Annotated in this window: 59 protein-coding genes, 5 pseudogenes and 1 riboswitch (2 of these 65 only partly in view); of the genes and pseudogenes, 44 read left to right on the top strand and 20 right to left on the bottom strand. The window is 46.7% G+C overall.

Annotated features, from left to right (window positions below):
* The 6 genes from KI350_RS18625 to KI350_RS18600 form a co-directional block, all read left to right on the top strand.
* Positions 1-155, top strand: the end of a protein-coding gene (locus KI350_RS18625) for a PTS mannitol transporter subunit IIBC (RefSeq protein WP_020450211.1). It extends 1,270 nt beyond the left edge of the window; only the last 155 of its 1,425 coding nucleotides appear in the window; the start codon falls outside the window, past its left edge; the stop codon is at positions 153-155.
* A 66-nt stretch (positions 156-221) separates the two neighbouring features.
* Positions 222-662, top strand: coding sequence for a PTS mannitol transporter subunit IIA (locus KI350_RS18620; protein WP_020450212.1), 441 nt, complete (start codon positions 222-224; stop codon positions 660-662).
* Positions 659-1,798, top strand: coding sequence for a mannitol-1-phosphate 5-dehydrogenase (locus KI350_RS18615; RefSeq protein ID WP_020450213.1), 1,140 nt, complete (start codon positions 659-661; stop codon positions 1,796-1,798). The genes KI350_RS18620 and KI350_RS18615 overlap by 4 nt, the downstream gene beginning before the upstream one ends.
* 259 nt (positions 1,799-2,057) lie before the next feature.
* Positions 2,058-4,136, top strand: a complete 2,079-nt coding sequence (locus tag KI350_RS18610; RefSeq protein WP_020450214.1) for a BglG family transcription antiterminator — start codon at positions 2,058-2,060, stop codon at positions 4,134-4,136.
* A 115-nt stretch (positions 4,137-4,251) separates the two neighbouring features.
* A complete protein-coding gene (locus KI350_RS18605; RefSeq protein WP_020450215.1) occupies positions 4,252-5,121 on the top strand; it encodes an SDR family oxidoreductase in 870 nt (289 codons plus the stop codon).
* A gap of 15 nt (positions 5,122-5,136) precedes the next feature.
* On the top strand, positions 5,137-5,640 hold the full coding sequence (locus KI350_RS18600) for a D-lyxose/D-mannose family sugar isomerase (RefSeq protein ID WP_020450216.1): 504 nt from the start codon (positions 5,137-5,139) through the stop codon (positions 5,638-5,640).
* A gap of 16 nt (positions 5,641-5,656) precedes the next feature.
* Here the strand turns inward: KI350_RS18600 and KI350_RS18595 are convergent, their stop codons facing one another.
* Complete coding sequence (locus KI350_RS18595) at positions 5,657-6,040, bottom strand: DUF2283 domain-containing protein (RefSeq protein ID WP_020450217.1); 384 nt, start codon at positions 6,038-6,040, stop codon at positions 5,657-5,659.
* An 84-nt stretch (positions 6,041-6,124) separates the two neighbouring features.
* Here KI350_RS18595 and KI350_RS18590 point away from each other — a divergent pair, with 84 nt between their 5' ends.
* The 3 genes from KI350_RS18590 (at position 6,125) to KI350_RS18580 (ending at position 8,914) form a co-directional block, all read left to right on the top strand.
* Positions 6,125-6,547 carry a pyridoxamine 5'-phosphate oxidase family protein gene (locus tag KI350_RS18590; protein WP_020450218.1) on the top strand — a complete coding sequence of 141 codons (423 nt, stop codon included), beginning with the start codon at positions 6,125-6,127 and terminating at the stop codon, positions 6,545-6,547.
* A 451-nt stretch (positions 6,548-6,998) separates the two neighbouring features.
* Positions 6,999-7,808, top strand: a complete 810-nt coding sequence (locus tag KI350_RS18585; protein WP_020450220.1) for a lipid II flippase Amj — start codon at positions 6,999-7,001, stop codon at positions 7,806-7,808.
* Positions 7,809-7,972: 164 nt separating this feature from the next.
* Complete coding sequence (locus tag KI350_RS18580; RefSeq protein WP_023857897.1) at positions 7,973-8,914, top strand: LCP family protein; 942 nt, start codon at positions 7,973-7,975, stop codon at positions 8,912-8,914.
* A 31-nt stretch (positions 8,915-8,945) separates the two neighbouring features.
* Here KI350_RS18580 and KI350_RS18575 read toward each other — a convergent pair whose 3' ends face one another.
* Positions 8,946-9,239 (bottom strand): DUF3817 domain-containing protein, encoded by a 294-nt coding sequence (locus KI350_RS18575; RefSeq protein WP_020450222.1) that lies wholly within the window; start codon positions 9,237-9,239, stop codon positions 8,946-8,948.
* A gap of 84 nt (positions 9,240-9,323) precedes the next feature.
* Entirely contained in the window at positions 9,324-9,734 is a 411-nt protein-coding gene (locus KI350_RS18570; protein ID WP_020450223.1) for a carboxymuconolactone decarboxylase family protein, read from the bottom strand.
* A 117-nt stretch (positions 9,735-9,851) separates the two neighbouring features.
* On the opposite strand from KI350_RS18570, the gene lrpC reads away from it, so the two are divergent.
* Both lrpC and KI350_RS18560 read left to right on the top strand, forming a co-directional pair.
* Positions 9,852-10,280, top strand: a complete 429-nt coding sequence (gene lrpC / locus KI350_RS18565) for a transcriptional regulator LrpC (protein ID WP_020450224.1) — start codon at positions 9,852-9,854, stop codon at positions 10,278-10,280.
* A gap of 70 nt (positions 10,281-10,350) precedes the next feature.
* Positions 10,351-12,534 (top strand): DNA topoisomerase III, encoded by a 2,184-nt coding sequence (locus KI350_RS18560; protein WP_116758591.1) that lies wholly within the window; start codon positions 10,351-10,353, stop codon positions 12,532-12,534.
* A 159-nt stretch (positions 12,535-12,693) separates the two neighbouring features.
* Here KI350_RS18560 and KI350_RS18555 read toward each other — a convergent pair whose 3' ends face one another.
* From KI350_RS18555 to KI350_RS18545, 3 genes are read right to left on the bottom strand one after another with little or no spacing between them, the layout of a single operon-like run.
* Positions 12,694-13,629 carry a prephenate dehydrogenase dimerization domain-containing protein gene (locus tag KI350_RS18555; protein WP_020450226.1) on the bottom strand — a complete coding sequence of 312 codons (936 nt, stop codon included), beginning with the start codon at positions 13,627-13,629 and terminating at the stop codon, positions 12,694-12,696.
* Positions 13,626-15,722: an aminodeoxychorismate synthase component I gene (gene pabB / locus KI350_RS18550; RefSeq protein WP_020450227.1), complete on the bottom strand. Its 2,097-nt coding sequence runs from the start codon at positions 15,720-15,722 to the stop codon at positions 13,626-13,628. The genes KI350_RS18555 and pabB overlap by 4 nt, the downstream gene beginning before the upstream one ends.
* The gene (locus KI350_RS18545; RefSeq protein WP_020450228.1) at positions 15,691-16,080 is read right to left on the bottom strand and encodes a chorismate mutase family protein; all 390 of its coding nucleotides are present in this window, start codon (positions 16,078-16,080) and stop codon (positions 15,691-15,693) included. The genes pabB and KI350_RS18545 overlap by 32 nt, the downstream gene beginning before the upstream one ends.
* Before the next feature lie 996 nt (positions 16,081-17,076).
* Between KI350_RS18545 and KI350_RS18540 the strand changes: the two genes are divergently transcribed.
* A complete protein-coding gene (locus tag KI350_RS18540) occupies positions 17,077-18,798 on the top strand; it encodes a pyruvate oxidase (RefSeq protein ID WP_020450230.1) in 1,722 nt (573 codons plus the stop codon).
* A gap of 138 nt (positions 18,799-18,936) precedes the next feature.
* Positions 18,937-19,542 (top strand): annotated as a pseudogene (locus KI350_RS18535) (lytic polysaccharide monooxygenase auxiliary activity family 9 protein); the annotation flags it as partial.
* A 119-nt stretch (positions 19,543-19,661) separates the two neighbouring features.
* Here the strand turns inward: KI350_RS18535 and KI350_RS18530 are convergent.
* The 5 genes from KI350_RS18530 to aspA form a co-directional block, all read right to left on the bottom strand.
* Positions 19,662-19,913, bottom strand: coding sequence for a hypothetical protein (locus KI350_RS18530; protein WP_020450232.1), 252 nt, complete (start codon positions 19,911-19,913; stop codon positions 19,662-19,664).
* A gap of 71 nt (positions 19,914-19,984) precedes the next feature.
* Entirely contained in the window at positions 19,985-20,536 is a 552-nt protein-coding gene (locus tag KI350_RS18525) for a GNAT family N-acetyltransferase (protein WP_020450233.1), read from the bottom strand.
* A 53-nt stretch (positions 20,537-20,589) separates the two neighbouring features.
* Positions 20,590-21,870, bottom strand: a complete 1,281-nt coding sequence (locus KI350_RS18520) for an Nramp family divalent metal transporter (RefSeq protein ID WP_020450234.1) — start codon at positions 21,868-21,870, stop codon at positions 20,590-20,592.
* 182 nt (positions 21,871-22,052) lie between these two features.
* Positions 22,053-22,313, bottom strand: coding sequence for a GlsB/YeaQ/YmgE family stress response membrane protein (locus tag KI350_RS18515; RefSeq protein ID WP_020450235.1), 261 nt, complete (start codon positions 22,311-22,313; stop codon positions 22,053-22,055).
* Positions 22,314-22,407: 94 nt separating this feature from the next.
* Entirely contained in the window at positions 22,408-23,829 is a 1,422-nt protein-coding gene (gene aspA, locus KI350_RS18510; RefSeq protein WP_020450236.1) for an aspartate ammonia-lyase, read from the bottom strand.
* A gap of 306 nt (positions 23,830-24,135) precedes the next feature.
* On the opposite strand from aspA, the gene KI350_RS18505 reads away from it, so the two are divergent.
* Positions 24,136-25,350, top strand: a complete 1,215-nt coding sequence (locus KI350_RS18505; RefSeq protein WP_020450237.1) for a macrolide family glycosyltransferase — start codon at positions 24,136-24,138, stop codon at positions 25,348-25,350.
* Here KI350_RS18505 and KI350_RS18500 read toward each other — a convergent pair.
* Positions 25,347-25,793, bottom strand: coding sequence for a DUF2188 domain-containing protein (locus KI350_RS18500; RefSeq protein WP_020450238.1), 447 nt, complete (start codon positions 25,791-25,793; stop codon positions 25,347-25,349). The genes KI350_RS18505 and KI350_RS18500 overlap by 4 nt on opposite strands.
* Before the next feature lie 118 nt (positions 25,794-25,911).
* Between KI350_RS18500 and KI350_RS18495 the strand changes: the two genes are divergently transcribed.
* Entirely contained in the window at positions 25,912-26,733 is an 822-nt protein-coding gene (locus tag KI350_RS18495) for an EcsC family protein (RefSeq protein ID WP_020450239.1), read from the top strand.
* 197 nt (positions 26,734-26,930) lie between these two features.
* Positions 26,931-27,397 (top strand): annotated as a pseudogene (locus KI350_RS18490) (endonuclease V).
* 31 nt (positions 27,398-27,428) lie between these two features.
* Here the strand turns inward: KI350_RS18490 and KI350_RS18485 are convergent.
* Positions 27,429-28,295 carry an AraC family transcriptional regulator gene (locus KI350_RS18485; protein WP_065643254.1) on the bottom strand — a complete coding sequence of 289 codons (867 nt, stop codon included), beginning with the start codon at positions 28,293-28,295 and terminating at the stop codon, positions 27,429-27,431.
* Between the two features lie 157 nt (positions 28,296-28,452).
* Here KI350_RS18485 and KI350_RS18480 point away from each other — a divergent pair, with 157 nt between their 5' ends.
* Positions 28,453-30,738 carry a beta-L-arabinofuranosidase domain-containing protein gene (locus tag KI350_RS18480; RefSeq protein ID WP_065643253.1) on the top strand — a complete coding sequence of 762 codons (2,286 nt, stop codon included), beginning with the start codon at positions 28,453-28,455 and terminating at the stop codon, positions 30,736-30,738.
* A gap of 62 nt (positions 30,739-30,800) precedes the next feature.
* Here KI350_RS18480 and KI350_RS23115 read toward each other — a convergent pair.
* The 3 genes and pseudogenes from KI350_RS23115 to KI350_RS18470 form a co-directional block, all read right to left on the bottom strand.
* Positions 30,801-30,863: pseudogene (locus tag KI350_RS23115) on the bottom strand (hypothetical protein); the annotation flags it as partial.
* Position 30,864: 1 nt separating this feature from the next.
* Positions 30,865-31,037: pseudogene (locus KI350_RS18475) on the bottom strand (IS5/IS1182 family transposase); the annotation flags it as partial.
* A gap of 110 nt (positions 31,038-31,147) precedes the next feature.
* Entirely contained in the window at positions 31,148-32,437 is a 1,290-nt protein-coding gene (locus tag KI350_RS18470) for a Na+/H+ antiporter NhaC family protein (RefSeq protein WP_020450240.1), read from the bottom strand.
* 128 nt (positions 32,438-32,565) lie between these two features.
* On the opposite strand from KI350_RS18470, the pseudogene KI350_RS23335 reads away from it, so the two are divergent.
* The 9 genes and pseudogenes from KI350_RS23335 to KI350_RS18430 form a co-directional block, all read left to right on the top strand.
* Positions 32,566-32,895 (top strand): annotated as a pseudogene (locus KI350_RS23335) (cupin domain-containing protein); the annotation flags it as partial.
* Positions 32,896-32,901: 6 nt separating this feature from the next.
* Positions 32,902-33,255, top strand: a complete 354-nt coding sequence (locus KI350_RS23330; RefSeq protein WP_306420069.1) for a YdbC family protein — start codon at positions 32,902-32,904, stop codon at positions 33,253-33,255.
* A 101-nt stretch (positions 33,256-33,356) separates the two neighbouring features.
* A complete protein-coding gene (gene gsiB / locus KI350_RS18460; protein ID WP_020450242.1) occupies positions 33,357-33,797 on the top strand; it encodes a glucose starvation-inducible protein GsiB in 441 nt (146 codons plus the stop codon).
* 227 nt (positions 33,798-34,024) lie between these two features.
* Entirely contained in the window at positions 34,025-35,065 is a 1,041-nt protein-coding gene (locus KI350_RS18455) for an AI-2E family transporter (RefSeq protein WP_020450243.1), read from the top strand.
* A gap of 71 nt (positions 35,066-35,136) precedes the next feature.
* A riboswitch (cyclic di-AMP (ydaO/yuaA leader) is annotated at positions 35,137-35,278 on the top strand.
* Positions 35,279-35,352: 74 nt separating this feature from the next.
* Positions 35,353-36,597, top strand: coding sequence for a dicarboxylate/amino acid:cation symporter (locus KI350_RS18450; RefSeq protein ID WP_041817420.1), 1,245 nt, complete (start codon positions 35,353-35,355; stop codon positions 36,595-36,597).
* A 69-nt stretch (positions 36,598-36,666) separates the two neighbouring features.
* On the top strand, positions 36,667-37,593 hold the full coding sequence (locus KI350_RS18445; protein ID WP_020450245.1) for an ABC transporter ATP-binding protein: 927 nt from the start codon (positions 36,667-36,669) through the stop codon (positions 37,591-37,593).
* The gene (locus tag KI350_RS18440) at positions 37,586-38,353 is read left to right on the top strand and encodes an ABC transporter permease (RefSeq protein ID WP_020450246.1); all 768 of its coding nucleotides are present in this window, start codon (positions 37,586-37,588) and stop codon (positions 38,351-38,353) included. Before KI350_RS18445 ends, KI350_RS18440 begins: the two co-directional genes overlap by 8 nt.
* A gap of 121 nt (positions 38,354-38,474) precedes the next feature.
* Complete coding sequence (locus KI350_RS18435) at positions 38,475-38,813, top strand: hypothetical protein (protein ID WP_023857878.1); 339 nt, start codon at positions 38,475-38,477, stop codon at positions 38,811-38,813.
* 124 nt (positions 38,814-38,937) lie between these two features.
* Positions 38,938-40,086: an acyl-CoA dehydrogenase family protein gene (locus tag KI350_RS18430; RefSeq protein WP_020450248.1), complete on the top strand. Its 1,149-nt coding sequence runs from the start codon at positions 38,938-38,940 to the stop codon at positions 40,084-40,086.
* A 36-nt stretch (positions 40,087-40,122) separates the two neighbouring features.
* On the opposite strand, the gene fbpB is transcribed toward KI350_RS18430, so the two are convergent.
* The 3 genes from fbpB to KI350_RS18415 all read right to left on the bottom strand — a co-directional run bounded on the left by fbpB (position 40,123) and on the right by KI350_RS18415 (position 41,172).
* On the bottom strand, positions 40,123-40,278 hold the full coding sequence (gene fbpB / locus KI350_RS18425; RefSeq protein WP_041817153.1) for a Fur-regulated basic protein FbpB: 156 nt from the start codon (positions 40,276-40,278) through the stop codon (positions 40,123-40,125).
* A 2-nt stretch (positions 40,279-40,280) separates the two neighbouring features.
* Complete coding sequence (gene fbpA, locus KI350_RS18420; RefSeq protein WP_023857875.1) at positions 40,281-40,439, bottom strand: Fur-regulated basic protein FbpA; 159 nt, start codon at positions 40,437-40,439, stop codon at positions 40,281-40,283.
* A gap of 412 nt (positions 40,440-40,851) precedes the next feature.
* Positions 40,852-41,172 (bottom strand): thioredoxin family protein, encoded by a 321-nt coding sequence (locus tag KI350_RS18415; RefSeq protein WP_003179104.1) that lies wholly within the window; start codon positions 41,170-41,172, stop codon positions 40,852-40,854.
* 160 nt (positions 41,173-41,332) lie between these two features.
* On the opposite strand from KI350_RS18415, the gene KI350_RS18410 reads away from it, so the two are divergent.
* The 6 genes from KI350_RS18410 to KI350_RS18385 all read left to right on the top strand — a co-directional run bounded on the left by KI350_RS18410 (position 41,333) and on the right by KI350_RS18385 (position 48,579).
* Positions 41,333-42,418: a D-alanine--D-alanine ligase gene (locus KI350_RS18410; RefSeq protein ID WP_020450249.1), complete on the top strand. Its 1,086-nt coding sequence runs from the start codon at positions 41,333-41,335 to the stop codon at positions 42,416-42,418.
* A gap of 138 nt (positions 42,419-42,556) precedes the next feature.
* Positions 42,557-43,927 carry a UDP-N-acetylmuramoyl-tripeptide--D-alanyl-D-alanine ligase gene (locus KI350_RS18405; RefSeq protein WP_041817154.1) on the top strand — a complete coding sequence of 457 codons (1,371 nt, stop codon included), beginning with the start codon at positions 42,557-42,559 and terminating at the stop codon, positions 43,925-43,927.
* A gap of 65 nt (positions 43,928-43,992) precedes the next feature.
* The gene (locus KI350_RS18400; protein WP_020450251.1) at positions 43,993-44,703 is read left to right on the top strand and encodes an alpha/beta hydrolase; all 711 of its coding nucleotides are present in this window, start codon (positions 43,993-43,995) and stop codon (positions 44,701-44,703) included.
* Between the two features lie 346 nt (positions 44,704-45,049).
* Positions 45,050-46,513 (top strand): degradosome RNA helicase CshA, encoded by a 1,464-nt coding sequence (gene cshA, locus KI350_RS18395; protein WP_020450252.1) that lies wholly within the window; start codon positions 45,050-45,052, stop codon positions 46,511-46,513.
* Positions 46,514-46,625: 112 nt separating this feature from the next.
* Positions 46,626-47,105 (top strand): PH domain-containing protein, encoded by a 480-nt coding sequence (locus tag KI350_RS18390; RefSeq protein WP_020450253.1) that lies wholly within the window; start codon positions 46,626-46,628, stop codon positions 47,103-47,105.
* Positions 47,095-48,579, top strand: coding sequence for a PH domain-containing protein (locus tag KI350_RS18385; protein ID WP_041817155.1), 1,485 nt, complete (start codon positions 47,095-47,097; stop codon positions 48,577-48,579). The genes KI350_RS18390 and KI350_RS18385 overlap by 11 nt, the downstream gene beginning before the upstream one ends.
* Here the strand turns inward: KI350_RS18385 and KI350_RS18380 are convergent.
* A complete protein-coding gene (locus tag KI350_RS18380) occupies positions 48,576-49,175 on the bottom strand; it encodes a rhomboid family intramembrane serine protease (RefSeq protein WP_020450255.1) in 600 nt (199 codons plus the stop codon). The two genes, KI350_RS18385 and KI350_RS18380, sit on opposite strands and share 4 nt — an antisense overlap.
* Positions 49,176-49,518: 343 nt before the next feature.
* Here KI350_RS18380 and KI350_RS18375 point away from each other — a divergent pair, with 343 nt between their 5' ends.
* The 12 genes from KI350_RS18375 to KI350_RS18320 all read left to right on the top strand — a co-directional run.
* Complete coding sequence (locus tag KI350_RS18375; protein ID WP_165395380.1) at positions 49,519-50,478, top strand: LolA family protein; 960 nt, start codon at positions 49,519-49,521, stop codon at positions 50,476-50,478.
* A gap of 225 nt (positions 50,479-50,703) precedes the next feature.
* Positions 50,704-51,873, top strand: coding sequence for an alanine racemase (alr, locus tag KI350_RS18370; protein WP_041817156.1), 1,170 nt, complete (start codon positions 50,704-50,706; stop codon positions 51,871-51,873).
* Between the two features lie 111 nt (positions 51,874-51,984).
* Entirely contained in the window at positions 51,985-52,266 is a 282-nt protein-coding gene (locus KI350_RS18365; protein ID WP_006638778.1) for a CopG family ribbon-helix-helix protein, read from the top strand.
* Positions 52,267-52,270: 4 nt separating this feature from the next.
* A complete protein-coding gene (ndoA, locus tag KI350_RS18360) occupies positions 52,271-52,621 on the top strand; it encodes a type II toxin-antitoxin system endoribonuclease NdoA (protein WP_003179128.1) in 351 nt (116 codons plus the stop codon).
* 117 nt (positions 52,622-52,738) lie between these two features.
* On the top strand, positions 52,739-53,566 hold the full coding sequence (locus tag KI350_RS18355; RefSeq protein ID WP_065643252.1) for an RsbT co-antagonist protein RsbRA: 828 nt from the start codon (positions 52,739-52,741) through the stop codon (positions 53,564-53,566).
* A gap of 3 nt (positions 53,567-53,569) precedes the next feature.
* The gene (locus KI350_RS18350; protein ID WP_065643251.1) at positions 53,570-53,935 is read left to right on the top strand and encodes an STAS domain-containing protein; all 366 of its coding nucleotides are present in this window, start codon (positions 53,570-53,572) and stop codon (positions 53,933-53,935) included.
* 2 nt (positions 53,936-53,937) lie between these two features.
* Positions 53,938-54,339 carry an anti-sigma regulatory factor gene (locus KI350_RS18345; RefSeq protein WP_065643250.1) on the top strand — a complete coding sequence of 134 codons (402 nt, stop codon included), beginning with the start codon at positions 53,938-53,940 and terminating at the stop codon, positions 54,337-54,339.
* A gap of 10 nt (positions 54,340-54,349) precedes the next feature.
* On the top strand, positions 54,350-55,357 hold the full coding sequence (locus KI350_RS18340) for a PP2C family protein-serine/threonine phosphatase (RefSeq protein WP_065643249.1): 1,008 nt from the start codon (positions 54,350-54,352) through the stop codon (positions 55,355-55,357).
* A 57-nt stretch (positions 55,358-55,414) separates the two neighbouring features.
* Positions 55,415-55,741 (top strand): anti-sigma factor antagonist, encoded by a 327-nt coding sequence (locus tag KI350_RS18335; protein WP_065643248.1) that lies wholly within the window; start codon positions 55,415-55,417, stop codon positions 55,739-55,741.
* The gene (gene rsbW, locus KI350_RS18330) at positions 55,741-56,223 is read left to right on the top strand and encodes an anti-sigma B factor RsbW (protein ID WP_065643247.1); all 483 of its coding nucleotides are present in this window, start codon (positions 55,741-55,743) and stop codon (positions 56,221-56,223) included. The genes KI350_RS18335 and rsbW overlap by 1 nt, the downstream gene beginning before the upstream one ends.
* Positions 56,189-56,980 (top strand): RNA polymerase sigma factor SigB, encoded by a 792-nt coding sequence (gene sigB, locus KI350_RS18325; RefSeq protein WP_065643260.1) that lies wholly within the window; start codon positions 56,189-56,191, stop codon positions 56,978-56,980. Before rsbW ends, sigB begins: the two co-directional genes overlap by 35 nt.
* On the top strand, positions 56,977-57,361 hold the 5' portion of the coding sequence (locus KI350_RS18320) for a PP2C family serine/threonine-protein phosphatase (RefSeq protein WP_065643246.1). Its footprint extends 215 nt past the window's final position; 385 of the gene's 600 nt are visible here — the first part of the coding sequence; its start codon is at positions 56,977-56,979; its stop codon lies beyond the right edge, outside the window. The genes sigB and KI350_RS18320 overlap by 4 nt, the downstream gene beginning before the upstream one ends.

Below are 57,361 nucleotides of genomic sequence, written 5' to 3'. Positions count from 1 at the left end.
TCAATAATCTGCCGGGAGATGCCGACATCGTCATCACGCATAAAGACTTAACGGAACGCGCAAAAGCGAAGCTTCCAAACGCCAGACACATATCGGTGGAAAATTTCCTTAACAGTCCAAAATACGATGAACTGATCAATCAGCTAAAAAAGTAAAGTGTGAGAACCCGTGAGCCTGTCAATCAGGCTCACACAACATGTATGAAAGAGAGTGATTTCCCAATGAAACCAGTACTTGCAAAAGAAAACATTCATCTCAATCAATCTGCCGCAACGCAGGAAGAAGCGATCAGGCTGGCTGGAAAGGCGCTGGTTGACGCCGGCTATGTGACCGCGGATTATATCGAGAAAATGTTGGAGAGGGAAGGCCTCACTTCCACTTACATGGGGAACGCAATCGCCATTCCGCATGGTACGGAAGACAGCAAGCGCGATGTTCTTCATTCCGGAATATCCGTGATCCAGCTTCCGGAAGGTGTTGAATACGGCGATGGCAATATCGCTAAAGTGATCTTTGGCATTGCCGGGAAAAATGATGAGCATTTGGAGATTTTGTCAAAGATTGCGATCGTTTGCTCAGAAGCGGACAATGTCGAACGGATCATCAATGCGAAAAATGAAGACGAGTTAATGGCGGTTTTTGAAGAAGGTGACCAAATATGATTGCACTGCATTTCGGTGCGGGGAACATCGGCCGCGGATTTATCGGAGCCTTGCTCTGCAAATCGGGATATGATGTCGTGTTCGCCGATGTAAACGATGCCGTGATCAAGGAACTGAACGACAAGGGCCGCTATATCGTCGAATTGGCCGACGCCGGAAGAGAGCAGGAAACGATTGGCCCGGTTCGGGCGATCAACAGTGCGACCCAGCTTGACGAATTGTATGATTTGATAGCGAAAGCCGACCTTGTTACCACAGCGGTGGGTCCTGCGGTGCTTAAATTGATCGCAGAGCCGATTGCAGAAGGTTTGAAGCGTCGGATGAAAATAAATACCCAGCCTTTAAATATTATAGCTTGCGAGAATATGATCGGAGGCAGCGCTCATCTTCGCGAGGAAATTTTTGCCCGCTTAACTGAAACAGAGCGCGCCGCAATCAGCGATTCAGTCGGCTTTCCGAACTCGGCAGTCGACAGAATTGTGCCGATCCAGCATCATGATGATCTGTTGAAAGTAACGGTGGAGCCTTTTTTTGAATGGGCCGTCGATCAAACGGAATTCGCCGGAAAAGTGCCGGATATTGAAGGTGTGACATATGTACCGGATCTCGCGCCATTCATCGAAAGAAAGCTGTTTACGGTCAATACCGGACATGCCATGGCGGCGTATGCCGGCTATAAGAAAGGTTTGAAGACGATAAAAGACGCCATTCATCACCCGGAGGTCCGCCAAACGGTGGCAGGCGCGCTTGAAGAAACAGGCCGGTACCTTGTTCAAACATACGATTTTACACAGGAAGAGCACCGGGTATATATGACAAAAATTATCGGGCGCTTTGAAAATGAATGCCTATCAGACGATGTCACCCGTGTGGCCAGGTCGCCGCTTCGCAAGCTTGGCATGGATGACCGTCTTGTCGGCCCGGCCAGGAAGCTTTGCGACCTCGGCTTTGAACCTGTCCGTCTTGCGGAAGGTATTGCCTTGGCGCTGCAGTTTGATTGTGCCGATGATCCGGAAGCCGTTCAGCTTCAAAGCATGATCGCTGAAAAAGGCTATGAAGGCGTGCTTCGAGACGTATGCGGACTAAAAGAGGATCATTCTTTATTCAAACTGGTGATCAGCCATTTGAAAGCATAGTTTCAGATAGAATCGGGAAAAGTTCGGCAGCCGGGCGGGGGCTGCCGAAACAGAATGTATGAACAGGGCGGCGCAGATGCAACCTAACCTTGAAACATCAGCTGGAGCTGATGTTTCTTCACTTCTTGAAGATTTTAATAAAAAATCAATTAGTTCGAATTGAAGATTTCTTAACAGCGTTTTATGATAGGGATACCTTTTCAACCGCCGGACCCCCCTTTCACTCCCGCAAAAACGACAACATCGGAGGCGGCGTTTTATGTATATGACAGCAAGGGAACAAAAATTGATGAAATACCTTTTGCATCAAAACCGTTATGTCAAGGTCAATGAAATTGCCGACTATATTGAAGTCAGCACAAGAACGGTCCACCGCGAGCTCAAAGCGGTTAAATCCGTTCTGGACAAGTACAGTCTTCAGCTTGATAAGCAGCCGGGAAAGGGCTTGAAACTGGTCGGTGTCTACAGAGACAAACAGCGGCTTCTTGAAGATCTGTCCCGGGACAGCCATGTCGAATACAGTGCCGATGAACGAAAGCTTTTGATTTTATGCGCGATGCTTGAAGCGGGAGAGCCGATCAAACTTTATACAATCGCCAATGACTTGCAGGTGACGACGGCAACGATCAGCAACGATCTTGACGAGCTGGAGAAGTGGATCGCTCCGTTCGGCCTGTCGCTGATCAGAAAAAGAGGCTACGGCATAGAGCTGAGGGGGCCGGAGGATGCCAAGCGAAAAATCGTCGGAAACTTGATGGCCGACAAGCTCGATGTTCAGCAGTTTCTGGAAACGATCGAAATGAACATTAAAGGCAAGAACGAAGCGCCGGAGAAAATATTCGGTGTCGTCAGCAGGGGGAAATTGCTGAAAGCGGAAAAAGTGCTCTTTCAAATGAAAGAAAAGTATGGGCTTTCCCTTTCCGACAGTGCATACATCGCTCTCGTCGTCCACTTGACGTTTGCGATCGAGCGGATACAGCTCGGTGAAATGATTAATATGAATGAAGAAGAATTGACGGACCTGAAGCGTACGAAAGAGTTTGAACTGGCGCTTGCGCTTGCAAAGGAGCTTGAAAATGCGTTTCACGTGAAGATCCCCGAAGCTGAGGCGGGGTATATTACGATGCATTTAAGAAGTGCCAACAAAAGCTTCAAAATCGACTACAGAGCGGAAGATATCGAGCTGGATACCGCGCTCAGGACGAAAAAGCTGATCGATTTCATCTCGCAAAAAACGGGCACGAATTTAACAGGCAACCATTCGCTTTATGAAGGATTAATCGCCCACCTTGAACCGGCGATCATCCGGATCAAAGAAAAGATGTCAGTGCATAATCCGTTAACAGAACAGGTCAAAAAAGATTATTTTCTCTTATATATGGCCATAGAGGAAGGCGTCGAAACATTTTTTCCGGAAATTCGGTTTCCAGATGAAGAAATTGCTTTTATCGTCCTTCACTTTGGATCGGCGCTTGAGATGAGCAAACAAAAAGTAGACATCAGCGCGCTCGTGATTTGTTCGAGCGGAATCGGTTCATCAAAGATGCTGGCCTCGCGGCTGAAAAAAGAGCTTCCTGAAATCGCTTCCTTTGAGATATCCTCGCTGATGGAGCTGAAATCGAAAAATACCGGTGCCTATGACATCATCGTTTCAACCGTACCGATCCCATATGAAAACATTGACTGCGTCACCGTCAGTCCGCTCCTTGACACAGAAGATGTGAAACAGATCAAACACCAGCTCACCCGGAAAATCCCGCTCATCCTTCGGAAAAAGCGGATGGCTCCCAAAAAACCGGAGCCGTTTCCCGATATGCTTCAGATTGCGCGGAAAATCGGCCATTACGCAGCCGGCATTCAACATTTACTGAGCCATTTTACAGTTGAAACGCTGGAAGCTGAATCAAGCTTGGAACATACGGTCAAACGCCTTTGCAGCACCCTTGAAGATCAAGGTCTGGTTACAGATGCAGGGCAGATGGCCGGCGGGCTGATGACAAGAGAAGCACAGGGGGGCCTCGGCATTCCCGGAACCACCTTCGCACTGTTCCATTTAAAAAGCGAAGCGGCCGCGATTCCCCTCTTTAAAGCTTATGATCTGTCCAAACCGTTCGAGATCAAAGGGATGGACGGAAGTGCCGTGAAGATGACGCGGATGCTTATCATGCTGGCGCCAGCCGATCTGTCTCCGGAAGGTTCCGAGATTTTGAGCTTGATCAGTTCTTCGATGATTGAAAGTGATGAGAGTATAAAAGCGTACCAGACCGGAGACCGCGAGCAGCTGTACGGCAGGCTGAACGTGTTGTTTCACCGGTTTATACAGGATAAAGAGTGGTAAAAGCCAAGCCCCGGTCACCCGGGGCTTTCTTCATTTTTCGCGCACACGGTCATGTTTAAACAAAAATTTCTCCGGTTAAAAGTCTAGTAACATCAGCTAAAGGGAGGAATCACAAATGGATTTGCGCAATCAGCAGACGAACGGACAGCCGGTACAGACGCAAGACCGTCAGCCCGGCATCGAAAGCGTCATGAACCCGCGTCCGATCTATGAAGATGAAAATGACAAAGGGACGGATAAATTGAAAGGAAAGGTCGCGCTGATCACAGGAGGCGACAGCGGAATCGGCAGGGCAGTTGCCGTTGCCTATGCTAAAGAAGGCGCGGACATCTCGATCGTCTACTTAAATGAACACGAGGACGCTCAGGAGACGAAAGCGCGGGTTGAAAAAGAAGGCGTCAAATGCATGCTGCTTCCCGGAGACGTCAGAGACGAAGCATTTTGCAATGACGCGGTTGAACAAACCGTAAAAGAGCTGGGCCGTCTTGATATTCTTGTCAATAATGCGGCCGAACAGCATCCTAAAGACAGCATTAAAGAGATTTCCAGTGAACAGCTTGAGAAAACATTTAAAACAAATTTCTTCTCTTATTTCTACTTTACAAAAAAAGCGATCGATTATTTGGAGCCGGGCAGCGCGATCATCAATACAACATCGATCAACCCTTACCGGGGCAATCCGCAGCTGATTGACTACACGGCAACAAAAGGTGCGATCAATGCGTTTACAAGATCGATGTCACAGGCGCTCGTCAAAGACGGCATCCGCGTCAATGCCGTTGCACCCGGACCGATTTGGACGCCGCTGATCCCGTCCACATTTTCAGGGGAGGAAGTGGCGAAGTTCGGTACAGATACCCCGATGGGCCGTCCGGGTCAGCCGGTGGACCATGTGGGCTGCTATGTGCTTTTAGCATCTGACGATTCTTCGTATATGACAGGGCAGACCCTCCACGTTAACGGCGGAGACTTTATCACGACATAAAAGGGGGAAGCTCGGGTGAAGGTGACAAAGGAAGACGTAATCGAATACTACGAAAAAGCGGGCATCGCGCTGAGCGACGATGATAAAGAAAACATCCAAATCATGGACTACGGATTAAATAAGCTGAATAAGCTGGGACTCCAGCTGTTCGTCTATGTCAACACAGACCGCTACTGCGCCAAAGAGCTTGTATTATTCCCTGAACAAACATGCCCCGAACACCGGCATCCTCCCGTAGACGGGCAGGAAGGGAAGGAAGAGACATTCAGGTGCAGATACGGAAAAGTGTATTTGTATGTAGAAGGAGAAAAAACGGAAGTCCCGGCCGTTCTGCCGCCGCACGAGGATATCGAGCATTTCACCGTTTGGCACGAAATTCAGCTCACACCCGGCGAACAGTACACGATTCCGCCGGATACGAAACATTGGTTCAAAGCGGGGAGTGAGGGTGCTGTGGTTACGGAGTTTTCTTCAACAAGCACCGATGATCACGATGTGTTCACAGACCCGAGAATTTAGCGAATGGGAGCCGCTCTCATTCGCTTTTTTCCGTCTGATTAAGCACATCAAAGCCGATAAAGCGCTGTCCGTCATAATCGGCAAAATAAAATTGAACACCGTTCACACAAAGTGTTTTGACCGCTTCCTGTGCCGTCGGTCGAAACCGCTGCACGCGGGCGCCGTTTAGGAAAGCCGGTTCAAGTTTGTGTTTTCTGCCGGTGAGCGTTCCAAGCCGCGCGATTTCCGGAGCCGCCTTCCCCGGAAATTCGACACCGATCATCCGCTGATGGCGGTCAAAGTCTGCAGCCAAAGCCGTGTTACCGATATCATCGGTTGCTGCGGCAGATCCGGCACGGTTTTCCGTCAAAGCAATGTAGCCCATATCAGCCTCCGCATCAAACGATATGAAAATATTCACGTCAAAAACCTCCATTCAATTGTTTAATATACAAGACATTGTGGAAAAGTAACAGTGGAGACGATACAAAGGAGGGAACTCAAAATGGATCAGCAGCAATTGAAGAACAAGGTGCTCGACATTCTCGATCATCATAAAATCGGTTCGCTTGCAACGGTCGAAAGCGGCAAGCCTCATTCCCGCTACATGACCTTTTTCCACGACGGGCTGACGCTTTATACACCGACAAGCGATGAGACGCACAAGGCGGAAGAAATTGATAACAATCCGAACGTCCATGTGCTGTTGGGTTACAACGGCGAAGGATTAGGCGATGCATACCTTGAAATCACAGGTACGGCAAAGCTCAACCATTCTCAAGATTTAAAAGACAAAATCTGGGATGAAAGGCTTGAGCGATGGTTTGACGGAAAGGACGATCCGAATTTAACCGTGCTGGAGATCGAGCCTTCGGAAATCAGACTGATGAATGAAGACGAAAGCACCCCGGTCACGCTTGACCTATAGCGCTGTGCTCTGTCAGTTTGTCATGAAGGACGAACTGTAGTATAATAAAAAACAGGAACACGCAAAAGAGCAAATAAATGGAAAGTAGACTTCTTTTTTCTTTCTTAGAAGATACTGATTTCTTCCTCTGACCCGCCCCTAACAGGATAGAGGGAAAAAAGACTTTTTGTTTCACAATTCACACTGGCGCGGCTTCGGAGCCGCAAGGACGAATGAGAGGTAGGGCTTTCGTTGTCTTGTATCAGAAATTCCATGGTGTTTACTTTCAACTCGGAACGATAGATGCTGATCTTTTACGAAATTCAAATGACCGCCTTTGGCAGCGGATAGATTTATTTGCTCGAATAAATATGATAATTGAGACCGCTTCGGCTTTTGCCGGGGCGGTTTTTGATTTGCCGAAACGTTTGCGTTTTGAAAACAGTCTTACCTATAGACTGGAGGAAAGAAAATGGACTTTTTCACATCTAAGGTACTATTGATTTTTTGTTTTCTGTTGCTGATCCATTCCATCGAAACGCTCGCATATGCCGCCCGTCTGTCAGGCGCGAGAGTCGGATTTATCGCATCGGCGCTGTCATTATTTAATGTGATGGTCATCGTCTCGAGAATGTCAAACATGGTTCAGCAGCCTGTGACGGGGAAGCTTGTCGATGTTGCGGGTGCGGACGCACTTTCCCTCGTCGGCAGCCAATTTCGGTTTTTAATCTTTGGTTCAACCGTCGGCACCATTTTCGGAATGCTGCTTCTGCCGACGTTCGTCGCCGTATTTTCGAGAGCGATTGTTCATTTGGCAGGAGAAAACGGCTCCGTTTTGCAAGTGTTTCGCAAGGCGTTCTCAAAAAATATCTTCAAGCATGCCAAGCATTATGCGAGAAGACCGAGCCTGGAATATGTGAAAGACTTTCGGTTCCGCTATATACCGAAGCGGCTGTTTGTCTTGAACATGGCCATCACGGCGATTTATACAATCGGTGTTCTTGCCGCTCTTTATGCGGGCGTCCTCGTGCCCGAAAGGCATACGACTGCGGTGATGGCTTCCGGCCTTGTCAACGGGGTTGCGACGATGCTGCTGGCGCTGTTTGTCGATCCGAAGGTTTCCGTACTTGCAGATGACGTAGCAAAAGGGAGGCGGAGCTACACCTATTTGAAATGGGCTTCGATCACGATGGCAACATCAAGGGTGGCCGGGACGATTTTTGCCCAAGTTCTGTTTATCCCGGCTTCTTACTATATCGCATGGATGACGAAGTGGATGTAGTCGATTTTTGACGAAAAGAACAAAATTCGATCATTTTTCTTTCATAATGAAACAAATGAAAATAAAAGATTATCTTTTTCGACACGATTAGACGGCTTGATCTTTCTTTTATTAATTGCCCGCTGTTTGATCCTGTGATAGTCTTATGTGTGGCGGTGATAAAAGTGGAGAGGGTTAGAGTAAGAGTAAGAAAACCGAAAAGAAAAAGGCGAAAAATTATAAAGCGCCTGTTTACATTAATGTTGCTGGTTATCATAGCAGCAGCGGGCTATACCTACTTTGAATACAAAAAAGGCTTATCCGAATCTGACGGAGATTTTAAAGAAGACGGTCAGTTTGAATTTAACGGGGAAGGCTCTGATCTTGATGAAGTGAACATCCTCGTTCTAGGGATCGATTCAAGAGGGGAAGACCATTCAAGGTCTGACTCGATGATGGTGATCCATTATAATAAAAAGCAGAAACAGCCTAAATTAATCTCGATTATGCGGGACAGCTATGTCGACATCCCCGGGTATGACAAGCAAAAAGTCAACGCGGCTTATGCATACGGAGGCCCGGAACTCGTCAGAAAAACATTAAAAGAATCCTTTGATTTGGACATTAACTATTACGCCATCATCGATTTTAAAGGTTTTGCCAAAATCGTGGATGCGGTGGCGCCTGACGGCATCGAAGTCGACGTTCCGAAAAAAATGTCGTACGGAATCGGGATGACACTGCAGCCGGGAAAACAAATTCTTCACGGTGATAGGCTGCTGGGCTATGTCCGGTTCAGGCATGACAGAGAAAGCGATTTTGGACGGGTCAGAAGACAGCAGGAAATCTTTTCAGAGCTTCAAAAAGAAGCGATGAGCATCGGAAATATCGCCCAGCTTCCGAAGCTGTGGGGGCTCGTCGATCCTTATATTGAAACAAACATTCCGAACGGCGTCATATTCTCCCTCGGCAAAGACTTTTTGCTCGGAAGCGTAAAAGAAACCAAAAGCTTCAGGCTCCCGGTTGACGGATCATTCACAAACAAAGACGATCCAACATACGGGGCGGTCCTCGATTTAGACCTTGAACAAAACAAGGAAGAGCTGAAACGCTTTTTAAATGAGTGATCAAAAAATCCGCCGGGTTTTCCGGCGGATTTTACTGATCATATTTTTTTAGTCCCCGGTCATAAAGGAAATTGCCGAACGGAACAAATGCGGCCACAAGACCGGCAGCCGGCCATTTCACAGACCACCTCAGCACAAAAGTCGCATACAACAGAACAAACAAATACAAAATAAATAATCCGCCGTGAAGCGATCCGACAATCGTAACGGCCATCGGATAATCCGCCCAATATTTAAGCGGCATGGCGATAAACAGCAGGATTAAAAGCGACATGCCTTCAATAAAACCCATCAACCGAAGGCGGCCAATCGGCGTTTGCAGCATAGTATACCTCCTGTGGAGTGATAGTCTACCTTTATACTATAAACCAAAAGGGGACAAATATGACAGGTTTTTTCTCCGTTGGATTTATGCGTCTGCCGGAAGCTTCATTAAAGCGCCGAAATATTGCTGGGCAGTCGTAAAACAAATAAATGCGGTCAATTCCGTTATTTCTTCTTCTGAAAACACTTCTTTTAAAACATCAAACTGCCTGTCTGACACGCGCTCCCTCTGCGCCAAAAAGACCTCTGCAAACCCCATCGCAAAGCTCGTTTTCTGCTGATTCGGGATCTCGGGTTTCCCCTTGGCCTTGCAATATTCGCATCCGTTTCCCTGAGCCAGCACACGGCGCACCTGCTCCTTCAGTTCCTTTGATAAAAAACCGTCTCCTGACAGCTCCTCAGCTAAAGCCGTCCAGTTTGACATCAGGCTTTCAGAGTGTCCGAGCAGCCGCTGAAACGGCGTCTCTCCTCTGTCTGAAAAATTGATTCTTGTCATATGATGATCACCTCTTCATAATCATATATAAGCAGAAGTGAAAAATGAATTCCGAACGAAATAATTTTCATGATAATATTAAAATAATGAAATAGAATGAAGGGAATAAAGTTACATATGAAAATTGATGACCTCGATGTTAAAATCATAACCGAATTAAAGAAAGACAGCCGTTTATCGATGCGGGAGCTGGGCAGGAAGATCAGCCTTTCCGCGCCGTCTGTGACCGAAAGAGTCAGGCGGCTCGAATCGTTCGGCATCATTAAAAAATATACGCTTGACATCGATTACCAAAAGGTCGGTCTTCCCGTATCCTGCATCATTGAAGCAACGGTGAAAAACGGGGAATACGAAAGGTTTAAAGCGTATATCGAACGCCTCCCGAACATTGAATTCTGCTACCGGATCGCGGGAGCCGCCTGCTATATGCTGAAAATCAATGCAGAGAGCCTGGCGCAGATCGAAGCGTTTATCAATGAAACATCACCATATGCCCAAACCGTGACACACGTCATTTTTTCTGAAATTGAAATAAAGGAATCGTGAACATTAGAGATGCATTTGTATCATCTGTTATAATAAAAGGATGCATGAACAAGAAAGTGATGTGATGGACTTGTCTAAAACAGTCGTTTTAGCAGAAAAACCTTCAGTCGGCCGTGACTTGGCCCGCGTGCTGAAGTGTCATAAAAAAGGAAACGGATATCTTGAAGGCGACCGCTATATCGTGACATGGGCGCTCGGCCATCTGGTCACATTGGCGGACCCTGAAGGATACGGAAAGGAATTCCAGTCTTGGCGGCTTGAAGATCTGCCGATCATTCCCGAGCCTTTAAAGCTCGTCGTCATCAAAAAGACCGGAAAGCAGTTTCAGGCGGTTAAATCGCAGCTGATCAGAAAAGATGTCAAAGACATCGTCATTGCAACCGATGCCGGCCGGGAAGGCGAGCTTGTCGCCCGCTGGATCATCGATAAAGCAAAGGTCACGAAGCCATTGAAGCGCCTGTGGATTTCATCGGTCACAGACAAAGCGATCAAAGACGGATTTAAAAACTTAAAGAACGGCAAAGACTTTGAAAACCTTTACCATTCAGCCGTGGCTCGAGCTGAAGCCGATTGGATCGTCGGCATCAATGCGACGAGGGCGCTGACAACGAAATTCAACGCCCAGCTTTCCTGCGGACGCGTACAGACGCCGACATTGGCGATGATCGCGAAAAGGGAGGAAGATATCAAAAACTTTAAACCCGTCCCTTATTTCGGCTTGCGTGCGGCGGTTGACGGCATGACGCTGACATGGCAGGACAAGAAGACGAAGCAGACCCGCACATTCAACGCGTCTGTGACGTCACAGCTTGCAGGAGCGCTGCAAGGCAAACCGGCCGCCATCGTCGACTTGAAAAAAACGGCGAAAAAAAGCTTTGCCCCCGGTCTTTATGATCTGACCGAGCTGCAGAGGGACGCCCATAAACGCTTCGGATTTTCCGCAAAAGAAACGCTGTCCGTTTTGCAGAAGCTCTATGAGCAACACAAGCTCGTCACCTATCCGCGGACGGACTCAAGATTTCTTTCCAATGATATCGTCCCTACGCTGAAAGACCGTTTGGAAGGCATGCAGGTGAAGCCTTATGCTCAGCATGTGACCCGGATCTTAAAGCGTGGCGTTAAAGCCAATAAAAGCTTTGTCAACGATGCGAAAGTGTCCGATCACCACGCGATTATTCCGACGGAAGAGCCGCTTGCGCTCGGCGCGTTAAGCGAAAAGGAAAGAAAGCTTTACGATTTGATCGCGAAGCGCTTCCTCGCCGTTTTAATGCCGCCGTTTGAATATGAAGAAACTAAAGTGTTTGCCGAAATCGGCGGAGAAACCTTTACGGCAAAAGGGAAAACCGTTCAGTCGCAAGGCTGGAAAGCGGTGTACGACTTCGCAGACGAAGATGATGACGAGGAAGAAAAGGATCAAACCTTGCCAAATCTTGCAAAAGGCGACACGCTGTCCGTACGGTCTTTGACAGAGACGAAGGGTGAAACAAAACCGCCGGCGCGGTTTAATGAAGGTACATTGCTGTCTGCGATGGAGAATCCGGCCGCATTTATGCAGGGAGAAGAAAAAAACCTTGTGAAAACTCTCGGAGAGACGGGCGGACTCGGGACGGTGGCAACACGCGCCGACATTATCGAGAAGCTGTTCAACACGTTCCTGATCGAGAAAAAAGGAAAAGATATCTATATCACCTCAAAAGGAAAACAGCTCCTTGAGCTTGTTCCGTCAGATTTAAAATCTCCGGCCCTCACCGCCGAATGGGAGCAGAAGCTGTCAGGCATTGCGAAAGGGAAACTGAAATCCTCCGCCTTCATCAAAGAAATGAAGGAGTACGCAAAGCAGACGATCAGAGAAATCAAAAGCAGCAATCAAACGTTTAAGCACGACAATATCACAGGGACCCATTGCCCTGACTGCGGAAAACTGATGCTGAAAGTAAACGGCAAACGCGGCACAATGCTCGTCTGCCAGGACAGGGAGTGCGGCCACCGCAAAACAGTCGCCAAACAGACGAACGCCCGCTGCCCGAACTGCCATAAGCGTATGGAACTGCGCGGACACGGAGAAGGCCAGACATTCGCCTGCGTCTGCGGCCACAGAGAAAAGCTCTCCGTTTTCGAAAAGCGCAGGGCAAAAGACAAAAATTCAAAAGCATCAAAACGCGATGTACACTCCTACTTGAAAAAGCAAAACAAGGATGAGCCGATCAACAACGCGCTCGCCGAACAACTGAAGAAGCTGAAGCTTGATCAATAAAATCACGCAGCCTGCCGGAAACGGCAGGCTGTTTTAATGTGACCAAATATTACCAAAACTAGCTGTTATGAAGAAGAACTTGTCAGTGAAAAGTCGCGAATCTATACGACATTTTCATACTTCTATTTGTCCCGGAAAGCTGTTCCCTGTTCAAAGAAATCAGTTGTTTTTTCTACCCAATGAACCGGGGTGGTTGGTTTGGCTGTGCTTTCCCTCCTTTGGTGCGATTGGACCTTCAAAGATACTAGTACAGAGATCTTGATAATGGGCTATTTCAGATCCAAATACCTCTCGGGATTTACGCAGCAGTTCGGTGAATACGGACTTATCCCTCACCGATTCATTCAACGATCTAACTGCTTCAGCCAGTGCAGCACGCGCCGTCATTGCTTGGTGGTTCACGGATTGGACGTCCCAATACACATCCGGTGTTCCAGAACTAATCCGTGCCAGTAGCGCAAGCATCGTTGCATGCGGAGGGGGGGCAAGGGACGTAAGTTTTTCAATGTCAACGTCTAATTCTGCAAGCGCCAATCCAAAGGTGAGTATCGCTGAATGAGTGAGTGCCTGCAAAGCCGCAGCCAATTGATCATGCTCCTCAGCTTCTAATAGCACCGGACGTCCTTTCCAATCTGAAATCATCTGAATCAAATGACTTCCTTTAGGCCCATCGTTTTGAACGATGACAGCTACCGGTCTACCCACGATACTAAGATTGGGAGCAAACATAGGGTTAAGACCTATGCTTTCGAAAGGCAAACCGAAAGCGTGTATTTTTTTAAATATGGGTGACTGGACAGAAAGAGTGTGCGCCAAGAGAGAATCAGGCTTCATGAACGACCCGACAACTTTTACTGCTTGAAGAGCCGCGGTCTCTGGTAAAGCGAGCATTACCATGTCGGCCTTTTGGATCTTATCTTTGGCCTGTGGAGTCGGAACCGTAATGTCACATTTCATGAATTGTCGACGAACGGAAGGAGGATTCATATCGATAATACATACTTCAACACCAGATCTTTCAAGGAGGTCTGCAAACATCCCGCCAACGCCGCCAGCTCCTCCCGCAATCACACACTGCCTTATTTTCTGACTCATCTTGAACCTCCCACTGCAGAGACTTCCGCTGCTGCGATAGCTGAGACCATAGCTCGCGCTTTAACCTGAGTTTCTTCGAACTCTTCTTCTGGATCTGACAATGCTACGATCGCTCCTCCGACACCAAAAGTCGCCTTGTCATCGGTCACAACAACTGTGCGAATAACAATACTAAGATCCGCAGCTCCACTCAGTCCGAACCAGCCGAGGCTGCCCGAGTAGACACCGCGGGGGCCCTTCTCGAGTCGGTCTATGATTTCCATCGTCCGAATTTTCGGAGCACCGGTCATCGAACCGCCTGGAAAAGCAGCGCGGACGCAATCAACCGTTGATTTGTCCGGACGTATAGTGCCGCGAATCGTCGAGATCAACTGGTGAACTGGTGCATATGTTTCTACATCGAAAAGCTTAGGTACATGAACAGATCCTATTTCACAAACAGTGTTAAGGTCATTTCTGACTAAGTCAACGATCATTAAGTTCTCTGCGAGATCTTTTTCATCACTTAGCAACTCATTTCGTAATTGGTGATCTTCAGCAGAAGTCCTGCCTCTCATCCGGGTACCCTTGATCGGTTTGGACTCAACGATACGATCAGCACCGATTGAGAGGAACCGTTCCGGAGAGGCACTTAGTACTGCTGCATCCGCAAAGTTTAAAAATGCCCCATAGGGAACCGGACTGATTCTTCTCAGATGCGTATACGTAATCCAAGGATCTATAGGGGTATAAACAGTTGCGGAATTAGTCAAACATATCTCATAGGATTCACCATTGCGGATTTCTTCTAAGCAATTGTTGATCAGTTGAAGATAAGAAGGCCGGTTATGCCGAAACTCGATTGGGATATTGTGGTCTGGCACGGATGTAAGGACTGAATCCTTGTCCGAATCGTTTGCTGCAGCAGGAATGTCATTCAAGATTCGCTCTGCCGTATTTAGCCAGTTGAGTGCTTGCTTATCCTCATCCCCAGTCGAAAGACACAACAGATAGGCTTCCTGTTCAAGATGATCAAAAACAAGCATGCGGTCAACGAAAAGCAGGGCTGCATCAGGAATCTCAGATTGATACCGGCTGCTCCCGCAAGTTTCAGCTTTTAGCTCATAGCCAATGTAGCCCACATAGCCGAGATTGAAGTCAAAGGGAAGGCCTTCCGGAGTAGATGTTGCCCGACGGCGGATTTGCTCATCAAGATAATCATAAAATGACTGTTGAATGAACTCCGTCTCTTGACCCGAACGTTGTACTTTTACAACACCCTCTGCTACTCTGTAGGTCAAATATTCAGCATTCTCTCCCGCACCATCGCCAAGATAGGAAAATCGTGACAAGCCTTCGATGACACTGCTGCTGTCAAGCCAGAATCCATGAGGTGCATCAGCAAATAGTGTCTGGTAACTTAACTGAGCGTCAGGAAATCCCGATAATTTTCGAAAATGGATCCGGTAGAAATCGCTTTTAGAATGGGAAGGCTCCTTTAATTTGGGAGACGGTCTTGATCGTTCAGTGCGCTTCGGAGTCAGGTCTCTAAAGTTGGCAAGCAACTCGCACCCATAATGACTGCAGATTGACTCGGGGTGGAATTGCACTCCCCAAATCGGCAGATGGCGGTGTCGAAGCCCCATAATCAACTCATCTTTTGTCCAGGCAATCGCTTCCACATCATCACCCAGATCAGTAACGACAAGGGAGTGATAGCGTACGACAGAGAACTCAGGAGGAAGCCCGTCAAAGATATCAACCCCTGAATGGTGAATGACTGATGTTCGTCCATGCATAGGCTCAGAAGCGTGGTTCACCTTCCCGCCAAACAAATGAGCTATGCCTTGATGTCCAAGACAGACTCCGAGGACTGGCAGCTTAGCTTCTTGAATAATAGTTGCATTAATACCAAAGTCCTCAACCCGTTCCGGTCGACCGGGGCCTGGGGAGATCACGATGTTGTCAATCTCATCAATCGGCACTTGTGACCAGTCCACATCATTACGGACAACGATTGGCGGTCGGCCATTTACTTCGCCGATCAATTGATACAGGTTGTAAGTAAATGAATCATAGTTGTCAATTAGAAGTGTTTGTATCCCTGCCCCCATTAAACAATTCCTCCCTTTTTCTTTTTTGGCCGGCCAGGCTTGAAGAAATGTCCTGTCTCCGATTTTCTGAATGGTCAATGACGATATCCTCAACCCTGCACGTTTCAGAAATAATGAGCTCATAAAGGTTACGCAAAAACTCTTGACTTAAACCATTCTCGTCAGCGTATCGAGCTGCCCGTTCCTGGACAAAGTTAATTCGGTGCGGCTGCATCATCGGAATATGATACTCGCGTTTGTATAATCCAATCTTAATGCAGCATTCTAAACGTTCTTTCAATGTATCCAACAGTTGTTCATCAATACGATCAAGTTTGACACGCAGGCTCTCAAGCCCCTTTTCTATTTCTGATAACATGTAAATGCCTCCAATTCTAAATTCTTTTGATAAAAGAGAGGGACTTTACCTTGACGATCCGCGTCTCTCCTTTTCACCCGAAACTTAGACTATGAAGTATACGGTTAATAAGATAAGAAGATTTGAGTGTTTCGACTATAGTTTCAGTGAAATTACCTTCAGATCGCAACAACCGAATCTCGAAGACAGATGGCTTCCACAGCACTTGAAACTGATAATCTGCAGCATTATGAATATCTAACGTGCCGAGGAGACTTAACAAGCGAATTGAAATTGTCGTGGTATCTGCATTAATAGAATAGACCAGCTTGTCCTTCTAAAATGGAGTAACCTTGATACAATGCCGCATGACAGGTGGATTCACATACGTACGAGCACTGCTGACCCAACAGATCAGGATGATTGGATAAACAATCCAGTATCAAATGCTAAAAATTTTATAAAAGCAGATTATAATAGTTGCCGCCACGACCACCCCTGTGTTTGACGAAGGATTTAACAATCTTAACTTTCATCGATGCTATGCAAATTCGGTTTATTTCTGTTAAATTATAACTCCGAACCTAAATTATAACAATTTAAATATTAAAAAAAGTTTCAACACTTGTGTGAATGAACTGCGCCGCAATTGCTATAACAGAGCTGCTAACGGATGAAGATCAAATGAAAAGGCATGAGTCCAATACAATTCCGGATTCATGCCAGTCCAACCGCTTCACGATATTTTATTGTCTAACTTTGCGGGGGCATATCAAAATGAGCAGCAGGCTTTTAGTAGATTTGATCATGTGTACATGGAGTGGTGCTTAGGACCAGATGCCGCCGGATTTTCCGGGTATGGCTTCAAGTTCAGCAGTGCGGTGGGGAGATCTTTATGCGAGATGAGCACGGCTGGGAACACAACCGCTGTCGTATTTTCCTTCCTTTCGTCAGCATGCCGGATCACGTTTCCCGGCAGCGAAAAAGTGGTATGGAAGAAACAAAGGAGGACGTGATATGGCAAACAAAACCGCAGGAAAAGTAGCTGCAGAACTGCTGAAGGAATGGAATATTGATCATGTTTACGGCATGCCGGGGGACAGCGTCAACGAATTTATCGATGAATTGCGGCATGAAGAAAACAGCCTCCGCTTCATTCAAGTGCGCCATGAAGAAACCGCTGCTCTCGCTGCCGCAGCTGATGCGAAGCTGACAGGCAAAATCGGCGTCTGCCTTTCGATAGCGGGCCCGGGTGCCGTTCATCTGCTGAACGGATTGTATGACGCGAAAGCTGACGGGGCGCCTGTGCTGGCGATTACAGGGCAGGTGTCTTCGAATGAAATCGGAAGAGATTACTTTCAGGAGATCGGTCTTGAACGAATGTTTGAGGATGTGGCTGTCTTTAATCAGCAGGTTCATTCGGCCGAAGCCCTGCCTGACCTTTTAAATCAGGCGATCCGTACCGCCTACAGCCAAAAAGGGGTCGCCGTACTGAGCGTATCCGATGATCTGTTTGCGGAAAAGATTAAGCGGAAGCCGGTTTATACGTCTGCGCTTTATATTGAAGGCGATCTTCAACCGAAGCAAAGCCAGCTGATGCAGTGTGCACAATTGATTAATCATGCGAAAAAGCCGGTGATTTTAGCCGGAAAGGGAATGAAATCGGCAAGAGATGAGCTGCTCGAGTTTGCCGATAAAGCGGCCGCACCGATCATCGTTACGCTCCCCGGGAAAGGAGTCGTACCCGATCGGCACCCGCACATGCTCGGGAATCTCGGACACATCGGTACAAAACCCGCATATGAAGCGATGGAGGAAAGCGATCTGTTGATCATGCTGGGGACTTCTTTTCCGTACCGCGATTATCTTCCGGAAGATGCGCCGGCTATTCAGCTTGATAACAACCCGGCGAAAATCGGCAAACGGTATCCTGTCACCGCCGGCCTTGTCTGCGATGCGAAAAAAGGGCTTATGGAACTGACGAAAACCATTGAACGGAAATCGAACCGCGCATTTTTGGAAAGCTGTATACAACATATGAGGAAGTGGCGTTATGAAATTGAAAAAGACGAACAGGTGGCGACAGAACCGCTCAAGCCTCAGCAGGTGATTGCAAGGCTTGAGGACGCAGTCGCCGATGATGCGGTCCTGTCTGTTGACGTCGGAAATGTGACGGTTTGGACGGCGCGCCATTTTAATATGACCAATCAGGATTTTCTGATTTCAAGCTGGCTTGGCACGATGGGATGCGGTCTTCCAGGCGCGATTTCCGCAAAGCTTTCCAATCCGGAGCGCCAAGCTGTAGCCGTGTGCGGAGACGGCGGCTTCAGCATGTCCATGCACGATTTTCCGACTGCTGTCAAATATGACCTGCCCATTGTTGTCGTGATTTTAAATAATCAGAACTTGGGAATGATTCAATATGAACAGCAGGAAAAAGGGCATGTTAATTATGCAACAGCGCTTGAAAACGTCGATTATGCCAAGTTTGCCGAGGCCTGCGGCGGGAAGGGCTTCAGCGTGACAAAGCACGAAGAGCTCATTCCGGCTTTGAAAAATGCCTTTCAATCACAAAAGCCGTCGATTATCGATGTGGCAATAGCAGATGAACCGCCGCTTCCGGGAAAAATATCTTATACACAAGCTGTCAACTACAGCAAATATATGATCAAAAAACTGGTTGAGAAAAAAGAGCTCGACTTGCCGCCGCTGAAAAAAAGTTTAAAAAGGATTTTTTAGTATGATGCCAAGGGAGATCGTCCCTTGGCTTTATCATGTTCAGATGTTAAAATTTGATGGATAGTATTGGAATATCCGCGTTTTTTCTTTTTGCATCAAAACCCGTCTCAACACGATAAAAAGAGAGGGGATTGAAACGTGGATTATTTTAAGAAAAGTACCTTCAGTACAGCTTTCATACTATCAGCCGGATTGCTGTTGATGTCAATCATTCCTCAGCACGCCTTCGCTCATGGTTTTGTCGAAAAACCAGGGAGCAGAGCGGCTCTGTGCAGTGAGGCTTACGGACTTCTCAATCTGAACTGCGGAAGCGTGATGTATGAGCCGCAAAGCCTGGAAGCGAAAAAAGGGTTTCCGCATGACGGCCCGGCAGACGGACAAATAGCATCCGCGGGCGGACTGTTCGGCGGGATTCTTGATCAGCAGTCGGAAAATCGCTGGTTTAAACATATCATGACCGGCGGGGAACACACCTTTACCTGGACATATACCGCCCCCCACAACACCAGCCAATGGCACTACTATATCACCAAAAAAGGCTGGGATCCTGACAAACCGCTAAAGCGTGCAGATTTCGAACGGATTGGAACCGTTCCGCATGATGGTTCCCCTGCATCCCGCCATTTATCTCACCAAATTTACATTCCAGAAGACCGCTCCGGGTATCATGTGATATTGGCCGTTTGGGATGTGGCTGATACTGAAAACGCTTTCTATCAGGTGATCGACGTTGATCTAGTGAACAAATAAAGCCCAGTAGTCTGAAAACCGATTTGTGAATCAGCGGGTTTTGGTGCAAACAGAGAAAATAAGTAATCAAAAACCCCGGCATGTTTTGGGAAAGCCGGGGTTTTTGGTATTCGTTATTTCTTTTTCTTCATGGCGGCAGCCATGAACGGCAGCAGGGTGCCGAACAGCATTGTGCCGCCGAAGAAATTCCCGAGGTAAGGCTGTCCGATCAGGTAACAGACGGCAAATACAGCCGCAGCAAGACCGATCATGATATAGCCTGGATAAAACCTTTTTTTAAAGCTTGTCCGCTGGGTCACCCGGAAAAATATCAGCCCGATGACGAGCGGGACAATCCATAGGTAAAACAGTATAAATACTTTCATAATCAAAACTCCATATTTTTTTATCTATCATACCAGATTGCAGTATAAAATGCGTGTGACAAATCCCGGACTCATTTGCTGCGGGCGAGGTATTCCTCCTTCAGGAGCCCGTATACGAAATGGTCGGCGAAGTGGTCGTGGAGCCACTCGCATTGCCTGAGGCAGCCTTCTTTCGTGAAGCCGAGCCTTTCCGGAATAGCCTGGCTTTTTACGTTTTGAACAGCGGCTCTAATTTCAATTCTGTTTAAATCGTATTCGCTGAAAAGCGTGTCGATCAGCGCCCGGCAGGCATCAGTCATCAGCCCTTTTCCTTGAAAAGGCTCCCCCAGCCAATAGCCGATCGAAGTCGTACGGTTGATCCAATTGATATAATGGAGTCCGATGATTCCGGCAAAATGGCCTTGATGCCATATTCCCGCTTGAAACCCGTTGTTCGCAGCGGCCTGTTTCATGCATTCTTCGATAAAAGCTTCGGTATCCTCCAGCTGCTTTGTGCCGTCCACCCAAAACAGCCATTTCCGCAACACATCTTTAGACTGCTGGATCTGCATATAAACTGCTTTGGCATCTTTTGGTTCGAGCATTTTTAAATAAAGATCATCACGCACCATTAATTTAAACATCCAGAATCCCCCTTTTCTTCAGTATAATATAAAAAAGCCGACCAAGGTCGGCTTTAACCAGAAAATGTATCGTAAATCAAGAAAATATTAAGGGCGACGATTAAGGCGGCGATCAGCCAGGAGACGGCTGTTATCCACTTCGCATTTTTCAGGCTCCCCATAATGCGTTTATTGCTCGTAAATAAGATAAGCGGGATAAGGGCAAAGGCGATCCCGAATGACAGGACGACCTGGCTCAAGACAAGAGCGGTTGTCGGATTTACCCCTGAAGCAATAATAGCGATAGGCGGCAACATCGTAATGAACCGTCTTAAATAAAGCGGAATCCTGAAATTAATGAAGCCCTGCATGATAATATCTCCTGAAAGCGTTCCGACAGACGAACTTGATAAACCGGCGATTAACAGGCCGACGCCGAACAGTACGGCGGAAAGCGGACTGACCATGCTGCTGAAGTGGCTGAAGGCCACATCAAGGTCTTCGACAAAAATGCCGTTCTTATAAAACAGTGCAGCGGCGACGATCAGCATGCTCGCATTGATTGCTCCGGCAATCAGCATGGCGATTAAAATGTCGATGAACTCAAACCGGAATATCTTCTTCTTTTCCGCTTCCGTTTTTCCGATCACTCTCCGCTGGGTGAGAGCGGAATGGAGATAGATGGCGTGCGGCATCACGGTCGCTCCCAAGATTCCCGCCGCCAGCAGGATGCTGTCTGCACCATCGAAGCGGGGAACAAACATGCCCTCCAAAACCGAACCGATATCAGGTTTTGCAAAAAAGGTTTGAAAGGCAAAAGCGATCACGACGATGAACAGCATTCCTGTTATCGCCGCTTCTAGCGGCCTGACGCCGCGCCTTTGCAGTTCCAAAATCGCGAAAGATCCGGCGGCTGCAATAATCGATGCTTCAAGCATCGGTATGCCGAACAGCAAGTAGAGACCGAGAGCAGCTCCGATAAATTCAGCCAAGTCGGTCGCGATCACGACAAGCTCTCCCTGAATCCACAAGCCGATGGAGACCGGTTTAGGGAATTCTTCCCTGGCGACTTCGGGCAGATTTTTACCCGTTGCAATTCCGAGCTTGGCAGACAGCGACTGAATCAGCAAAGCCATAATATTTGAAAAAAGAATCACCCATAAAAGCAAGTAGCCGTATTTCGAACCAGCCGCGATATTTGTGGCGAAATTGCCGGGATCAATATAAGCTATAGCCGCGATAAACGCCGGACCCAAAAAAGGGAGCAGCCTTTTGAAGCCTTTGCTTTTTCCGTCCAGTGCATCTTGAGCTTCTTTTGATATTTGCGAGTGTTTGGACAAATCGTGACTGACCATTTGATTCACCTAGATTCTCAGTTGTTTTTCCTTGTACATAAAAGTTTCCTTAGTGCAAAAATTATATCATCATCATATGCCCGCGACGATCAATTGTCAACCATAAGATGCTATAGTATATGCGCGAACGGTTTCGCCCAAACAAAAAACCAGCACCGCTTTCGGGCGATGCTGGCCGGATATTATGCCTGAGAACCCATTCTCCCGCGGAAGATTAGGTTTAAAATGAAGACGAGAATTGCGGCTCCGATTATTGCCGGAAAGATGGCGAATCCCGCAATATCAGGTCCCCACGTTCCAAGCAGCCCGTGGCCGATCCAGGCTCCGATAAAGCCGACAACCATGGAGCCGATAATACCTCCTGGTGCACCGTGGCCTCCGATTGCGCCTCCTATTAAACCGATGACAATGGCTACGATTAAAGAAACGAGAAATCCTAACATTGTCTTTCCACCTCTTTCAATTAATTTATATTACATGTTTAGCCCGTCTCGGGCGTCTATAAACGCTTGAAAGCATATTGAGAAAGACGGCTGGCTATTCCTCGAGAAGCGAAGCGCCTGCGATGCCCGGATGCGTCATTTCATACGGATCCAGAATGAGATCTAATTCTTCCTCTGTCAAAACATCATGGAGCAAACACAGCTCGCGCACTGACCGTCCTGTGGCGATCGCTTCTTTTGCAATTCGTGCGGCAGCTTCATAGCCGAGGTGCGGATTGACGGCCGTAATCGTTCCTACGCTTTTTTCGACGAATTCTTTCAGCCTGATCTCATTCGCTTCAATCCCGGTGATGCAGTAATCGGTAAATACGCGAAATCCGTTGTTCATGATTTTAATCGACTGCAGCAAATTAAAGACGAGTACGGGCTCCATCACGTTTAACTCAAGCTGCCCCGCCTCTGATGCAAGGCAGATGGTATGATCGTTGCCGATCACCTGAAATGCGATCTGGTTCATCAGTTCAGGCATCACCGGATTCACCTTGCCGGGCATGATGGAGGAGCCGGGCTGGCGGGGGGGCAGCCGGATCTCGGCAAGCCCTGCCCTCGGGCCTGACGCCATTAAACGCAAATCGTTGGCGATTTTGGACATGTTCATCATGCCGACTTTCAATGCAGCCGATACTTCTGTGTAGGCATCCGTGTTTTGTGTGGCATCGACAAGATGGTCAGCGCCTTTCAGCTGATAGCCGCTGATATCTGATAGGTGTTCGACAACGCTTTGAATATATCTCGGATCAGCGTTTAAACCTGTGCCGACTGCGGTTGCTCCCATATTGACTTCATAGAGATGATGCTGAGACTGCCTGATCCGCTGAATATCGCGTTCGATGACCCGGGAATAGGCTTCGAATTCCTGACCGAGCCTGATCGGAACGGCATCCTGAAGATGAGTGCGGCCCATTTTGATAACGGAATCGAACTCCTCCGCTTTTTGGCGGAAGGCATCCAGCATATGTTCCATCGTCGATATAAGCTGTCTTAAGTGATTCAATGTGGCCAGATGAATGGCTGTCGGAAACACATCATTCGTTGATTGGGCCATATTGACATGTGTGTTCGGGCTTAAATGGAAGTAATCACCTTTTTCTTTTCCTAAAAGCTCCAAACCTCTGTTTGCGATAACTTCATTTGTATTCATATTCATTGAAGTGCCGGCGCCCCCTTGAATGGGGTCGACAATAAAATGATCGTGCCAGAGCCCTTCCGCTATTTCGCCGGCCGCTTTTACAATGACTTCGCCGAGCTCTTTATATAAACGTTTAATATCCATATTGGCGAGAGCCGCCGCTTTTTTGACCATTGCCAAAGCTTTAATCAGCTCTTCATCAATCCGGTAGCCTGTAATCGGAAAGTTCTCCACGGCCCTCATGGTTTGTACGCCGTAATAGGCGTCAGCCGGAACTTCTTTTTCGCCTAGAAAATCCTTTTCGATCCTGGTTGCTTTCGTATCCATGGCAAAACCTCCGTAGGTTGTTTCTTATGATGTATTGTGCCTCGATCGGCCGTGTTTTAATTTGCTTTTAAAAAAAGGAAAATCGTCTTCTGATTGGGGCTGTCAAGTAATAAAGAGCCTGTTTTCTCTAATAATATACGCTCATTTGCATGGCAAAAAAATTTAAAGGAAAGATATGCAGAAACAGACAAATGGTTATATAGTTATGTTTATGTATTATTAACTTAATTAAATTTCTTTACTTCATTTGTCTTTTTGTAGTAAATTTCCTTATATAAATTTTCGTATGAGAAAGGAAGAGCTGTGATGGGACATGTACTGATGATCAATTTCCCGGGAGAGGGGCACATCAATCCCTCTCTTGGCGTCACAAAGGAGCTGCAAAGACGAGGAGAAAGCATCGTCTATTATGCAGTTGAGGAATACGCTGGAAAAATTAAAAAAACAGGGGCGGAAGTCCGTTTATACCCGGATTTCAGAGAGGCTTTATCACCCGGGAAAGAAAGAGAAAAGATGGACTTTGCCGAGTTGGTATACAATATGTCAGGTAAAGTCGATGAGATCGTTCAGCTCATCTGCCAGGAAGTCAGGGACGAGTCTTATGATTATGTGATATATGACCATCACTTTTTGGCGGGGAAAATCATTGCTGAAATGCTTGGGCTGCCGAGCGTTTCGTTATGTACGACATTTGCAATGGACGAGACGTTCGCAAAAACGTTTACCCTGCAAGGCGACCTTGAAAGCTCGCCGTATTTTGAAAAATTGAAGCAATCCCTTGGCGAATTAAGTGAGCGGTACCCCGTCAGTCTCGTCAAGCCGTTTGACGTATTCTCCTGTCCGGGGGACATTACGATTGTCTTTACCTCCAGGGAGTTTCAGCCTCATGCCGAGCGATTTGGAAATGACTATTTGTTTGTCGGGCCGTCGATTACGAGCAGACAGGATCCAGGCAGCTTCCCGTTCACTGAGCTGGAGGGGGAAACCGTCATCGTGATCTCGATGGGCACGATCTTTAATCAGCAAAAAGAGCTGTATCATATGTGTATCGAAGCGTTGAAAGACTTTGACGGCAAGGTGGTTATGGCTGTTGGGAAATCAACGGACCCCGCGGATCTCGGCACCATACCGGATCATTTTATCGTGAGGCCGTATATCCCGCAATTGGAGGTTTTGAAAAAAGCCGATGTATTTGTCACCCACGGCGGCATGAACAGTACAAATGAAGGCCTGTATTTTGATACGCCGCTCATCGTCATTCCGATGGGTGCTGACCAGTTTTTCGTCGCAGCTCAGGTGGAACGGACAGGGGCCGGGATCAAGCTTGATAAAAATGAACTTTCTCCGGCTGTTTTACAAAAAACGATTGAAGATATGCTTGAAAACCGCTCCTATAAAGACGGCGCCGCCAAAATCGGCCGCTCGCTCCGCGATGCCGGCGGCTATCAAAAAGCAGCTGATGCTGTATTGGAGTTGGCGGGGAAAAAAGTAAGACGCTCCAAAAACGGAGCGCCCCGTTAATTCATCCTGATCTTCCGCTCCACACTGCCGTCTTTTTTATGGACGATGACGGCAGTGCCTTTGTTTTCAGCGATTTCTTTCGCCCGTTCGACGGCTTCTGCTTTTGTATCCTTTACTTCGCTGGCCCGCTTGGCGTCTTCGGCTTTGACTGCCCAGCCTTTTTCGTGTTTAATGACATGCTCGCACTTTTCCGCAAGCTCCGGCCTGCTGCTCGAACCGCTGTCACCGCGTACCGTTTCATCAGCTTCCTCCGCATAGGATTTGAGTTCGCTTTTGCTCCTGTTATCCGCCCATTCCTTCGCCTGACTCGTCGCGATCGGAATCGCCCGGCTTTCGTCGTATCCTTCGTCTACCATTGCATTCGCAATTTCAATGGCTTTCTTTTTTACCGGTTTGTCCAAATGCTTCAATGAAGCGGGATAGTCTTCCATTGACCATGGCATTTGATCATTCCTCCTTTTACATAAAGGTTTACCCTCCGGCTGCCGATCAAAAAACACGGATTCATAAAGTGAATCATTGTATACTATAAAAAAATACGATTGAGAGGGCGAACCTTCTGTGCGCAACGATAAAACAGATTTGGAAAACGAACTGAAAAAAATTGAAAAATGGGAAAAAGAGCAGCAGAAAGCGTGGTTTTGGGAAAGGATCGGGCGGCTGCCGTTCAAGGTTCTGGACAAGCTTACACCGGCATTCATTCAAGATAAAATCGGTCTCTTGCTCGACGAAATCGGCGGCTTTATTCAAAACGGCGGCCAATATTTGACGTCCGAAAAACATCTGATCCGCCAGTTTCAAAAAAAGCTGCCGGATGAAACGATCGAAACGGTCGAAGATATTCAAAGGGCTCCTTTGGAAGTGATGGATCAAATGTGTGAAAACCTCGGAAAAAACAGGGCGAATACCGCGGCTGTCCAAGGAGCGACAACAGGTGTCGGCGGCTTGTTCACGCTTGCCGTCGATATTCCCGCAATCCTCGGCCTTTCATTGAAGACATTGCAGGACATCGCGGTGTCTTACGGCTACGATCCTAAAGAAAAAACGGAGCGGATGTTCATTATTAAATGCCTGCAGCTCAGCGCTGCTGATATTGTCGGGAAAAGAGCGATCATTCAGGAACTCAGCCGCTACCATCTACCATCAGGCTCCCGGGAAAATATGATTTCGCAAATTCAAGGCTGGCGGGAAGTTGTTTATACATACCGCGATTCTTTCGGATGGAAAAAGCTGTTTCAAATGGTGCCCGTCGCAGGCATCCTCTTTGGCGCAATCTCAAACCGTTCAATGGTGAACGGCGTTGCCGAAACAGGGATGATGATGTATAAAAAGCGGAGGATCATGGAAAGGCTTGCGGAGCTGGACGCCGCAGAAACAGAGTGATAAAAAGGCTGCCGTTATCAACGGCAGCCTTTAGGTATAGAAGGAAACCCAACCCCAGAATCCATCAACACCTGCGCAGGCGTCGACATCGCTTATGGGGAGCAGGACGGCGAACCGTACGGGGTGTGCAGTATTATCGTGATTGACGCTGATCCGAAAGAAGTCATTAAAAAAGTGCATAGCATGGGCAAATCAGCGTGCCGTATGTGGCCGGCTTCCTTGCGTTTCGTGAGCTGCCGCTGATCATTGAGACGGCAAAAAGCTGGAAACGGAGCCGGATGTGTTTTTGTTTGATGGCAACGGGTATCTGCATGACAACCATATGGGCGTCGCCACCCATGCGGCTTTTTTTCTCGGTAAGCTAACAATTGGGATTGCGAAAACTGAGCTCAAAATCAAAGGCTGTGATTTCGTGATGCCTGAAAATGAAGTCGGTGCATATACCGATATTATCATTGACGGCGAGGTAAATGGACGGGCACTGCGGACGCGGCGGGACGTGAAGCCTATCTTCTTGTCCTGCGGAAATCATATTGATTTAGAAAGCTGCTATCAGATCACGATGAGCCTGATCAATCAAGAAAACAGGCTGCCGATCCCTGTCCGCCTTGCTGACCTGGAAACACATATCTTGCGAACGTTCTATCAGAAAAGTCACGCGTAACACTTGCAGACCCGGAACTGCAAGTGTTTTTTTATTGATTTCTGTATATTTCGCTTATATATACAGACGGGGACACTCCAGTCACCCGTTTGAACACTCTGCTGAAGTAATAAGGATTAGAAAAGCCTAATGTGCTGCTGACTTCGGTTACGTTTAAGTTACTTGTTTTGAATAGATCAATTGCCTGTGCAATCAGCAGTTCATTTTTATAAGCTGTTATGCTTTTCCCGGTTTGCTTTTTAAAGAGGGAGGAAAGATAGGCATAATTCATTTCTAAAGCATCCTCAAAATCTCTGCTGACCAGCTTTGCATGCTTGTTACGATGCAGAAATTCAATGATTCTGCTGATGGTCCTTGAAGAGGGTGTGCCGGCCTGACTGTTTATCGCATTGCTATACAGATCAATGAAGAATTGATAGGTGAGAGAACACGCTTGGAGCGTCCTGAAAGCACTTGGTGATTCAAAGGCATGAATAATGCTGTTCAGCTGTTTTTCTGTGTACTCACGATGAGGGACAGAACCGGTTTTCGGAAAGGTTAATTGCGATGAATAGATGCTGTCGAGAAGGATTGGTGAATTGTGAAATGGAGAAAACTCCTCCTCCTCATTCAAGCAAGGTTCGGCATAAAAATGAATGTAGTACCATTCGGTACCGGGTGTATAAAAATCGCTTCCCCAATGCGGAGTATTGTTCTTAAGAAAAAGATATCTCCCCGCCTGAATGCGGTACTCGTTTTCGTTCTCAAATACATGGATCGCACCTTGTTTTACGTAAAAAAATACGCTGATTCTATCCATCGTCCTGTCAGGATGACGTAAAGTCCCTTCTGTATCCTTCATATGTCCGGCCTCACGGATCTTAGGGAGAAGATTGGCTTGGAGTTTTACTTCATACATGGCTTCACCATCTTTCGCTATTCTTATCTCCAGTGTAACGGTTCAATCCAAAAAAAGGATATGTTTTTGATAAATATTGAATTCACATCCCATATCATCATTTGGATAATGAAAGCATCACCATGCATGATGAGACGTGATAGGGGGAGATCAAAAAATGAAAGATGTAACATTATTAAAAGGCAAGTTTTATGATTCTCAGATGAAAGGGAAGGAATATTTGCTTTTTTTGGATGTAGACCGTCTTTTGGCTCCTTGTTATGAGGCTGTATCACAGACGCCTAAAAAACCACGCTACGGCGGGTGGGAGGCAAAAGAGATTGCCGGGCATTCGATCGGTCATTGGCTGTCCGCCGCATCAGCCATGTACCAGGCTTCCGGAGATGAAAAGCTGAAAAGGAAAACAGAGTACGCAGTGAATGAGCTGAGTCATATCCAACAATTTGATGAAGAGGGATATGTGAGCGGTTTCTCCAGGGCGTGTTTTGATGAAGTGTTCAGCGGTGATTTTCGGGTGGACCACTTTAGTTTGGGAGGCTCTTGGGTGCCGTGGTACAGCATCCATAAACTGTTTGCGGGATTAATAGATACGTATCGGCTAACCAGCAATCAGACGGCTTTACGAGTCGTCATCAAGCTGGCTGATTGGGCAAAAAAGGGACTGGATCGTCTGACGGACGAGCAATTTCAGCGTATGCTGATATGTGAACATGGCGGAATGAATGAGGCGATGGCCGATCTTTATATGTTGACGAAAAACAAAGCATATCTTGAACTTGCAGAACGTTTCTGTCATCGTGCCATTCTTCAGCCTCTGGCAGAGGGGAAGGATGAGCTTGAAGGAAAGCATGCCAATACCCAAATTCCAAAGGTGATCGGAGCCGCCAAGCTGTACGATATTACGGGCAAAGAAGCATATAGAAATACCGCCCTCTTCTTTTGGGAACAGGTTGTATATCAGCGTTCCTACGCAATTGGCGGCAACAGTATTGGAGAGCATTTCGGCGCGGAAGGCAGCGAGGAGTTAGGCGTGACGACCGCGGAAACGTGCAATACGTATAACATGCTGAAATTGACCGGGCATTTATTCCGGTGGTTTCACGAAGCGAGATTTACGGATTACTATGAAAATGCGCTTTATAATCACATACTTGCTTCCCAAGATCCCGATTCAGGCATGAAAACCTATTTTGTTTCCACACAGCCGGGGCATTTCAAGGTGTATTGTTCACCGGAAGATTCTTTTTGGTGCTGTACAGGAACCGGGATGGAAAACCCCGCGCGCTACACGCAGAATATTTACCATTTAAACCAAGACGATTTGTATGTGAATTTATTTATTCCTTCACAAATAAACGTACGCGAAAAACAAATGATCATCACACAGGAAACTTCTTTTCCAGCAGCGAATAAAACCAAACTGGTTGTGAAAAAAGCTGACGGCGTGCCTATGACACTCCATATTCGTATTCCTTATTGGACGAATGGCGGCCTTAAAGCTGTGGTTAATAGAAAACGAGTTCAATCGGTTGAGAAAAATGGGTACCTTGCTATTCACAAACATTGGAACACAGGAGATTGTATTGAGATTGATCTGCCGATGAAACTCCACATCTATCAAGCGAAGGATGATGCTAAAAAAAGCGTTCTGATGTATGGGCCGGTTGTTTTGGCAGGAGCACTAGGGAGAGAGAACTTCCCTGAAACAGATATACTTGCTGATCATCTCGCCCTTAATAACCACCCGTTAATTGATGTCCCTGTGTTGGTTGCGGATCAGGGACAGTTGGATCAGTGGGTGAAGTGTATAGACAAAACATCACTCGTATTTCAAACGAAACCGATTGGACAGCCGGGGAATGAAAAAATCACATTCATGCCGTTCTACAATGTGCATCATCAGCGGTATTCCGTTTACTGGTATGTGATGACTGAAAAGGAATATCTTGATTTTACAGATGAAGAAAAAGAAAAGCAGGAAATCATCAGACGCATAACCGTTGATGCCGTTCAGCCGAATGAACAACAGCAGGAGATAGAACATCACCTGAAAAAAGAAAACTCTTACTCCGGTTACGCAAATATCGTTCACAGAGGCTGGCGAGACAGCAGAGGAGATGGTTTTTTCAGTTATGAGATGAAAACAGAGCCGAGTCAACCCATGTATTTGCTGGTCACTTATTTTGGAAGTGATGATACCTTTCAATCGGAGGAACAAACATACGAAAGAAATTTTGAGATCATGATAGATGATCAACTACTGGCCAGACAGCAGCTAAAGGCAAATCACCCAGGAAGGCTTTTTGATGTATGTTATGACATTCCAGTTGCATATACGAAAGGAAAAGAGAGAGTAACTGTCACGTTCAAATCCAGTGAGGGAACAGCAGCCGGCGGAGTGTTTGGGGTAAGGATGATTAATGAAAAAATGGTTTTACATTGAATGCATATCGATATGAATTGCTTGTTCACTCAAAAACTTGCGACCCATGGATCGCAAGTTTTTTATTTGAATGTTTTTCGCGTCAAATCGATAAAAGCTTTTAAGGGCGCAGACATCCACTTGTCCTATCAGCGGATCAAGTGAGGGGCGGCTTTTGTTTTCACTGTCATAAGGTTTAACCTTTTCAATGATGAAAGAGAAGTCTAACCAATTTTTCGAAGCAGATGATCCTCTTCGACAAGTTGGTCGAGAAGAACAAATTCGGCTGCGTTTAGAGAAGAATTTTTTTTGTGGAACATGATAAAGACACTGTCCTTTTGAAGTCTTTCTTTTATTTTATTACAGGAGAATGGATATTTTAAGGAAAAATAAAGGCTGCCGTCTGATAACGGCAGCCTTTCTCATGGCGTTACGCTTTTTCCGTAAAGCGAGGCAGTCTGAAGATAATCGCGCATATGCCGCAGACGCCGATCAAAATCGGATAAAAAGAATAAGGAAGAATGCTGACAGGCGATATTTTCGCGATTTGTGCAGCAGATAGCATTTGCGCGCCGTAAGGAATCAATCCTTGAACAACACAGGAAAAGATATCGAGGATGCTCGCCGATTTCCGGTTGTCGATTCCGTACCGGTCGGATAAATCTTTAGCCAGCGGCCCCGCTGTAATGATGGCAATCGTATTGTTGGCCGTCGCCAGGTTTGCCGCGCTGACAAGGCCGGCAATGCCCGCTTCCGCTCCTTTTTTTGAACGGATTCTCCGCGATACAAATTGAAGGAGAAATGCGATCCCGCCGTTTCGCTTCATCATTTCAGCCATTCCGCCAATCAGAAGCGATAAAATGATCAGTTCGGACATCCCGCCGATGCCTTCGGTGATCGCCGTCAAATACGTATGAAGTGTCAGGCTTCCGTCGGAAATTCCGATCACTCCGGCCAACACGATGCCGCCGAAAATAACGGCCATAACATTAAACCCGAGAAGGGCGAATATCAGAACACCGAGATACGGCAGCACCTTCACCCAGCTGTAAGTCCCGGCTTGTGCGGCGGGATGCCCTCCGGCTGAAAACACCATCAGCAGGATGACTGTCGCAACCGCGGCAGGCAGAACGATCAGGAAATTCGTTTTAAACTTGTCCGACATTTTCGTCTTTTGTGTGCGGACAGCGGCAATGGTCGTATCGGAAATAAATGATAAGTTATCACCGAACATCGCGCCCCCCACAACCGCAGCAACCGAATAGGCCGCCGGAACGCCGATTTCGGCACTGATCCCTGCTGCAATCGGAGCGAGCGCAGCAATCGTTCCGGTTGACGTGCCCATCGACATAGAGATAAACGCAGCGATGATAAATAAACCGGCAACCATAAACTGCCCCGGTACAAACGAAAGCGCGAGATTAACGGTTGATTCGACAGCCCCCATCGCCTTTGCGGCTGATGAAAAGGCGCCGGCCAAAATAAAGATCATCACCATGATCATAATATCGGGGTGTCCGGCGCCTTTCGCAAACCACTCCGTCTTTTGGCTGAGCTTCTCCTTGCGGTTCATCGCCAGTGAGACAACCGATGCCGCGAGTGCCGCGGCCACGATTGGCAGGCTGTAAAAATCGCCTGTGATCAAGCCTGATCCAACGAATAAACAAACAAATAAAAACAGCGGCAAAAGCCCTGAAGCTTTTCCGTTTTGATTTTGCATGATGTACACCTCTTCTATAGGTTCATACCGTTTTTTCACCAATATCCAACACTTTAAAAGGCGAACGCTCAAAAGTCAAATGGTAAAATAAGTTCGGGAGAAAATCAAATAAAAGAGGAGTGAAGCTGATGGATCGCAAAACGAACCTTCTTGAATTGACAAAGGAAGTCACAGAAAAGCACGCCAATTTTTCCGTTGCGGAAGTGAACGACCATTGTATGCGAATTGCTGTTTTGGAGGGCGAATACGTATGGCATTTCCATCCCGGCTCAGATGAGCTGTTTATTGTTTTGGAAGGAGAGCTGTTGATCGATTTTCAGGACCGTCCTACAGAAGTTCTTAAAGCGAACGATTCCCTGCTGATTCCGAAAGGCGTCATTCACCGGACGCGCGCTCATGTAAGGTCGGTTAACCTTTGTATAGAAAAAACTAACGCGGAAACCGTCGCTTTCGCGGAAGGGAATGTGCTGAAGCTGATACGGTGCAAACCAGCCGGACAACAGCTTCAAGCATTCAGCGAGGCGCAGGCCAAATGGGCTCCGCTACAAAACGTCAGCGGATTTATCAGGCAGTGGGGCGGATGGGCGGAAACAGAAGACGGGCCGGAAGCCGTCGTCCTCGTGCTTTGGAAATCGAAGCGCGATTATTTGAACTTTATGGCGGAACATCATGATGCAATATATGAAAGAACAAATCAGAAAGGCACGTTCGAATCCATCAACATTACCCTGTTTGAAGAGCCTGCCGAGATATCTAATACGCTGCAGAACAATACGCCGGCTCCGGTACCGGAATGGACGGTAAAAGGCAGCGGATGATTGCATGATGCCCGGACTCTTTCGTGAATGTGCTATTTGTGTTTACTCTTTTTGATATGTGGAATGTAAAAACCATAACACTTCAAAAGGAGGAATCGAAAATGGCAAACAATAATGACAACAACAAAATGAGCAGGGAAGAAGCAGGCAGAAAAGGCGGAGAAAAAACAAGCCAAAACCATGATAAAGAATTCTACCAAGAGATCGGTCAAAAAGGCGGAGAAGCGACAAGCCAAAATCATGACAAAGAATTCTACCAGGAAATCGGCGAAAAAGGCGGGGAAGCCACAAGCCGAAATCATGACAAAGAATTCTACCAGGAAATCGGCGAAAAAGGCGGAGAAGCCACAAGCCGAAATCATGACAAAGAATTCTACCAGGAAATCGGTGAAAAGGGCGGAGAAGCCACAAGCAAAAACCATGACAAAGAATTCTACCAGGAGATCGGTCAAAAAGGCGGGGAAGCGACAAGCCGTAACCATGACAAGGAGTTCTATCAAGAAAACGGTGAAAAAGGCGGACGCCAAAGAAGAAGCGGTTAATGAGCGGTGAAGAGAGGGGCTGAACATCAGCCCCTCTCTTTTTATGGAAGATGCTACCGCTACCGCTGCCGCGCGAGCGCCCATATTAAAATATTATTAATTATTGATCTTCTGAAGAGATTTCCGGTCTGTTTTGTTATATAATTTACAGATGATGCATCAAATTGTAATTATAAAAGTTTGACTGCTAAAAGTTAAGGACTAAAGTACTGGTGGGAGTGTACCGAATGGCAGCGTTGATTAAATTTTTTCAGCACCCTGGGGTCAGGCGTTTTTCAGTTTTTGTTGTATTGGCGGGAGTTTTATATCTGTTCCGCAGCATGATGAATCTCATATTGCTCACATTTATCTTTACGTTTTTGATGAACCGTCTGGAAAATGTGATCCGCGGTTTTTTAAACCGCTTTATTAAAGTCAGCCAGAGACTGATTATTTCCTGTTTGTATGCGGCTCTTGCCATCGCGCTTTCGATCGGCGGTGTGGTCTATTACCCCGTGATCGTCACCCAGATTCAGCAGCTGATCAAACAAGGAAAGTATATCGCTTCTCACCCTGACAGCATTCCTTTTCTCGATATGATCACCGGTATGTTCGGCGATATCAATTTGACATCCTATTTGGAAAAAGGTCTTAACTTTATCTATACATATATCACGGATATTAGCGCGTTTGGCCTGCAGGTGGTTATGTCATTGGTTCTCAGCATGTTCTTATTGATCGAAAAAGACAAGGTCTTGAGCTTAATGGATAAATTTAAGACGAGCAAAATAGCTATTTTCTACGAGGAAATTGCTTACTTTGGTAAAAAATTCACGAGAACGTTCGGAAAGGTGCTGGAGGCTCAGTTTATTATCGCCTCCATCAATTGTGCATTGACGACCATTGCCCTCGCGATTATGGGTTTTCCTCAGCTATTCGGCCTTGCCGTCATGGTGTTTTTCCTCGGGCTGGTTCCGGTCGCAGGCGTTGTGCTTTCCCTTATTCCGTTAAGCATTATCGCCTACAGCATCGGCGGAATCGCTTATATCGTATCACTAGTACTGGTCATCATGATCGTCCATGCGATAGAGGCCTATTTCCTCAATCCGAAATTGATGTCCGCCAAGACGGAGCTGCCGATTTTCTTCACGTTTATCGTGCTGATTTTTTCTGAACATTTCATAGGGATTTGGGGTTTAATTATCGGTATTCCGATATTTGTTTTCCTGCTTGATATCCTTGATGTCACAAGTCAAGAGAAAAACCGAACAGCAGGCACCCGAAAATAGCATATATTTGTAAATCAGAAAATTTGGTTTACATATTTCGAATTTTCAGGTATAACTGTTATATAACGAAATAGCGCCACACGTTTAATCCTTTAGTAGGAGTGGGGGACCCGATCATTTGGGGTGAATTTTTCTGTTCCCGTGCGAACTGAAAGACGGACATCTCTTCGTCCGAACCCGTCAGCTAACCTCATCAACGTGAAGAGAGTCATGTGGAACCAATTTTAATGGTAAAAGCCCATGGGAGATCTCTCATGGGCTTTTTTTGGAAAGGGGAGATATGTTATATGAAGTTAGCAACAAAAATTATTATCGCTCTATTACTCGGTGCAGTCGTCGGTATTATACTGAACGTCACTTCGCCGGATTTATTTAGCAAGCTTAATACATTTTTATTCGGGCCGCTCGGCACGATCTTCCTCAACTTAATTAAAATGCTCGTTGTACCGATTGTTTTCTTTTCTCTGACTTTAGGGGTGGCAGGACTTGGAGATCCAAAGAAACTGGGCAGAATCGGTGCCAAAACGATTTCTTTCTTTTTAGTAACAACTGCAATTGCCATTATTATCGGACTTGTTTTAGCGTTGGTCATCAAACCGGGTACCATCGGAACATATGATACAAGCGCTGCGGAATATTCAGCACAGAAAGCGCCAAGCATTGCCGAAACGCTTTTGAACATCATTCCGACAAACCCGGTTCAGGCAATGGCTGAAGGAAATATGCTGCAAATCATTGCTTTCTCCATTTTGGTCGGTCTCGGAATTACGATGCTCGGCAAAAAAGCGGACGCTCTTCTCAAAGTGGTTGAACAGGGTAATGATCTAATGATGTATCTCGTCAATCTCGTCATGAAGTTCGCACCGTACGGTACGTTCGGCTTGATTGCCGGGGCAATCGGAAGCCAAGGCTGGGACGCCATTAAAGCAATGGGGCTTTATATGATCGTCGTCATTCTGGCGCTGTTCATCCACACCATCGTCACATACGGCGCAGCGATTGCGTTTCTGGCAAAGCGGAACCCGCTCACATTCTTTAAAGATTTTTCAGAGGTTATGCTTGTTGCCTTCAGTACGTCAAGCAGCAACGCGACGCTTCCGGTTTCGATGGATGTCGCTCAAAGAAAGCTGAAAGTGCCAGAGCCGATCTCAAGCTTTGTTCAGCCGCTTGGAGCTACGATCAACATGGATGGCACGGCGATTATGCAAGGGGTAGCGACGATCTTTATCGCTCAGGTGTACGGCAATGACCTGTCACTCACACAGCTGTTGATGGTTGTTCTCACCGCAGTGCTTGCCAGCATTGGAACAGCGGGTGTTCCGGGTGTCGGGCTGATTATGCTCGCCATGGTTCTTCAAACAGTTGGCCTTCCAGTTGAAGGAATTGCGCTAATATTGGGAATTGACCGACTTCTGGACATGATTCGGACGGCTGTCAATACAACAGGCGATGCAGCATGCGCAGTCATCGTCACCGAAACGGAAAAGAAACACGGCAAAATTGAAGCCCCTCACAGTGAAGTGTCCGTGTAACTCAAAAATGATATAATCAAACAGTGCCTTTTCGGCACTGTTTATTTTTTGGGGAAAGAGGAGGGGGCTATGACAAAGCAGCCTGTTTTACATATAGAAAATGTTGATAAAATCATAGACGGCAAAACGATATTGAAGGATATCCGCTTAACGGCGGATGAAGGGGAGATCATCGGCCTGCTTGGTCCGAACGGATCAGGAAAAACGACCCTCATTAAATTGATCACCGGGTTAATTAAAATGAAGAGCGGATCAATTGTCATAAACGGCTTTCCGATTGACAGCCAATTTGAAAAAGCGATCCGGTCCGTCGGAGCCATCGTTGAAAATCCTGAATTTTATCCGTATCTGACAGGCTATGAAAATCTGAAACACTACGCAAATATGCACGCTGGAATCGGTCGGGATAGACTGGCGGAAGTGATCAGCAGGGTCGGGCTAGAAGATGCCGCAGAAGACAAGGTCAAAACATACTCGCTCGGGATGAAACAGCGCCTCGGTATTGCCCAGGCGATTCTTCACCGGCCGAAGCTGCTGATTTTGGATGAGCCGACGAACGGATTGGACCCGGCGGGAATGAAAGATTTCCGCGAACACTTGCGTGAGCTTGCCGAAGAAGAAGGAACGGCGATCCTGTTTGCGACTCACTTGCTGAAGGAAGTGGAAGATTTGTGCGATCGGGTCGTCATCCTTCAACAAGGAAAAATCAAATCAACCGTCGACCTCAATGATGCAGATGAAAAGCAGGAAAAGGCGATGCTGGAGGTACAGCCCCATGACAAAGCGCTTCAGTGGCTGAAAGACCAGGGATACGAAGTTCACGCCGAAAAAGGCCTGCTTACCGTAAAGGTGGCGAAAGCGCAAATTCCCGCTTTAAATCAACAGCTTGTCGCCAATCATATTGACGTCTATTCGATTGCTCCGTTTAAGCAGTCTCTTGAGGATGAATATATGGCGCGTACGAATGGAACGGAAGAGAGGTATGCTGATGTTTAAACTGATTCAAAACGAGCATGTTAAATTGCTGAAGCGGAAAGTAACATTTGTATCGCTGGCGCTGATCGCAGTCTTTCAATTTCTCCTCGCGCTCATAACGAAAAGAATCCTGATGAGCGCCGGGACAGAGGATCATTTTATCGGCTATTTTTCATTCACCCCAAACCTGAATATCCTCTTGCAGGGGCTTTCGATTGTGGTGGCGGCTTCAATTATATCCTTTGAATATGATAAAAAGACGATCAAATTTTTGCTGATCCGCCCTGTCAGAAGAGAAAAAATTCTTGTTTCAAAATACGTGACGAGCGTGCTCGCAAGCATTTGGCTTTTTATCATTTACTACGGATTTTCTTTATTATTCGGTCTGCTCTTTTTCGGCGTGAAGCTCGACGAAAAAGCGGAGCCGCTTTTTATCAATACGGTGACAATGATCGGTACGCAGTGGTTTGAAGTATGGATGATGGTTTCCTTTGCGTTTTTATGCTCTGCATTGTTTAAAAGCAGCGCGCTCAGCATTATGGTGTCGATTGTCGTGCTGTACGGCGCCAAAATGCTTGTGACGATTATGTCGTATTTGGAAAAACCGCTCGGTAAATTTTTATTGTTCGCCAATACCGATTTAACGCAATACGCCGGAGAGGCCAAGCCGCTTTTTACCGGGATGACGCCTTTGTTTTCACTCGTCATCGTCTTTCTCCATCTCGTGTTTTTTCTCGGAGCGGCGTGGTGGGCCTTTTGTAAACGCGATATGAAAGTATAAAAAAATTTGTCTAAAGTGTGACAAAAGGAATGACACTTTTGTGAAATATGTCGTAATTACCGTGTGAATCTCCTATTCTAAATTATAATTTTAGGATAAGGGAATGGGGGATGAGACATCCATGAAAAAATTTATTACGGCATTGCCGATTGTATTGCTGTTGTCATTTTCATTTGTTTCTTTTGCCTTTAATTTCGATCATCTCGTCTATTTTAGACTTGCGCTCGGGCTCTTTTCGCTCGCAGGTTTGTTTCTGTTATATAAATTGAAAAACGGCGTCCGCTTCTTTATGGCGTATCTTTATGGAAGCTGGGTCGTGCTGGCCGGAATCGCCGCATATGAAGAACCGCTTTTTTCCGATTTCTTCTTCGGCGGCCTCACGATCACGATGGGCTACTTAACCTACATGCTGATTTATCTCGGTATGAAGGTTGACCGTCGCGGCGGTCAAGCCGTTTAGTCAAAAGCGCACCTCGCTGAAGGTGCGCTTTTTTGTTTTGCCAAGGCTATCATTTGCACAACAAGCCGGGAACGAACTATAATACTTATTAAATCTATCGGAATTTGGTCAGGAGGATGCCGGTGTGTGTTCAATATTTGTGAAAACGGAAAGGCAGCAGGAATGGCTCGGTAAAATCGGGAAACTGGCGGATGAATTTGAGAAAACAGCAGCGTACTATGACGAACATGCCGAATTTCCCGCAGAACATATTCAAAAGCTGCGGGATTCAGGCTACACAGCGCTGACGGTCGGAAAAGATTACGGGGGAGAAGGCATTTCGCTCTACGATATGCTTCTGTTTCAGGAACGGCTTGCCAAAGGAGACGGACCGACGGCTCTCAGCATCGGCTGGCACTTAAGCGTGATGGGCGAACTGGCGGAAGGAAACAGCTGGGACCGGCATGTGTTTTCATCGATTTCACATGAAGCATTAAAGGGCGCGCTGATCAACAGAGCTGCAAGTGAAGCGCAGACGGGAAGCCCGACAAGAGGAGGACGCCCCGGAACCCATGCAGTCAAAAAGAATGGCGGCTGGATTGTAAACGGACGTAAAACATTTACAACGATGTCTCCGGTTCTCGACTACTTTCTTGTCACCGCTTGGATTGAAGAGAAGCAAACGATCGGCGTTTTCTTGATCCATAAAGATGCGGAAGGCTTGGCGATAGAAGAAACGTGGGATATGGCGGCGATGAGGGGTACGGGAAGCCACGATTTGGTGCTGACCGATGTCCGTCTCGACGAATCCATGCTTGTCGAGCTGTTGGCAAGTAAAAGAACGGATAAAGTCAACGGCTGGCTGCTTCATATACCGGCTGTTTATCTAGGTATCGCGCAAGCAGCAAGAGATTATGCCGTCCAATTTGCAAAAGACTATCAGCCGAACAGCTTGAAAGGTCCGATTAAAGAAGTGCCTGCTGTTCAGCGCCATATCGGCGAAATCGATTTGGAACTCATGAAAGCCCGCCACTTTATGTATCATGTCGCAGAGCTTTATGATGACCCGGAGCGCCGCGTCTTTTTGACTGGTGAGCTTGGAGCGGTTAAGCATACAGTAACGAATACGGCTATTGCTGTCGTAGACAGGGCGATGAGAGTCGTCGGAGCGAAGAGCCTGGCGAGAACGAACCCGCTCCAAAGGTTTTATCGTGATGTCCGGGCGGGTCTCCACAATCCGCCGATGGATGATGCGACAATCGGCAAGCTTGCGGGAATTGCATTCAGTGAATAGTAAAAAAGAAGCCGTTCAAAATGAGCGGCTTCTTTTTTAAGTTTGTTTTGCTTTAGACATTGCCAAAAGGCGGTTCTCGTGTCTGCGGTCGATCTTGTCATAAATGACGTCCATTTCTTTCGGGTTCTTGGCGATTTCTTTCTTATATTCTTCGACAAGCTGATGAAAGGTTTTAATCTTCCGTTTTGACATGATTATCCGCCTTTCTTGTTGGATTGGTATTCGCTTTCAAGTTCGCTTAAAGACAATTCGTAAAGGTGGCGCTCTTCTTTTTTATATATGCCAAGCTGGATAAGCCGCTGAATGAGTTGTTTCTTTCTCATTTCCACCGCTTTCTTTAATTGAGGGGCCATGTGATCACCTCGTCAACCCTTTAGTGATATTGATAATCATTATCAATTAAGGATATTATACTAAATACTATCGCAGAATGTAAAGAGACATCCTTAAAATCATATTGAACAAAATTGAAAAATATGAATTATTATCCAAAAACGTATATAAAAAAAGAAGCCGACAAGGGCTTCACAACTAGAAAAAATAATTGCAAAATAGGAACAAAAAACATTCTACCTGAATATAAAAAACGAATCAAGAACTTTTTGCGAAATTTCGACATTTTCGTTTCCCGGGAAATACTCGTGTCGAATTATTAATGAGCTCACTTTTATGAAACAAATATTGCTGCTGTCCCGTCTTGTATAAAAAGGACATGGGTGCTCCCATGTCCGGCGGTTCAGACAAAAAATCAGGACTTAAAACGAATTAGCTAATATGTTCAGCCAGGAACTCGTTCACTTCTTCAGGTGTTTTGGCATTTGCGCTGTGAAGGTGACCCGTTTTTTCGCCGTTTTTGAAAATCAACAGGCTTGGAATACCCATGACCTGATACTTATCGGCAAGTTCAGGAAGATCGTCTTTATTCAGCTCATACCAGTCATTTTCCTGATAAGCCTCAAGAATGTCTCCGATGAACATGTTCATGCGTGTGCAGTCCGGGCACCAGTCAGCGTAAAATTTGACGATGATTTCTTTATCGGATTGGATCAGTTCATTAAATTGTGCTTCTGTTGTGATTTTTTTCAATTGCAACCTCTCCTTTTCAATGCCATTTTAATATAAAATGAAAAGGATTTACATACAAATGCTTTTTATATGCTGTTTTTAGACCGTATTAAAATAATTAGATCATTTTCCCGGGAAAGTGATAAGATAGTAAAGATGAATCCAGTGGGGGGAGTACGAATTGAAGACAAGATTAGGATTGGTATACGGCGGAAAATCAGCGGAGCATAACGTTTCTCTGCAAACCGCGCTGGCCGTCACGAAAGCATTAGATACTGAAAAATTTGATATACACCCGATTTATATAACAGAAAAAGGCGAGTGGGTGAGAGGGCCGCAACTGACAGAACCGGTTTCAAATGTGAAAATGCTTCAGTTTGAACAGACGGGCCAGACATTTTCTCCGGCATTGCTGAACCGCGATATGTTTCCGGGCGAAGCTGATGTGAAGGAAGACTCGATTGATGTTGTTTTCCCGCTTTTGCACGGACCAAATGGGGAAGACGGCACCATTCAAGGCATGCTTGAACTATTGAATGTGCCATATGTGGGCAACGGAGTCCTGGCTTCCTCCGCGGGCATGGATAAAGTGGTCATGAAGCATCTGTTTGCACAGGCAGGCCTTGACCAGGCGAAATACGTTTCATTTGTGAAAAAAACCTGGAGTCACTCCAAAGAAGAAAGCTATGATCAAGTGGAAGCGGAGCTTGGTTATCCGTGCTTCGTGAAACCGGCTAACCTTGGATCAAGCGTCGGGATCAGCAAATGCAGAAACCGTGAAGAGCTTGACCAAGCCTTTGAACTTGCATTCCAATATGACCGGAAAATTGTCGTTGAAGAAGGCGTCATCGGACGGGAAATAGAACTCGGCGTTCTTGGGAATGATGAACCTGTCTGCTCAGTCGCGGGGGAAATCGCTCCGAAGAAAGATTTTTATGACTATAAAGCAAAATATGAAGACGGCGACACTGATTTGATTATTCCTGCTTCCCTGACAGAGGACGAATACGAAACAATGCGCAGCATGGCTGTCAAAGCGTTTCAGGCGATTGACGGCTCAGGCCTTGTGAGAGCGGACTTTTTCCTTACAAACGAAGGCAGGGTTCTGATTAATGAAGTCAATACGATGCCGGGATTCACACCGTTCAGCATGTTCCCGCTTCTCTGGAAGCAATCTGGGGTTGAGTATGCTGAACTGATTGAAAAGCTTGTCGCTTTGGCAATCGAGCGGCATGAAGAAAAACAGCAGATCAAACATACATTTTAACGGGACGGAGCGGACCGAATCCGGGGAGCTTTCATGGAGAAAGGCGCGGAAGGCGGTTCGCCCTTATATACAGCTGCAGACACTATCCTTATTTGTGGTAGTGTCTCTTTTCCTTGCTGGAGAAAGAGAGGGACATACATGATAACGAGAACGGTAAAAGAAATTGCTGAAATGTCGGAAGGCGTTTTGACGAATGAAGCTTTTGAAGGGCGTCTCGTCAAAGGCGTCTCAACCGATTCGAGAAAACTGGCGAAAGACCAACTGTTTATTCCGCTTGCAGGCGAGCGGTTCAATGGACACGTTTTTGCAGAGCAGGCTTTTCAAGAAGGCGTCGCAGCCGTGCTGTGGAACCGGAGCGAACCGAATCCTCCGGAAGGGAAGCCGGTCATTTTAGTTGACGATACGCTGGAAGCGCTGCAGAAGCTTGCGAAGGCATACAGGCATCAGCTCGACGTAAAAGTTGTCGGCGTGACCGGTTCAAATGGGAAAACGACGACAAAAGACATGATTCATGCTGTGTTGGGCACCGAGTATAAAGTGCATAAGACAGAAGGAAACTATAATAACCACATCGGCCTGCCTCTGACGATTCTGGCGATGCCAGAAGATACGGAAATCGCCATTTTGGAGATGGGGATGAGCGCCAAAGGGGAAATCGATTTTCTGACTCGTCTGGCGCGTCCTGATATCGCAGTCATCACAAACATCGGCGAATCGCACCTTCTTGAACTCGGATCAAGAGAAGGAATTGCAGAGGCAAAGCTCGAAATTGTCAATGGGCTTTCAAAAGAAGGCACACTCATTTATGTCGGAGATGAACCGCTGCTCGCCGAAAGGCTGAACCAGCCGCCTTACGAGACAAAGACGTTTGGAGAGGATCCGGCTTTCGACTATCAGCTTGAGGATATGACGCAGACGGAAGAGGGTACGGCATTCCGCGTCAGAGGAATCGAAAACCGGTTCTTCATCCCGGTGCTCGGAAAGCATAATGTGAAAAATGCTTTAGCTGCGATTGCGGCCGGAGACCTTCTGAATGTCAGCCGGGCTCACATTGCGGAAGGGCTGACGAAACTGAAAGTGACCGGAATGCGGCTTGAGCTTGTGAAGACGCCGGACGGTGTTGCGATCATTAATGACGCCTATAATGCAAGTCCGACATCGATGAAAGCGGCGATCGAGCTTGTCGAACAGATGAAGGGATACGGTAAGAAAATGCTCGTCCTCGGCGATATGCTGGAGCTCGGCGAAGGAGAAAAAGTGTTTCATGAGGAAATCGGGCAGGCAGTCAATCCGGATTCGATCGACTTTTTATTTACGTACGGAGAACTCGGTGCATATATTGCAAAAGGGGCGCTTAAACATTTTCCGGAACACCGCGTCCTTCATTTCAACCCGGAAAACAAAGACGGTTTGAAAAAGACATTGAAAGAAAAAGCGAATACAGGGGATCTGATCCTCGTCAAAGCGTCCAGAGGCATGCGTCTTGAGGATGTTATAAAAGATTTGTAAGGGAACATTGAATCATAAAGTCGTTTTTTATGTGATCATCAGTAAAAGAAAACGGGTGAATGGTCATGATAGGATGTTTATGCATTCACGGATTTACCGGAGCACCGTATGAATTGGAACCGCTGGCTTCTCATTTAAAACAAACGGCCGATTGGCAAGTTGAAATGATCACGCTGCCCGGGCACGGGGAGATGCCGGTTTTAAAAGGCGTCTGTTTTCAGGAATGGATCGCTTGCGCGGAAGTGGAGCTCGTCCGCTTGTTGAAAACGTGTGATACGGTATTTTTAATCGGATTTTCAATGGGTGGGATGATTGCCGCCTATTTAGCCGGAAAATATCCGGTCAGCCGCCTTGTCCTGTTGAGCGCGGCCGCCCAGTACATCAGCCCGGGACAGCTGATCCAGGATTTGAAGAATGTGATCAAAGATTCTCTGCAAGGCAAACTTGAGGATAATCTGCTTTACAAAAGGTATAAACAAAAGCTGACAAGCACCCCGGTATCTTCAGCATTTCAGTTTCGCAAGCTCGTCAAGATGACAAAGCCTGCTTTGAAAAACCTCCAGATCCCTGTGCTCATTGTTCAGGGGGAGTGTGATTCAATCGTGCCGCTGTCAAGCGCGTATTACTTGTATGAAACCATACCTTCCGAAGAGAAAGAGCTGTGCCTCTTGCCGGAATCCAAGCACCATGTCTGCCTTGAAGAAAACTCCGTTACCCTATTTCAAACCGTTGAGGCGTTTCTCAAAAAAACGCCGATTGAATCCATAAAAAAATAAATAATTGAACGGCAATCTGCAAAAAATAATCGGGGATGCTGGCAGAGAAAAATGAGTGTATGCTGTCGAAAGCCGCACAAGCCTGTGTTACAATGTGTAAAAGACGTCACCAGGCGGGCTTGACGTTTCGCGGACGGTTGTCCCAGAGGTCCATAGAAGGCTGCCGAACCGGCGAGAGAGCACACCGCTCATTTTCATCTTGTTGAAAAACGTATAACGGAATGGTAATATAACATGTAAAGTAATTCGGGCTTTGCATAAGTATGGACCTGTCCTTTGCACAAAGGGCAGTTTTTATTGATAAAACACGATTACTGAAACAGTAAGCAGAAGGAGTTTGAATACATTGACAATAACGTTTCAAGATTTTCAATTAAGTTCTGATCTCACAAAAGCGATCAAGCGTATGGGATTTGAAGAGGCAACACCGATTCAGGCACAAACGATTCCGCTCGGCCTTGCAAATAAAGATGTGATCGGACAAGCGCAAACGGGAACAGGAAAAACGGCTGCATTTGGCATCCCCCTTGTTGAGAAAATCAACCCCGAGTCTCCTAACATTCAAGCCATTGTTATCGCACCTACTCGTGAATTAGCCATTCAAGTTTCTGAAGAGCTATATAAAATTGGACAGGATAAACGCGCTCGCGTGCTGCCGATTTACGGTGGACAGGATATCGGACGCCAGATTCGCGCGCTTAAGAAAAATCCTCATATTATCGTCGGAACACCTGGCCGTTTGCTTGACCATATCAACCGCCGCACAATGCGTCTTCAAACAGTGAACACCGTTGTGCTTGATGAAGCGGATGAAATGCTGAACATGGGATTCATCGAAGATATCGAATCCATCCTTTCCAATGTGCCTGCTGAGCATCAAACATTGCTGTTTTCTGCAACAATGCCTGCTCCGATTAAACGGATTGCAGAACGTTTCATGACCAACCCGGAGCACGTAAAAGTGAAAGCGAAGGAAATGACAGTATCAAACATTCAGCAGTTCTACCTCGAAGTACATGAACGCAAAAAGTTTGATACGCTGACACGTCTTCTTGACATCCAGTCTCCGGAACTGGCGATTGTATTCGGCCGGACAAAGCGCCGCGTCGATGAACTGACAGAAGCGCTTAATCTGCGCGGTTATACAGCTGAAGGAATCCACGGCGATTTGACTCAGGCGAAGCGGATGGTGGCACTCCGGAAATTTAAGCAAGGCGCAATTGAAGTGCTCGTTGCGACAGACGTTGCGGCGCGAGGCCTTGATATTTCAGGGGTAACGCACGTCTACAACTTCGATGTGCCGCAGGATCCTGAAAGCTATGTTCACCGCATCGGAAGAACGGGACGCGCAGGTAAAACAGGAATGGCGATGACCTTCATTACACCGCGCGAAAAAGACATGCTGCGCGCCATCGAGCAGACAACAAAAAGAAAAATGGACCGCATGAAAGCACCGACTCTAGATGAGGCGATTGAAGGACAGCAGCAGGTGACGGTTGACCGCCTCCGGACGATCATCGAGGAAAATAACCTGAACTTCTATATGACGGCTGCAGCGGAATTATTGGAAGACCATGATTCTGTGACAGTTGTTGCGGCTGCCATTAAAATGATGACCAAAGAGCCGGACAACACGCCTGTCCGTTTGACGGAAGAGGCTCCGCTCAGAACGAAGCGAAACAAAAATCACCACCACCGTTCCTCAAAACGCAGAGACGGCGGCGGCTACAGAGGAAAGAACAATCGTTCATCCTATGATAAAAAGCGTTCTTCGAATGACAGACGCCAAAAAAAATCATATAATTCATAATCAAAAGGCGGATCCTTTTTTACGGATTCGCCTTTTTTTAAAAACGAAAGCCTTTATCCGAAACATTTTCAGCCTAAGACCGTAAATAGAACTAGATTGGGGGAATCGAGTTTTGAGAAGCGAGCCGAAAAATCAAATCAGCCGCGATGGCGTAAAAGTCTGGAGAATCACAGCTTGTATCACATCATTTGTTTTAATGCTGGCTGCAGCAGGCCTTGTTGCCGCAGGGGTGATATTTAAGTGGCCGGTATGGATCGGCGTTTTGTCAGCAGCCGTTTGGCTGGTGATTTCATTTGTCATCATTATGATTATTCCGAATATCCGCCACAGAATCTGGCGCTACGAAGTCCATGAGAACGAAATCGATATTCAGCACGGCATCTTTGTGGTGACCCGCGTGATCGTTCCGATGGTCAGAGTCCAGCATGTTGATACATCGCAGGGCCCCATCCTCAGAAAATATAATCTCGCCTCCGTGCAAATTTCAACAGCCGCGACGACCCATTCCATTCCCGCTCTGGATGTTGAAGAGGCGGATCAGCTCAGGGACTCCATTTCCAGGCTGGCAAGGGTGACTGAAGATGATGTCTGAACCGAGACGCATGCACCCCGCCGCCGTCATTCTCAACTTTATCAAAGGCCTTGTTGAGACCGTTAAAAACTTTATCATTCCATTTGGCGTAGTGCTTTTTTTAAATCAGTCTCACACAGTCAAAATGCTGGCGATCGCCGCGGCTGTGCTGTTTTTCATTGCTTTGGTCGTGACGAGCATCATCAAGTGGAGCAAATTTACATACCGTATCGAAGAGGATGAATTGCGAATAGAGGAAGGCCTGATCAATAAGAAAAGAAGGTATATTCCGATCGAACGGATTCAAACGATCAACACGAGCGCAGGCCTTATTCAGCAAATGTTCAAACTGGTGAAGCTGCAAGTCGAAACGGCAAGCGGAGGGACGGAAGCGGAAGTTTCCTTGGTCGCCATTACCCAGGCAGAAGCCGAACGTATTCAGCAAGCGCTTTTCGAAAGGAAAAAGGCGGCGGAAGACACTGGAGCCGATGTCCCGAATCCGCTGGCAGAGACTGCTGAAGAGGCGGAGGAAACTGCGGAAGAACCGGCAAAGATGTACAAAATGACCGGACAGGAGCTTTTAACCGCAGCGTCAACATCAAGCGGGATCGGCGTCATTATTTCAGGGGTATTCGCTTTTTTCACTCAAGTCGACGACTTCTTTGATTTGGATTGGCTGTATGACCGTTTTGCTTTTTTGAACAGCGCTGGAGCGGCTGTCATCGCCTTGGCCGCTTTTGTTGCCCTTTTCATCGCATGGCTTCTCAGCATTGTCGGGATGCTTTTGAAATACGCAAATTTTACAGTCGTGCGTAAAGAGAAAGAAATCGTCATTTCCAGAGGGCTGATTGAAAAGCATCAAATCACGATTCCGCTGCAGCGGATTCAAGCGATTAAAATCAAGGAGAGTCTGATCAGGCAGCCTTTTGGACTTGCAGCCGTCACGATCGTCAGCGCAGGCGGAAACGTTTTGGAAGAAGATAAATCAGCCGTCTTATTTCCGATTATCAGAAAAAAAATGATCAAACAGCGCCTCGGCGAATTCATTCCGGATTATGCGCCGGAAGACGATTTGAACCGCTTGCCGAAACGCGCACTGCGCCGTTATATCCTGCGCGCATCCTGGCCGGTTCTCGCCGTCGTTCCGCTTTCCATTCTGTTTCCGCCCTGGGGCTATTTGTCCGCTGTATTGATTCCTTTTTACTGGATCATCGGCTATTTATCATACCGCGATGCCGGATGGAAGATCAGCGGCAGCAAAATCATCTTGTCATCGCGCTTCATCGGCAGAACAACCGCTGTCATTCAGCGCAGGCGCATGCAGGTGTTCGAAGTCAGCCGCTCGTATTTCCAGCGCAGAAGACAGCTTGTTTCGATTCATACATCAACAAAATCGTCTGCTTTAATGGAGAAGTTTTCGGTGGCTGATGTCGAGGAGAAAGATTCGGACGATATTTTTGCATGGTATTCTTATGAAAAAAGAGTGAACGGTTAAAAGCCGTTCACTCTTTTATTTAACAACGGAGGAGCCAGAGCGAGTCCGCCCAGCAGTCCGAAGATGTGCGCCATGATATTGATATTTTGGTTGACAAACGTCATCAAAACCGAAATGGCGAGGATGGTGACGATGATTTGGGAATTGGCGCTTCCCATCAGCTCTTTTCTAAACAGCACGATGTACAGGTACACGCCGAACAGGCCGAATATCGCTCCCGAAGCGCCGACATGCATATACTCCAGCGGTTCGATGAAATATGTGCCGATATTGCCGATCACTCCTGCCCCGATATAAACGATGAGAAACTTGAGTTTCCCGAGCATTCGTTCCAGCCCGGGAGCAAATAAAAAGATCGACATCGAATTAAAGAGCAGGTGGCCGAACCCGGCGTGAATAAAGATCGGCGTCACAAACCTCCACCATTCTCCATTCGCTATCCCCCAGTTAAATCCAATCAATAAATCAGACCACATCTGTACGGCCGTCAACGGAAGTAAAAAAAGAATCCAGATGGCAAGCTGCAGGGCCAGTATGGCGGATGTGACCGGGTAGAGCCTGATAAACGTCTGAAAATTTTCTGTTCTGATAAACATGCTTATGATTTAAGCCCCTTTACAATGATCTCGTACATATATAGTAACACGTTTATGAACAGGCAGCGGCGATTAGTACGGAGGAGAAAAATGATTTTGAAAGGTTGTCATGCTAGTCTGCATATTGTCTGAGACACGCTCATATATTGGGTAGTGCAATAAGGGAGACGAGTCGTTGCAGGCTTTTATGGTACGCACGCCGATACAGCCGGCCCTGTTCTTATGGCGTACCGTTAAAGTCGAACAAGCGGTTTCTTCCTTTTTACATCAATGATTAAAAAGGGGTTGAAAAAAGGTGAGAAAAAGCTTTGTTTTGCTTTTAACGGGGCTGCTTGTAATCCTTATGCTTTCTGCCTGCGGCCAAAAATCGCAAGAAGATGTTGTGACGGGGCTCGACAAGAAGGCAAAAGAATACACGTCCTATAAGGCAAAAGCGAAAATGACGATTGAAACGGGAAATGAACCGCAGGAGTACAATGTGGAAATCTGGCATAAAAAACCTTCTCTTTACCGGGTCTATTTGGAAAACCCGAAAAAAGACCAGAGCCAGGTGATCTTGCGCAATGAAAACGGCGTGTTTGTTTTGACTCCGTCGCTGAATAAAAGCTTCCGCTTTCACAGCGACTGGCCCAATAACAGCAGCCAAGTATACTTATTCGAATCGCTCGTAAAAGATGTCAAAAATGATGGGGAAGCTTCTTTTTCCGCAAAGGATTCAAAATACATTTTTGAAACGAAAACGAATTATCAGCATAATCAGATGCTGCCGACCCAGGAAATCGTTTTCCATAAAAAGACCATGGCTCCTTCATCGGTTAAAGTGATGGATACGGACCGCAAACCGATGGTAAAGGTTGAGTTTACAAGCTTTGAATTCGATAAGCCGCTCGATAAAGACGCATTTGATGAAAAGAAAAATATGACGCTGTCTCAAATTGACGTAGCGACAAGCGCAGACGTGTCAGACTCTTTCGCCGTCAAAACGCCGCTCGATGTGCCTCAGGGTGTGAAAAAGCTTGAGGAGAAAGAAATGGCGACTGAAGACGGCAAACGAATCGTCATCACATACGGCGGTGAAAAATCCTTTACATTGATTCAGGAAAAAGCCCGCGTCGCCAAAACGTCCACTTCCGTGTCAATGAACGGAGAGCCGGTTGACCTCGGCTTCACGGTCGGCGCACTGACGGATAAATCGTTGTCATGGACTTATGACGGAGTCGACTATTTCATCTCATCAGAAGACCTTTCTCAAGATGAACTTCTGATGGTTGCCAAAAGCATGCAGGGCCAGTCTTCAAAATAGACTGTGCCGTATCCGGCAGCCTGTTTTCCGCCCGGAAGCGGAAAGCAGGCTGTTTTTATATTTGCGGCGCAAGCGTATGTTTTCGACTGCTTTTCCGTAAAATGTATAGCGTGCCAGCAATTTTTCTCTTGTTCTGGGCAGTTGTTCCCGTACAAAATTTCCCTTTCTCCGAACTTTTTAGTATGATGGGAAGGACGATTGAAACAAGGAACAGGAAGTGTCATGATGAGCTTAAAACCATTCTATAGAAAGACATGGGCCGAAATCGATTTAACGGCTTTAAAAGAAAACGTGCGCAATATGAAGCGGCACATCGGTGAGCATGTCCACTTGATGGCCGTCGTTAAAGCGAATGCCTACGGACACGGGGATGCACAGGTAGCGAAGGCGGCTCTTGCAGAAGGGGCGTCCATTCTTGCTGTGGCTTTACTGGATGAAGCGCTTTCGCTGAGAGCGCAGGGGATTGAAGAACCGATTCTTGTCCTCGGTGCAGTGCCGCCCGAATATGCAAGCATTGCCGCGGAAAAGCGCATTACCGTGACGGGCTACTCCGCCGGCTGGCTGCAAGACGTGCTCGGTTTTCTCGGTGAGACCGAAGCTGCTCTTGAATATCATTTGAAGATCGACACGGGCATGGGCCGCCTTGGCTGCAAAACGGAAGAAGAGATCAAAGAAATGATGGAGATGACCGAATCGAGCGATAAACTCAATTGTACGGGCGTGTTCACTCATTTCGCGACGGCGGACGAAAAGGACACCGATTATTTCGACATGCAGCTTGACCGCTTTAAAGAACTGATCAGCCCTCTCCCGCTTGACCGTTTAATGGTGCATTCGTCAAACAGCGCTGCGGGTCTGCGCTTCAGGGAACAGCTCTTTAATGCCGTCCGCTTCGGCATCGGCATGTACGGTTTGGCGCCGTCAACCGAAATAAAAGACGAGCTGCCGTTCCGTCTGCGGGAAGTGTTTTCGCTTCATACCGAACTCACCCATGTGAAAAAAATCAAAAAAGGCGAGAGCGTCAGCTACGGGGCGACATATACGGCCAAGCGCGACGAATGGATCGGGACAGTCCCCGTCGGGTATGCTGACGGATGGCTGAGGCGTCTGGCCGGAACGGAAGTGCTGATCGACGGAAAACGCCAAAAAATAGCAGGGAGAATCTGCATGGACCAGTTCATGATTTCCCTTGCCGAAGAATATCCTGTCGGCACAAAGGTTACCTTGATCGGGAAGCAAAAAGACGAATGGATTTCGGTCGACGAAATCGCCCAACATTTGCAGACGATCAATTATGAAATTACCTGTATGATAAGTTCAAGGGTGCCCCGTATGTTTTTGGAAAATGGGAGTATAATGGAAATAAGGAATCCGATCTTGCCTGATCAATCCTGAAAATTGATGAATTAGCGGAAAAACAACTTTGCTTGCGAAAAGAATAATGATATCATTATGGATGGAATGGATAGAGTGTTGTATCCGTAAGTTTGGTGGAGGTGTATGTTTTTGTCTGAATCCAGCGCAACAACTGAAATATTGATTCGCTTGCCAGAAGCTTTAGTATCAGAACTGGATGGTGTCGTCATGCAAGATAACGGGAGCAGAAATGAACTGATTTACCAAGCCACAAAAATGTATTTGCGCGAGCGCAAAAATCGACAAATTCGGGAATCGATGAGACGCGGTTATATGGAGATGGCCAAGATTAATTTGAACATCTCTTCTGAGGCTCAATTTGCAGAGTATGAGGCTGAAAACACAGTAGAGCGCTTAGTAAGCGGAGGATAATCATTTGATTGTTAAACGCGGCGATGTTTATTTTGCTGACCTATCTCCTGTTGTTGGCTCAGAACAAGGCGGGGTGCGCCCGGTTTTAGTGATTCAAAACAACATCGGCAATCGCTTCAGCCCAACTGCTATTGTTGCAGCCATAACAGCCCAAATACAGAAAGCAAAATTACCTACCCACGTCGAAATTGATGCGAAACGCTACGGTTTTGAAAGAGATTCCGTTATATTGCTCGAACAAATTCGGACGATTGACAAGCAAAGATTAACGGACAAAATCACCCATCTCGATGATGAAATGATGGAAAAGGTCAACGAAGCCTTACAAATCAGTTTGGCACTCATTGATTTTTAATATGGATGAAAGTTGCTCGAGGCGAAAGAGCAACTTTTTTTGTGTTCAAAAATAACAAACGATATAATGGAACTGTTAGTCCAAAAAATGTTATGAGATGTAGTTAGGGGGATGAACATGTCGAATCAAGCAGTGTTAAAATTTATCTCGGAACACCAAAATGTACTCGCCGGGAATTTGGCTGATATTCTGAAAGACTTAAACAGCAACATGACAAACGTGAAGCTGACTGAACACATGTACGAGACGATCAGCAATGAATACATTCATATCCTCATGAATGAGTCCGGAGACGGGAATGAAAAATCGATCGACACCATCTACCAGTTTTCTTCAAAAGCCGTACAGCTCGGCGTTCCGCTGAAGCTTCTGTCGTCGGGATTATCAGCTTTTTGGAAGCACCTGTACTATGAAATGAACAAGGACGTCCCGGAAGATCAGCAGTGCTATGATCTGATTTGGGAAATCGATAGATTTATTGAACCGATCAACAGCGAAATCTTGAATCAGTATGCGATCTCCTGGGAGAAAACCGTTGCTATGCAAAAGGTCGCATTACAGGAGCTTTCGGCGCCGCTGATCCCGGTTTTTGAAAATATTACGGTGATGCCTCTCGTCGGCACGATCGACACGGAGCGGGCCAAAAAGATTATGGAAAACCTGTTGAGCGGCGTCGTCAAACACCGGTCTGAAGTCGTCCTCATTGACATTACGGGCGTGCCTGTCGTCGATACGATGGTCGCACACCACATCATGCAGGCTTCCGAAGCCGTCAGACTGGTCGGCGCTAAATGCCTGCTCGTCGGAATCCGCCCGGAAATCGCGCAGACGATTGTGAATTTGGGAATCGATTTATCTCAGGTTATTACAAAAAATACCCTGCAAAAAGGAATTCAAACCGCATTGGAAATGACAGACAGAAAAATCGTTTCATTGGAGGAATAATCTTTGAGGGTACCTAACATTCCAATTTTGAAGTTATATAACTGTTTATTGGTATCCATTCAAGTGGAGCTCGATGACCAAACCGCTCTGAAATTTCAAGAGGACCTGCTGAACAAAATATATGAAACTGGTTCGAACGGAGTGGTGATCGATCTGACTTCGGTGGACATCATCGATTCATTCATCGCCAAAGTACTTGGCGATGTTATTGCAATGTCAAAACTGATGGGCGCCAAAGTCGTTCTGACTGGCATCCAGCCGGCTGTTGCGGTGACATTGATTGAACTCGGCATTTCTTTGGATGAGATCGAGACGGCGCTCGATCTCGAAAAGGGGCTCGAGACATTGCAGCGGGAATTGGAGGAATAATTATGGCAGACCAATCCTGTGTAAAGATTTTGACAGAATGGGACATAGTGGCCGCCAGACAGCTCGGGCGAAATGTCGCAAAAGAACTGGGGTTCGGCACAGTGGACCAGGCCAGAATCACAACAGCCATCTCAGAGCTGGCGCGTAATATTTATTTGTATGCCGGAAAAGGCCGAATCTGCATCGAACAGGTTCAGGAAGAAGGAAAAAAGGGGTTGAAAATCGTAGCGGAGGATGAGGGGCCGGGAATCGCTGACATCAAAAAAGTGATGGAAGACGGTTTTTCAACCTCAGGCGGTCTCGGAGCGGGCCTGCCGGGAGTAAAGCGTCTGATGGACCAATTTGAATTGAATTCGGACGCGGAAAATGGAACGGATATACAAGCCATAAAGTGGCTGCGGTAGGAGGGAAGGAATGGATTTCAGGGAAGTGATTGAGCAGCGCTATCGACAGCTGCTTAGCCGTTATATATCTGAATTAACAGAGACATCCCTTTATCAGGGGCAGAAATTCAGCAGAAAAACGATTGAACATCAAGTGCCGCCGGAAGAGATTATCAGTATACACCGAAAAGTTCTGTCTGAATTATATCCGGATCTTCCGGACCATGTGTTCCATTCTCTCGATTTTTTAATTGAAGTGATGATTGGATACGGTTTGGCCTATCAAGAACATCAGACGTTAAGGGGAATTCAGCAGGAAATTAAATCGGAAATCGAAATTGCCGCGAATGTCCAGCAAACGCTGCTCGAAACGAAGATTCCGAAAGTTGAAGCGCTCAAAATCGGGGCGGTCAGTGTTCCGGCTAAGCAAATGAGCGGTGATTATTATCATTTTGTGCGGGACAAGGAATCGATTAACATCGCCATTGCAGATGTGATCGGAAAAGGAATACCGGCCGCGTTATGCATGTCGATGATCAAATATGCGATGGACTCTCTGCCGGATTCGGGCACGTCTCCTTCACAGGTGCTGAAAAACCTGAACAGGGTCGTCGAACAAAATGTAGACCCAAGCATGTTTATTACAATGTTTTATGGCAATTACCATCTTCAAAAACACCTATTTACGTTTTCATCTGCCGGTCATGAACCTGGCTTTTATTATTCTTGCAGGGAAAATAAATTTTACGATTTAAAAGCAAAAGGCCTCGTTCTTGGCATTTCATCACAATACGACTATGAGCAGTACGAGCAAAACCTGGATAGTGGTGATATGATCGTTCTTTTTTCAGATGGTGTAACCGAATGCCGGACAGACAGCGGATTTTTGGAGCGGTCTGACTTGCAGAACCTGATCACTTTACATATGGAGAAACCGGCTCAGCAAATGGTTGACTGTATATACGAACATCTGCTCAAGCTTCAGGATTTTCAGCTTCATGACGATTTTACTCTCATTGTTTTCAAAAGAAAGGTTTAAAGTTTCTCTTCGCTGGGTAATAAACCAGTAGCTCATAAGAGAACCAGAGGTGATATTGTGAATTTGGCAGTTGATACGAAAAAAAATGATCATGTGATAGAAGTGAAAGTGGCGGGCGAAATTGATGTGCATACGGCTCCGGTATTGCGGGATGAGCTGATGCCGCTCGCGGAAGAAGGAAAAGATCTCAAGGTTTGTCTGAAAGACGTTTCATATATGGACAGTACAGGGCTGGGTGTATTTGTCGGCATTTACAAAGCGGTTAACAGAACTGGGGGTTCTTTAGTGCTTGAAAATCTGTCAGAGCGTTTGATCCGTTTGTTTGATATTACAGGCTTAAAGGACATCATTGATATTTCTGGAAAGTCAGAGGGTGGATTATAATGAAGAGAGCAGCTGATTACATTGAAATGAAGTCACCTGCCAAACCTGAATACGTAGGAATCATTCGTTTAACCCTGTCGGGGATTGCAAGCAAGATGGGGTATTCTTATGATGACATCGAAGATTTGAAAATTGCGGTCAGCGAAGCGTGCACAAACGCTGTGCAGCATGCTTATAAAGCAGACAAAACAGGAGAGGTCTCCGTCAGATTCGGCGTGTTTGAAGACCGCCTCGAAATCATCGTCGCAGATCAGGGAGACAGTTTTGATATTCAGGATAAACAGAAAGGGCGGGGGCCATATTCCCCTGAGCATACAGTAGATCAATTGTCAGAAGGAGGGCTCGGTTTATATTTAATGGAGACGCTCATGGATGAAGTGCATGTCCAGATTGACTCAGGCGTAACCGTCTCGATGACAAAGTTCTTAAACAGGGAGCGAGTTGATGATGGCACAACCGTCCAAAACTACGAAACTAACTAAAACCGAAGTCGACACGCTGATCAAAAAATATCAGGATAGCCAGGATGAAGACGCTCAGCTGACCCTTGTTCAGACTTATAAAAATCTGGTGGAAACACTCGCCAAAAAATATTCAAAAGGAAAAAGCTTTCATGAAGACTTATGCCAGGTTGGGATGCTCGGATTGCTTGGAGCCATCAAACGCTATGATCCCGATGTGGGAAAATCGTTTGAAGCGTTTGTGATTCCAACCATTATCGGAGAAATCAAACGGTTTCTCCGTGATAAAACCTGGAGCGTCCACGTCCCGAGAAGGATCAAGGAGCTCGGGCCGAGAATTAAAATGGCGGTGGATCATTTAACGAATGAAACGCAAAGGTCCCCAAAAGTCGATGAGATTGCCGAGTTTCTTGACGTCACAGAAGAAGAAGTGCTGGAAACGATGGAGATGGGCAAAAGCTATCAGGCGCTTTCCGTCGACCACAGCATTGAAGCGGATGCAGACGGCAGCACGGTGACGATCCTCGACATCGTCGGCTCGCAGGAGGAAGGCTATGAAAAGGTGAACCAAAAGCTGATGCTTGAAAGTGTATTGCACGTACTGTCCGACCGCGAAAAGCAAATCATTGAGCTGACATACATTCAAAACAAAAGCCAAAAAGAAACCGGTGACATGCTGGGCATATCGCAAATGCACGTCTCACGGCTGCAGCGCAAAGCTGTCAAAAAGCTGCGGGAAGCTTTGGCTGAAGATCCGTTTATGGAGCTTAAACCATGATTTGGACTGAGTCGAATGAACATATGCAAGCGCTTGTTTATCAGCTTCCTAAAGAAGGAAAAGCCGTCTGCGGAGACAGTTTTTATTTCCATGCGACTGACGAAACCATGGTGTGCGCGCTGGCCGACGGGCTTGGCAGCGGTGCGATGGCACAAGAATCTTCCGCGGTCATTAGCGAAGTTGTCGAAGCGCACGGTCATGAAGAAGTTGCAAGCTTGATGGAACGGTGCAATCAAGAGCTGAAACATAAACGCGGCGCAACTGTGGCGATTTTAAAAGCCGATTTTCGAACAAGAACGATTGCTTACAGCTCTGTAGGCAATATCCGCTTTATCTTGTACGCTCCTTCGGACAAATATATCCACCCTCTCCCTGTGACGG

It is taken from the genome of Bacillus sp. J41TS8, assembly GCF_018333035.1.
Classification (GTDB): domain Bacteria; phylum Bacillota; class Bacilli; order Bacillales; family Bacillaceae; genus Bacillus; species Bacillus paralicheniformis.
The sequence above is the reverse complement of the archived record's forward strand: the minus strand, read 5'-3'. Positions and strand labels throughout refer to the sequence as shown.

Bases quoted from the DNA above. Each gene is read 5' to 3' on its own strand.
- KI350_RS18620 (WP_020450212.1), top strand. From the start codon at position 222: ATGAAACCAGTACTTGCAAAAGAAAACATTCATCTCAATCAATCTGCC.
- KI350_RS18615 (WP_020450213.1), top strand. From the start codon at position 659: ATGATTGCACTGCATTTCGGTGCGGGGAACATCGGCCGCGGATTTATC.
- KI350_RS18610 (WP_020450214.1), top strand. From the start codon at position 2,058: ATGTATATGACAGCAAGGGAACAAAAATTGATGAAATACCTTTTGCAT.
- KI350_RS18605 (WP_020450215.1), top strand. From the start codon at position 4,252: ATGGATTTGCGCAATCAGCAGACGAACGGACAGCCGGTACAGACGCAA.
- KI350_RS18590 (WP_020450218.1), top strand. From the start codon at position 6,125: ATGGATCAGCAGCAATTGAAGAACAAGGTGCTCGACATTCTCGATCAT.
- KI350_RS18585 (WP_020450220.1), top strand. From the start codon at position 6,999: ATGGACTTTTTCACATCTAAGGTACTATTGATTTTTTGTTTTCTGTTG.
- KI350_RS18575 (WP_020450222.1), bottom strand. From the start codon at position 9,239: ATGCTGCAAACGCCGATTGGCCGCCTTCGGTTGATGGGTTTTATTGAA.
- KI350_RS18570 (WP_020450223.1), bottom strand. From the start codon at position 9,734: ATGACAAGAATCAATTTTTCAGACAGAGGAGAGACGCCGTTTCAGCGG.
- lrpC (WP_020450224.1), top strand. From the start codon at position 9,852: ATGAAAATTGATGACCTCGATGTTAAAATCATAACCGAATTAAAGAAA.
- KI350_RS18555 (WP_020450226.1), bottom strand. From the start codon at position 13,629: ATGAGTCAGAAAATAAGGCAGTGTGTGATTGCGGGAGGAGCTGGCGGC.
- pabB (WP_020450227.1), bottom strand. From the start codon at position 15,722: ATGGGGGCAGGGATACAAACACTTCTAATTGACAACTATGATTCATTT.
- KI350_RS18545 (WP_020450228.1), bottom strand. From the start codon at position 16,080: ATGTTATCAGAAATAGAAAAGGGGCTTGAGAGCCTGCGTGTCAAACTT.
- KI350_RS18540 (WP_020450230.1), top strand. From the start codon at position 17,077: ATGGCAAACAAAACCGCAGGAAAAGTAGCTGCAGAACTGCTGAAGGAA.
- KI350_RS18530 (WP_020450232.1), bottom strand. From the start codon at position 19,913: ATGAAAGTATTTATACTGTTTTACCTATGGATTGTCCCGCTCGTCATC.
- KI350_RS18525 (WP_020450233.1), bottom strand. From the start codon at position 20,536: ATGTTTAAATTAATGGTGCGTGATGATCTTTATTTAAAAATGCTCGAA.
- KI350_RS18520 (WP_020450234.1), bottom strand. From the start codon at position 21,870: ATGGTCAGTCACGATTTGTCCAAACACTCGCAAATATCAAAAGAAGCT.
- KI350_RS18515 (WP_020450235.1), bottom strand. From the start codon at position 22,313: ATGTTAGGATTTCTCGTTTCTTTAATCGTAGCCATTGTCATCGGTTTA.
- aspA (WP_020450236.1), bottom strand. From the start codon at position 23,829: ATGGATACGAAAGCAACCAGGATCGAAAAGGATTTTCTAGGCGAAAAA.
- KI350_RS18505 (WP_020450237.1), top strand. From the start codon at position 24,136: ATGGGACATGTACTGATGATCAATTTCCCGGGAGAGGGGCACATCAAT.
- KI350_RS18500 (WP_020450238.1), bottom strand. From the start codon at position 25,793: ATGCCATGGTCAATGGAAGACTATCCCGCTTCATTGAAGCATTTGGAC.
- KI350_RS18485 (WP_065643254.1), bottom strand. From the start codon at position 28,295: ATGTATGAAGTAAAACTCCAAGCCAATCTTCTCCCTAAGATCCGTGAG.
- KI350_RS18480 (WP_065643253.1), top strand. From the start codon at position 28,453: ATGAAAGATGTAACATTATTAAAAGGCAAGTTTTATGATTCTCAGATG.
- KI350_RS18470 (WP_020450240.1), bottom strand. From the start codon at position 32,437: ATGCAAAATCAAAACGGAAAAGCTTCAGGGCTTTTGCCGCTGTTTTTA.
- gsiB (WP_020450242.1), top strand. From the start codon at position 33,357: ATGGCAAACAATAATGACAACAACAAAATGAGCAGGGAAGAAGCAGGC.
- KI350_RS18455 (WP_020450243.1), top strand. From the start codon at position 34,025: ATGGCAGCGTTGATTAAATTTTTTCAGCACCCTGGGGTCAGGCGTTTT.
- KI350_RS18450 (WP_041817420.1), top strand. From the start codon at position 35,353: ATGAAGTTAGCAACAAAAATTATTATCGCTCTATTACTCGGTGCAGTC.
- KI350_RS18445 (WP_020450245.1), top strand. From the start codon at position 36,667: ATGACAAAGCAGCCTGTTTTACATATAGAAAATGTTGATAAAATCATA.
- KI350_RS18440 (WP_020450246.1), top strand. From the start codon at position 37,586: ATGTTTAAACTGATTCAAAACGAGCATGTTAAATTGCTGAAGCGGAAA.
- KI350_RS18435 (WP_023857878.1), top strand. From the start codon at position 38,475: ATGAAAAAATTTATTACGGCATTGCCGATTGTATTGCTGTTGTCATTT.
- fbpB (WP_041817153.1), bottom strand. From the start codon at position 40,278: ATGTCAAAACGGAAGATTAAAACCTTTCATCAGCTTGTCGAAGAATAT.
- fbpA (WP_023857875.1), bottom strand. From the start codon at position 40,439: ATGGCCCCTCAATTAAAGAAAGCGGTGGAAATGAGAAAGAAACAACTC.
- KI350_RS18405 (WP_041817154.1), top strand. From the start codon at position 42,557: ATGATAACGAGAACGGTAAAAGAAATTGCTGAAATGTCGGAAGGCGTT.
- KI350_RS18400 (WP_020450251.1), top strand. From the start codon at position 43,993: ATGATAGGATGTTTATGCATTCACGGATTTACCGGAGCACCGTATGAA.
- KI350_RS18385 (WP_041817155.1), top strand. From the start codon at position 47,095: ATGATGTCTGAACCGAGACGCATGCACCCCGCCGCCGTCATTCTCAAC.
- KI350_RS18380 (WP_020450255.1), bottom strand. From the start codon at position 49,175: ATGTTTATCAGAACAGAAAATTTTCAGACGTTTATCAGGCTCTACCCG.
- KI350_RS18375 (WP_165395380.1), top strand. From the start codon at position 49,519: ATGCTTTCTGCCTGCGGCCAAAAATCGCAAGAAGATGTTGTGACGGGG.
- alr (WP_041817156.1), top strand. From the start codon at position 50,704: ATGAGCTTAAAACCATTCTATAGAAAGACATGGGCCGAAATCGATTTA.
- KI350_RS18355 (WP_065643252.1), top strand. From the start codon at position 52,739: ATGTCGAATCAAGCAGTGTTAAAATTTATCTCGGAACACCAAAATGTA.
- KI350_RS18345 (WP_065643250.1), top strand. From the start codon at position 53,938: ATGGCAGACCAATCCTGTGTAAAGATTTTGACAGAATGGGACATAGTG.
- KI350_RS18340 (WP_065643249.1), top strand. From the start codon at position 54,350: ATGGATTTCAGGGAAGTGATTGAGCAGCGCTATCGACAGCTGCTTAGC.
- rsbW (WP_065643247.1), top strand. From the start codon at position 55,741: ATGAAGAGAGCAGCTGATTACATTGAAATGAAGTCACCTGCCAAACCT.
- sigB (WP_065643260.1), top strand. From the start codon at position 56,189: ATGGCACAACCGTCCAAAACTACGAAACTAACTAAAACCGAAGTCGAC.